Below are 54,986 nucleotides of genomic sequence, written 5' to 3'. Positions count from 1 at the left end.
GGTGCGCTGTCTTCCTCGTCGGGTCTGGCCTTGGTGGCCGAGAGCTCGGATGGGTGGTCTTCGTCCTTTTCAGGCAGGTCGATACCCATGAGCCCTGCCATCAGTGCTCCTGTCATGTCGGCCTTCGCGCGCTTTGCCGGCTTCTGTGTGAGCATCGTCGGGCAATCGGCAAGCAGTTGCGCTGGTGCCTGCGCGCCCCTTTCCTTGGCAAATCCAAGCGCTTCGGCAGCCCGTGCCAATGTGTTGTCAACTTCCGCCTGATCCAGCGTGGTCGATGTCAGGCGCATGGAAACGAGCCATGCGTTCGACGGGACTATTGCCACGCCCGTCGCCTTTGCTCTGCCGCCTTCAATTGCGTAAGTCAGGCGCAGACCGGAACGGACGGTGTGCCCGGGCGGAATGAAATCAACAGCAAGCGGCCTCTCGGAGAGCTTTCCGCCACCAAGTCTTCCAGCAGCAAGCCCGACACGGATCACCGCCTGGGTGCGATCGATCCAGATCGGCGCCTGTGGGTGAGCCGGCTTGAACACGAAGATCGAAAGCGTGCTTTCGCCGTTGGGTGTCTGGAACGCGAGACTGACGTCACGATGATCCTGTGCATTTTCGGAGATTCCCCGGCGGGAGAATTCTCCGATGGCAGCGGGAAAATCAATCTGGGCTTCTGCATGGCGCCATGGCGCGTGGGTGTCCGCGACTATGGGACCGGGCTTCCATTCGGCGGTCGCGCGAAATGGCAGTGCGAGAACCGTCGCTGCACCAACCACGGTCGAGAGCCTGTGCGCGAACCGCCGCCTCTGCACGGCGTCAGTTGCCCGGGCGCCGCGACATGAAGGCGAGGCGTTCGAACAGCATGATGTCCTGCTCGTTCTTCAGCAGTGCGCCGTGGAGCGGGGGGATGGCCTTGGTCGGGTCGCGGTTCTGGAGGACGTCCAATGGCATATCCTCGTTCAGCAGAAGCTTGAGCCAGTCGAGCAGTTCGGAGGTGCTGGGCTTCTTCTTGAGGCCGGGCACTTCGCGGATCTCGTAGAACACTTCCATCGCCTTGGAGACGAGCGTCTTCTGGATGCCGGGGAAGTGGACGTCGATGATCGCCTGCATCGTCTCGCGATCAGGGAACTTGATGTAGTGGAAAAAGCAGCGGCGCAGGAAAGCGTCGGGCAGTTCCTTCTCGTTGTTCGAGGTGATGACGACGATCGGGCGTTCCTTCGCCTCGATGCGCTCCTGCGTCTCGTAGACATCGAAGCTCATGCGATCGAGTTCCTGCAGAAGGTCGTTCGGGAACTCGATGTCGGCCTTGTCGATTTCGTCGATCAGCAGGACGGGCAGCTTGGGGGCGGTGAAGGCTTCCCAGAGCTTGCCCTTCTTGATGTAGTTGCTGATGTCGTGAACACGCTCGTCGCCCAGCTGGCCATCGCGCAGGCGGGCGACGGCGTCGTATTCGTAGAGGCCCTGTTGCGCCTTGGTGGTGGACTTGACGTTCCACTCGATCAGCGGGGCGCCGACGGCCTTGGCGATTTCGTGTGCCAGCACGGTCTTGCCGGTGCCCGGTTCGCCCTTGACCAGCAGCGGGCGGCGGAGCAGGACGGCGGCGTTGACCGCAACCTTGAGATCATCGGTAGCGACGTAATTGCTGGTGCCTTCGAAGCGCATCGGCGGTTCCTGTGTTAATCGTTTGGTTAAGCGATAAGGCGGGGCGAGGAACTGCGCAAGGGGTATGGCTTCCTGACGTGCGTGTCATCCAGATGGCGATTTGTTGACACTGGCGTCAGTTTTGAGGTTCGTTTATGACGGCTGCGTCAGCTTCGTAGCGTATCAAATTGTCGCCGCAAGGCCGCGATGTCTCTTGCCGATTGAAGCCGTGCGCGGTGGCGTGTAGCGAGGCGGCAATGGTCGCACCCCGCAATGTCATGGCGAAGCAAGGCTATCAGGCATCGCCACGCGAGCGGGCCGGAGCGATGGCGTTTGCGGCTGTCACGACCCTTCTCGTATTCCTGATCATGTGGCGGATGGGTGCGGTCGCCGGGTTCGGCGACGGCAAGGGTTCGCATCTGACCGCAATCGACCTTTCGGCCGACGGGCAGGATGAGAAGAAGGCCGAGAAAAAGCAGCAGAAGCAGGAGCGCAAACAGGCGAAGTCGGCCGAGGCGGCTTCGGCCCAGCCCATGAAGGCGCCGCCGCCAGTTCCCGTTCCCGGCAAGGTCGAATGGCCGGAAGGATTCATCGAACTTTCGCGCAACGATTATCGTGCGACCGATATCTCGAAGATGAAGCGCGCGGAGTCCGGCGGGGCGCAACAGGCGAACGCGGGCAGTCCGGGCGATTCCGCAAGCGTCGGACAAGGACCGGGCGGCGTCAGGCTCTACGCCGCGCAATGGTACCGCGAACCGACCGATGCCGAGATCGGTCCCTACCTGCCACAGCGCCGGATGCAGGGCGACTGGGCCATGATCGCCTGCAAGACGATCGAGAAGTACCACGTCGAAGACTGTCAGGAACTCGGCGAAAGTCCGCCGGGATCAGGCCTCGCCCGGGCGATACGGCAGGCGAGTTGGCAGTTTCTTGTGCGGCCACCGCGCGTGAACGGGAAGCCGCAAATTGGCGAGTGGGTGCGGATACGGTTCGATTTCAGGGCGAAGAAGGGTGAGGGTTAACTCTCGAGCTTGGTGGGCAACACGAAGGCGCGCAGCTTTCTTGCCGGCGTCGTGCGCCAGAGCGCAATGAGAATGAACGCGAATGCGATCCATGGCAGACCATAAGCCAGGCCAAACAGCGAAATGGTAAGTATGCTTGTGGCGCTGGACAGGAATGCACCACCGGCAGATGTGATTGGATTGTCGCTGAGCGCCAATTCACCTGAGCCATAGTAGCGCAAAGTCATTGGCGTAAGGGCGATATCCGCTTCGGCTGCAGCCTGGGAATTGCGGCTTTCTTCGCGAGCCAATCGCAGCGACTCCAACTGGTTGCGGAGTTCGGCCCGTTCCCTGTCGCCAAGGCTTGGCTTGGCGAGCTGTTTTTCGAGATCGGCGATCTGAAGAGCGCTCGAAGCGCCTTCGCGCCTTGCCGCCGCGATCTGGCCACCGAGATCCTGGCCTTCGATGCTCGCAGAGGTCAGTTTTCCGCCCAGTTTATCAGCGGCGGCAACGCCGTCTTTTCCGAATGAGCGGGCAATGTTGCGGTCCAAGCTGACATTGAGCGAGCCCGTGACGTTTCCGCCCCTGACCAGATCGTATCGCATTCCGGTTATCTGGCACTTGGTTGGTCCAAGCCTTTCGCAGGCGGCGGCATTCTGCTCCTGCAGAACAGCGACTGCGGAATTCGGCAGGGAGAAGGCGTAGTCATAGACAAAGGCTACGTTCGGGGCAGCTGAGGCTGAAATCTGTGGTCCGGCGTATGAAGCCTCTTTTGCGTCCATTGCCGCTTCTTCCGCAGGCTTTTCCGAACAGGATGAGAGCAGCATGAGGGTAGATGCCAGAAGCGCGAACTTTGGCGAAACACGATTCCATTTTGCTGCTTGGTTCATGCCGACACCCTCCCGAAACACTGAACGGGAATATGTCTATCATTTAAGTAGAATATACAATCCCGATGTTTCAACCATTTTGGCGTGGTTCATAGCGAAACTCTGACATGACGCCGTTCTTATTCTGACCAACCTTCAGAAATCACGCATCAATCAACTCCGGATCGATCTCGCTCGCGCGGTTCTGGATGAACATGAAGCGCTGCGCGGGGTCGCGGCCCATCAGCCGGTCCACAAGGTCTTTTACCGCCGCGCGGCCTTCGTATTCCGGCGGCAGGGTGATGCGGATGAGGCTGCGGGTGGCAGGCGCCATGGTGGTTTCGCGCAGCTGTTGCGGGTTCATTTCGCCGAGGCCCTTGAAGCGGCCGACTTCGACTTTCTTGCCTTTGAACTTCGTGGCTTCGAGTTCGGCGCGGTGGGCGTCGTCCTTGGCGTAGGCAGACGTGCTGCCGCTGGTCAGGCGGTAGAGCGGGGGCTGGGCGAGGTAGAGGTGGCCGCGCCGGACGAGTTCGGGCATTTCCTGGAAGAAGAATGTCATCAGCAGCGTGGCGATATGCGCGCCGTCAACGTCGGCGTCGGTCATGATGATCACGCGGTCATAGCGCAGCGCATCGGGGTTACAGTCCTTGCGCATCCCGCAGCCGAGCGCGAGCGCGAGGTCCGCGATTTCCTGGTTGGCGCGGATCTTGTCGGGCGTGGCACTGGCGACGTTGAGGATCTTGCCCCGGATGGGCAGGATCGCCTGCGTCTTGCGATCACGCGCCTGCTTGGCGCTGCCGCCTGCGCTATCGCCTTCGACGATGAACAGTTCGGTCTCGCCGCTGCCTTCACCCGAACAGTCGGTGAGCTTGCCGGGCAGGCGCAGCTTGCGCGAATTGGTCGCGGTCTTGCGCTTGACTTCACGCTCCGCCTTGCGGCGCAGGCGTTCGTCCATGCGCTCCATCACCGCGCCGAGCAGGGCCTTGCCGCGCTCCATATTGTCTGTGAGGAAGTGGTCGAAGTGATCGCGCACGGCGGCTTCGACCATACGCGCGGCCTCGGGCGAGGTGAGGCGGTCCTTGGTCTGGCTCTGGAACTGGGGGTCGCGGATGAAGACCGAGAGCATGATTTCGCTGCCGGTGATCATGTCTTCAGGCGCGATGTCCTTGGCCTTCTTCTGGCCGATCAGATCGGCGAAGGCGCGGATGCCCTTGGTCAGCGCAGCGCGAAGGCCCTGCTCGTGGGTGCCGCCATCCGGGGTGGGGATGGTGTTGCAGTACCAGCTGTACGAGCCATCGGACCACAGCGGCCAGGCGATGGCCCATTCGACACGGCCATTCTCTTCGCCGTTGGGGCCGAGCGGGAAGTCCTGACGGCCCGCGAACGGCACCGAGGTGACACATTCACGGCCCGAAACCTGCTCGGCCAGGTGATCGGCAAGGCCGCCGGGGAACTGGAAAACGGCTTCGGCGGGCACTTCCTCGCTGGCGAGCGAGGGCACGCAGCGCCAACGGATCTCTACACCAGCGAAGAGGTAGGCCTTTGAGCGGACCAGACGGAACAGGCGGGCGGGTTTGAACTTGGCGTCTTCGCCGAAAATCTCGGTGTCGGGGACGAAAGTGACCTGTGTGCCGCGCCGGTTGGGGGCGTTGCCGACCTTTAGCAGCTTGGTCGTGGGGTTTCCGCGCGAGAATTCCTGCGCGTAAAGCTCCTTGTTGCGCGCAACTTCGATCCGGGTGAGCGATGAAAGCGCGTTGACCACCGAGACGCCGACGCCGTGGAGGCCGCCGCTGGTGGCGTAGGCCTTGCCCGAGAACTTGCCGCCCGAGTGCAGCGTGGTGAGGATGACTTCAAGCGCCGACTTGCCGGGGTACTTGGGATGCTCGTCAACCGGAATGCCGCGACCGTTGTCTGAGATGGTCAGCCGGTTGCCCTCTTCGAGCACCACTTCGATGCGGTTGGCATGGCCCGCGACCGCCTCGTCCATCGCATTGTCGAGCACTTCGGCGGCGAGGTGGTGCAGCGCGCGCTCGTCGGTGCCGCCGATGTACATGCCGGGGCGGCGGCGCACCGGTTCGAGGCCTTCGAGAACCTCGATCGCGGAACCGTCATAGCTTTCGGTGGCGCTGGTGGCGGGGAGCTTGTCGAAAAGGTCATCGGACATGCGAACGGGTATAGAACGCCCGCGATTCCGCACGCAAGCGGGGATGCCGGCTTATCCGGCGAAATCCCCCGTTATCGGGCGTTCAGAACTTGGCCGGAGCCGGTGATACGGTTGTGAACGTGCCTGCCGCCACTTCGCGCACTTCCATCGCGCGTTCGGCCATGCCCGAAGCGGTGAAGCGGAAGACGCCGTCGAGGCCGATGAAGCCTTGCGGATCATAGAGCTTGGCGGTGGGGAAGGTGGTGCCGGGCTTCCACGTGCGCGCGACGTTGAGCGTCAGCAGCACGCTGTCGTATCCGAGCGTGGCGAGGCGCGAGGGCGTTGCGCCGAAGCGCGTGGTGTAGCTCTTTTCGAACTGGCCGAAGCGTCCATCCGAGACGGCGGCGAACCATGCGCCGCGCATCGCGGGCGATTTGGCGATGGCGCCTTCCCCGCTCCACAGTTCGGTGCCGAGCAGCTTGACGCCCTTGCCGGCGAGCGGGCCTGCCTGCAGCGCGATGCGGCTGCCATCGGCGATGAGCAGCGCATCGAACTTCGACTTGTCCTTGGCCCGGCGCACTGCGCTTGCGACCGAGGTATTGCCGCGATCGTAGGTTTCGATGGCGGTGACGGTCACGCCACTGGCACGCGCGGCTTCGGTAAGGCCTGCAGTGGCGCGCTGTCCGTAATCGCCGGTCGGGATGATCGCAGCGACAGTCTTCACGCCCTTCGCCTTGGCAAAGCCGAGGACACGGGCGATGGACTGGCCGGGCGCCTGCCCCATGACGAAGACATCGCGCGAGGCGACGGCACTATCGTTCGAATAGGTGATCATCGGCACCTTGGCGGGCCGCGCCACATTCGAGACGAGTACGACGTCGTCAGACAACAGCGGGCCAAGGATCAGCTTGTTGCCATCGGCAATGGCGCGGGCAGCGGCAGTGCCTGCACCGGTTGCGGTGTCATAGGTGGTGATGCGCAGGTTGGCGGCATTGGTATCGAGCACGGCCATCGTCGTCGCATTGGCGATGGACTGGCCGACGGCAGCGTTGACACCGGTCATCGGCACGAGCAGCGCGACGCGGTGACGACCAGCGTCAGTCGGCAGGGTGTTGGCGTCAGGCGCCTTCTCGGTCGGCTCGGCAATCGGGGCCGTGCCCTTTGGGATAACGGTACAGCCTGCGAGCAGCGCGAGCGTGCCGGTCACCAGCCACCTGCGCGACTGGCGAAGGCCCGAGATGCGGCTTTCGCCAGATTGTCCCATGTTCATTCCCCGCACACCCTCTTGTCGCTCTGCTCTGCCCGGTCCATTGCAATGCGCATGGAAACGTCACCACCACTTGAACCCGGTCTCTATATTGTAGCCACCCCCATTGGCAATCTTGGTGACATGACCCGTCGCGCGATCGAAACGCTTGGTCGCTGTGATCTGGTGGCGTGCGAGGATACGCGGGTCACCGGCAAGTTGCTGAATCTGCTTGGTCTGCACAAGCCCATGCGGCGCTATGACGATCACGCCAGCGAAGGCATGCGCGACGCACTGCTGGGCGAGATGGCGACGAAGGCCGTGGCGCTCGTCTCTGATGCTGGGACGCCGCTGATCTCGGACCCCGGCTATCGTCTGGTACGCGAGGCCAAGGGGAGGGGTATTGCGGTGACTTCGCTGCCCGGCGCGAGTGCGGTCATCACCGCGCTTTCGATGGCGGGCCTGCCGACGGATCGCTTCCTGTTTGCAGGGTTTCTCCCGAACAAGGAGAAGGCGCGGGGCGACGTGCTGGCGGAACTGGCTGCAGTTCCGGCAACGCTCGCGTTTTATGAAACCGGGCCAAGGCTGGTTGCTTCGCTCGAGGCCATTGCCGAGCGCTTGCCGGGGCGCGACGTGGTCGTGGCGCGAGAACTGACCAAGCTGCATGAGGAATGCCGCAGCGGGACTGCGGCGGAGCTTGCAGGGCACTACACCACGCATCCGGCGAAGGGCGAGATCGTGCTGCTGATCGGGCCGCCGGGCGAGGCCGAGGCACCTGACGAGGACGTGATCGACGCCGAACTTCGAGCGGCACTGGTGGAAATGTCGACGTCGCAAGCAGCGGGCAAGGTCGCCAAGGCGCATGGTCTGGACCGCAAAACGCTCTACGCGCGGGCAATGGAGCTTAAGGCCGGGGAACTGAAGGCCGGGGAACTCAAAGCTTGAGCAGGGCCGAGGCAGAACAGCGCGGGCGGCGGGGCGAGACGCTGGCGGCGTGGTGGTTGCGGTTGGGTGGGTGGCGCATTCTGGCACAGCGGGTGAAGGTCAAGGTCGGCGAGGTGGACCTGATCGCGCGCAAGGGTCGGACCGTGGCGTTCATCGAGGTGAAGTGGCGGCGCGATGCTGCCTTGCTGGGCGAGGCTGTCGACGCGCACCGGCTGAGGCGTGTAGCGAGGGCGGCGGAGATGCTGGCGCCGCGCTATGCCAAGGCGGGAGATGATGTGCGGATCGACGTGATCCTTGTCGCCCCGCGTACGTGGCCGCGCCGGATTGCCAATGCCTGGCAACCCGGCGCTTGATCTCAAGGCAATTTAGGGCCGGATTGCCAATGCGTGGCAACCCGGCGCTTGAGTCTTTGGATCAGTGAGCAGGCTTGTGCTCGCCGTCCTTGTGCTCACCATCCTTGTGCTCGTCGTGATGCTCGTCCTTCTTGTCACCCTTGTGGTCGTCGTGCGGGGCGGACGTCGGGTGCGGGTCGGGGTTGGCAATGCCCTGGGCAGACCAGCCGAGAACGGCGATACCGGCGGCGGCAAAAGTGAACAGCTTGCGCATCAATGGCTCCTTGAAGGGGGGTGGCGCCATCGTGGCGCGAGGCGAAAATGGTCGCGCTGCCGATAAAGTCGCTTTAAGGCACGGGTGAGAGAAACCCCTGAGGATCAGTGCAAGCATGACTCTTCGCGTCGCGGTCCAGATGGACCCGCTCCATTCGATCAATATCAATGGTGATTCGAGCTTTGCGCTCATGCTGTCAGCGCAGGAGCGGGGGCACGAGGTCTATCACTACGATGTCGGCTCGCTGACGCTGGACGAGGACGACCGGCTGATCGCGCATGGCTCGCCGGTGACGGTGCAGCGTGTGGTGGGCGATCATTACAAGGCGGGCGAGAAGTGCAGGCTGGACCTTGGGCGCGACATTGATGTGGTGCTGATGCGGCAGGACCCGCCGTTTGACATGGGCTACATCACCGCAACGCATCTGCTCGAGCGGATCGAAAGCGAGACGCTTGTGGTGAACAACCCGCGCAGCGTCCGCAACGCGCCCGAAAAGGTCATGGTGCTCGATTACCGTCGCTTCATGCCGCCGACGATCGTGACCCGTTCGGTCGATGAAGTGCGCCTGTTCCAGAAGAAGCACGGCGCCATCGTGATCAAGCCGATCCATGGTAACGGCGGCAAGGCGATCTTCCGGGTGAGCGAGGAGGGCGAGAACCTCGGCGCGCTGTTCGAGGTGTTCAACCAGACCTGGCCCGAGCCGCACATGGTGCAGGCCTTCCTTCCGGAAGTGGCCAAGGGCGACAAGCGCATCGTGCTGGTCGATGGCGACATCGCCGGTGCGATCAACCGCAAGCCCGGCGAGGGCGAGTTCCGCTCGAACCTTGCAGTCGGTGGCTATGCCGAGAAGACCGAACTGACGCCTGAGGAGCAGGAAATCTGCGCCGCGCTGGGGCCAGAGCTGAAGCGGCTGGGGCTGATCTTCGTCGGGATCGATGTGATCGGGGGCAAGTACCTGACAGAGATCAACGTGACGTCGCCGACCGGGATTGTTGCCATCGACAAGTTCAATGGCACGGATACGCCGGGGATGATCTGGGACGCGATCGAAGGGCGGCTCTAGGTCACATGAGATGCTGCGCCCCCGCGCAGGTGGGGGGGCAGGAGCTTTTGGCTGCTTGGAAGCGTTACCCTTTCCATGAACGACTGGATCATCCACCTCATCGAAGGGGGCGGCTATTGGGGCATTGCCTTCCTGATGGTCATCGAGAACGTGTTTCCGCCGATCCCTTCGGAAGTGATCATGGGGCTTGGCGGCATTGCCGTGGCGCGCGGACGGATGGAGTTCTGGCCGCTGATGCTGGCAGGGACCGTGGGGTCGACGCTGGGCAACTACTGCTGGTACCTGCTTGGGCGCTCACTGGGATATGAACGCTTGCAGCCTTTCGTGAACCGCTTCGGTCGCTGGCTGACCGTGGAGTGGGAGGACATCGAGCGCATCGTCGCGTTCTTCCGTCGTCACGGCCAGTGGGTCGTCTTTGCTGTGCGCTTTGCCCCGTTCATGCGCACGATGATCTCGCTTCCGGCGGGGCTGACGCGGATGGGGCATGTCCGGTTCCTGCTGTTCACCTTTGCCGGTGCTGCGATCTGGAACGCCATTCTTGCAGGGGCAGGCTACTATCTGGGCCGAAATTTCAGCGATCTGGAGAAGTACACGGGGCCGGTGGCAACAGGCACGCTGGTGATCGTGCTGGTGGCCTATGTCTGGCGCGTGATTGTTTGGAAACCGCGCTCTTGACAGCAAGACGCCGAGGCGCTGCATGAAGGAGCCCCCTGCGGGCATTTGTATCAAACTATCAAATCAAGGTTCTACCATGGCTGTCAAAGCGATGTGCATCATTACCAGAAGCGAAGAAGGTCGCGGCGCCTATGCCGTGCGCATGGACAATGACGAGAACGTCTATTTTCCGCTTAGCGTGAGTGAGGCGCTGGAACTGGAAGAGTTCGACGAGGTCGAGGCGATTCTCGTGAAGAACGACCGGCCGGAACCGGCATGGCGGGCGATCCGGGCAAGGTTGCCTTTGGACGACGGTGACAACTGATCCGCCCACAAAAAAGCCCCCGCACTGCGGGGGCTTTTCCGTTTGATGTGGTGGAAGTCAGGCGTCTTTCGCCAGCCACTCTTCCAGCCACTTGATCGTGTAGTCGCCCGAGAGAAAATCAGGCTCGTTCAGCAGGCGCTGGTGGAGCGGGATCGAGGTTTTGGGACCTTCGATCACCATTTCCTCGAGCGCGCGCTTGAGGCGCATGATGCAGCCTTCGCGGGTGCGGCCATAGACGATCAGCTTGGCGATCATCGAGTCATAGTAGGGCGGGATCTTGTACCCGGCATAGAGCCCGGAATCGACGCGCACGTGCATGCCGCCCGCTGCGTGATAGCTTTTCACCAGCCCCGGTGAGGGAGCAAACGTGAACGGGTCTTCCGCGTTGATGCGGCATTCGATCGCGTGGCCCTTGAACTCGATCTCGTCTTGCTTGACCGAGAGCGGCTTGCCATCGGCAATGCGGATCTGTTCGCGCACGAGATCGACGCCGGTGATCGCTTCGGTGACGGGATGTTCCACCTGCAGGCGGGTGTTCATCTCGATGAAGTAGAACTCGCCGTTTTCCCACAGGAACTCGATCGTGCCCGCCCCGCGATAGCCCATGTCGGCCATCGCCTTGGCGACGATGCCGCCCATGCGATTGCGTTCTTCGGTCGAGATGACGGGCGAGGGCGCTTCTTCGAGCACCTTCTGGTGGCGGCGCTGGAGCGAACAGTCGCGTTCGCCCAGATGGATCGCATTGCCGTTGCCGTCACCGAAGATCTGGAATTCGATGTGGCGCGGGTTGCCGAGGTACTTCTCGATATAGACCGTGGCATCTCCGAACGCGGCCTTGGCCTCGCTCCCGGCCTGCTGGATCAGCGTTTCGAGCTCTTCGGGGCCGTTGCATACCTTCATGCCGCGACCGCCGCCACCCGATGCGGCCTTGATGATGACCGGATAGCCCGCCTTCTCGGCAATCGCCTTGGCTTCGGCGATGTCGGAAACCGCGCCGTCCGATCCGGGCACGAGCGGCAGCCCCAGCGCGCCTGCGGTGCGCTTCGCCTCGATCTTGTCGCCCATCGTGCGGATGTGTTCGGGCTTGGGGCCGATCCACGTGATGTCGTGCGCTTCAACGATCTCGGCGAACTTGGCGTTCTCCGAGAGGAAGCCGTAGCCGGGGTGGATCGCGTCGGCATGGGTGATCTCGGCAGCCGAGATGATTGCCGCGACGTTCAGGTAGCTGTCACGCGCAGCAGGCGGGCCGATGCAGACCGCATGGTCGGCAAGGCGCACGTGCATCGCGTCGGCATCAGCGGTGGAGTGCACCGCGACCGTCTCGATGCCCATTTCATGTGCGGCGCGGTGGATGCGCAGCGCGATTTCGCCGCGGTTGGCGATCAGCAGGCGCTTGATGGCCATGTGCGGTCCTTACGCGATCACGACCAGCGGCTGGTCGAATTCGACCGGCTGCGCGTTCTCGACGAGGATGGCCTTCACGACACCTGCGGCAGGCGCGGTTATCGGGTTCATCACCTTCATCGCCTCGATGATCAGGACGGTATCGCCCGCCTTGACCGTCTGGCCGACGGTGACGAAGTTCGCGGCGCCCGGCTCGGCGGCGAGATAGCAGGTGCCGACCATCGGCGACTTGAGCGCGTTGGCGTTGTCGTCTGCAGGTGCGGCAGCCGGGGCTGCAGCTGGAGCAGCAACCGGAGCGGGAGCAGCGGCGGCAGGTGCCGGGACCGAGACTTGCGCCACGGGCGCTGCGGTGATCTGGCGGGCGACGCGGATCTTGCGCTCGCCATCCTCGACTTCGATTTCGGAAAGCCCGGTTTCGGCAAGAAGCTCTGCCAGTTCGCGCACCAGCTTGCTGTCAATTGCCATGTTGTCGGCCTTGTCGCCGCGTTCGTGACCCATTGGAATTTCCTCGCGGGGTATGAATTCAGACCGCGCGCCATGCCCCCAAGATGTCCGGCTGGCAAGGGGCGCAGGCCCTTGAAGGTGGAAAAACGCGCGTCCTAAAGCCGCGAAACGGCGTCCAGCGCGACGAGATAGCTGTTCGCGCCAAATCCGCATACCGTGCCGAGCGCCGCCATGCCGACATAGGACTTGTGGCGGAAGTCCTCGCGCTTGTGCGGATTGGACAGGTGGACCTCGATCACCGGAACCTTGATCGACTTGATTGCATCGTGGATCGCGACCGAAGTGTGAGTGTAAGCCCCGGCGTTGAGCAGGACGGCCTTGACGCCTTCGGCCTGGGCTTCATGCAGCCAGTCGACCAGATGGCCTTCATGGTTGGACTGGCGCATGTCGATCTCAAGCCCCAGTTCGCGGCCGCGATCTTCAAGCATCCCTGCAATGTCATCCAGCGTGTGCGACCCGTAGATATCGGGCTCACGCAGGCCAAGCAGGTTGAGGTTGGGGCCATTGAGCACGTAGACCGTCGTGCCTTGCCCGAATGATTGCGTCATGTGATCCCCCGATCGCGATTTGCCTGTCGTGATAGACGTTACAGGCAAACGTGCAAGGGAGGAGGGCGTGTCAGCCGCCCGGAGCGATGGCCGGGCCGGGCGGGGATTCGATGGTGTTGTCGTAGATCGCGCTGTCCGGGGAATCGTCGGTGACGCCACCGTTGTCGGCAGCTTCGCCGTAGATCGGCTCGCCGCCAGCGTCTGGCGCAGGAGCCGGATTGCCGGTCGCCGCCATGCTCAGCGCCTCGCGTGAGCGCTTGTCTGCGGCCTCGGCCTTTGCCTCGAGCGCGGCGAGGCGCGCCTCGAGCTTTTCGTCGGCCGCTTTGCCGCAGCCGCCGAGCAGGGCCGCCAGCGCCACGAGCGCGGGAACGGCCGCACGAAGAGTCCGCCTGCCAGCGAGCGGCAGTGTCTGCGAGGATTGGGCCGACCTTGTTGTCATGGCCGTCTCAATAGCAGGCGGAAGTTACCAGAAACTAACCAAGAAGACCGGCAATCACCGGTCGCTGCCGCGAACCTTGCCCCACTGGCGAGCGGCAGTGTAGCCAAGGTAGCCGGTGCCGAAGAGTGCGTAGAGCGGCTCGGGCAAGCCGCCCAGATAGGCGTTCATGCCGGCGGCGATGTCTTGCGCAGCCTGCGGGCGGAACGCCGCGATCAGGCCAATCGGCAGGGCCCAGAGGATCATCGCGTACATCACATAGAGAAAGCCGGGCCGGGCGCGACTGGTCCAGCGGTCGGCCGATCCGGCCTCGGCGAGGATTGCCGAAATGCACGCCTGCAACTGCTTGAGCTCCTGCGTGCCTTCGAGTTTGAGCAGTTCGAGCTTTGCCCGGTCGCGGGCGTCCTTGTCGGGGATCACCTTGTCGATGATGCCGGAAACAGGGGAGATCAGTGCTTCGAGAATACCCATTGCGTCGCCCTTTCGAGAAGTTGGACGCGCGATGAGGTAACCATGTCGGCTGATGTAGGAAAACGGTTTTCAGCAAAAAGGCCCGAAACGCACGGAGCGTCGGGCCTTTTGGAAAATTGGTCGGGACGAGAGGATTCGAACCTCCGACCCCCACACCCCCAGTGTGATGCGCTACCAGGCTGCGCTACGTCCCGACCGGAAGCGCGCCTATAGGCAGCACTTTCTGCGATGGCAAGCGTCTGATTGGCGAAAGGTTCCGCATGCGAGGCGTGGCGTAACGCCGCGTCAGATTGCCTAGGCTATTGCAAACTGCTAACCGCGCCGCTTGCAGCAGCCGAGGCCGCGTTTTGCAGGATGTCTGCAGGCGGTGCGGTTGCAAAACCATAGTCGCGATCCCAGAAACGGACCCATGATGCTGAGCACTCTTTCCGCCGCCGCCGCGAATGCCGGACAACCGCCTGCCTGGATGAGCTTCCTGCCGCTGGTGGCGATGGGCTTCATCTTCTGGTTCCTGATCCTGCGCCCGCAGATGCGCCAGCAGAAGGAGCACAAGGCCAAGATCGCCGCGATGAAGAAGGGCGATATGGTCGTGACGGCCGGTGGCCTGATCGGCAAGGTCATCAAGCTCGACGATCATTATGCGGAACTGGAACTCGGGCCGAATGTCCGGGTGAAGGCCGTGCGCGCGACCATCGGCGACATCGTGCCACCTGCAGGTTCCGCGCCTGCAAACGACTGATGGCCAACGACTGAATTCTCTTTTCCTGAAAGCTGACCGCCCATGCTCGATTTTCCGCGCTGGAAGGTGATCTGGCTCTGGCTCATCACGCTGATCTGCGTGGCCGCCGCCACTCCCTCGCTCACCTCCACCATGGGCCTTTCGTGGCCGACCGCACTGCCCGAACCCAAGGTGAACCTCGGGCTTGACCTTGCCGGTGGGAGCCACATCCTGCTTGAGGCAGACCCTGCGCAAGTGCGCCAGCAGCGCATCGAGGGGATGGAGGAATCGGTCCGCAACAAGCTGAAGCAGGATGGCAAGGACATCCGCATCAGCGACATCTCGAACCGCGATGGCGCGCTGACATTCGTGGTCGCCGATCCCTCGCAGGTCGATGCGGTGCGCGAGGCCGTGCTGCCGTTGACCAACGGGGCAGGGCTTACCGGCCAGCGGGATTGGGACATCAACGTCGTCGACGGCAACCGTTTCGTCCTCGCGCCGACCGAGGCCGGGGTCAATCAGGCCGTCACCCAGGCGATGGACACTGCGGTTGAAGTGGTGCGCAAGCGCATCGACGCGCTTGGCACCAAGGAGCCGACCATCATCCGTTCCGGACCGACGCGTATCGTCGTTCAGGTGCCGGGCCTGCAAGATCCGCAGGCGCTGAAGAATCTGCTGGGCCAGACCGCGAAGCTCGAATTCAAGCTGGTCGATACCTCGGCGCTACCATCTGACGTGGCGCGCGGCATCGCGCCTCCGGGCAGCGAGATCGTGCCGTTCATAAGCCCTGCCGAAGGTGGCGGCGTGCCATCGATTGCGGTCAAGCGTCTCGGCGGCATTCGCGGCGATCAGCTGACCAACGCTCAGCAGACCAACAACCAGCAGACCAACGAGCCGGTCGTCAACATCACCTTCAATACCGAAGGTGGCGCCAAGTTCGCCAAGCTGACCACGCAGAACGTGGGCAAGCAGTTCGCGATCATCCTTGATGGCAAGGTGCTGTCTGCGCCGACCATCAATGAACCGATCATGGGGGGCAGCGCAATCATATCGGGCCGCTTCACCACCGAAAGCGCCAACGCGCTGGCTATCTCGCTGCGTTCGGGCGCTCTGCCGGTAGACCTCAAGGTCGTGGAAGAGCGGACCGTCGGGCCTGACCTTGGCGCGGACTCGATCCGCAAGGGCATGATCGCGATGGGCGTGGGCACTTTCGCTCTCGCGATCTTCATCCTCGTCACCTATGGTCGCTTCGGCGTCTATGCGAACCTCGCCGTGATCATCAACGTGCTGATGATCCTTGGCATCATGGGCATCATTGGCACCACGCTGACCCTGCCGGGCATCGCCGGCTTCGTGCTGACCATCGGCGCGGCGGTCGACGCCAACGTGCTGATCAACGAACGCATCCGCGAGGAACGCCATCGCGGCCGCAAGGTCACACAGGCGGTCGAACTCGGCTACAAGGAAGCCAGCCGCGCGATCTTCGATGCCAACATCACCAACGTCATCGCCGCCGTGCTGATGTTCGCGTTCGGCTCGGGTCCGGTAAAGGGCTTTGCCGTCGTTCTGATGATCGGCATCGCCACCTCGGTGTTCACCGCCGTGACGCTCACCCGCATGTGGGTGGTCCAGTGGCTGCGCCGTGCACGTCCCACCGAAATCGCCCTGTAAGAGGAGGAAGAACACATGAAACTCCTCAAGCTCGTCCCCGATCACACCAACATCCACTTCCTCAAGTGGCGCTTGCCGTTCTACATCATCAGCCTTGTGCTGATGGCGGCATCTTGGGGTCTGGTGCTGACCAAGGGCCTCAACCTCGGCGTCGATTTCATCGGCGGCCAGATGATCCGCGTGACGTTCGAACGCAGCGCCGAAGCGCCTGTCTCCACGCTGCGCGAGGAAGTCGGCAAGCTGGGCTATGGCGAGCCGATCATTCAGCGCTACGGCAAGCCGAACGAAATCTCGATCCGCATGAAGCTGCCCGAAGGCGCAGACCATGAAGCCGCGCTGGCCGACAAGATGGCGCGCACGATCACGGCCGACATCAAGAAGAACCACGCCGACGCGCGCATCGACGGCGTCGATTCGGTCTCGGGCAAGGTGTCGAAGGAGCTGGGCTGGGACGCGTTCAAGGCGCTCGGCCTCGCCTCGCTGGCGGTGGCGGCCTACATCTGGCTACGCTTCGAATGGCAGTTCGGAGTAGGCGCGCTCTTCGCGCTGGTCCACGACGTGACGCTGACGCTCGGGCTGTTCGCGCTGACGGGGATGGAGTTCGATCTCAACATCGTCGCCGCGCTGCTGACGCTGATCGGCTATTCCTTGAACGATACCATCGTCGTCTATGACCGCATCCGCGAGAACATGAAGAAGTTCCGCAAGATGCCGATGCCCGAATTGCTCGACCTTTCGGTGAACGAGACGCTGGCGCGTACCATCGTGACCTCGCTCTCGATGCTGATCACGCTGGTCGCGCTGCTGCTGCTCGGCCCTGATGTGATTTTCGGCTTCACTGCCGCGATCACGCTCGGCATTTTCGTCGGCACCTACAGCTCGATCTACATGGCCGCGCCGATCCTGATCTGGCTGAAGGTCAATCCGAACAGCTTCGTGCCGACCGAAACGGCGCTCGAAAAGCAGGAGCGGCTTGCGCGCGACGGCGCCTGATCGTTCGCAAACCTGAAATACCCGGAGCGGCGGTGGAGCTCAGCGCTCTGCCGCCGCTTCGTCGTAGAAGGCCGCAAGCGACGCGGCATTGGCGTCCCAGCTGAAGCGCTCGGCATTGGCGGCGACTGCAGCCTGGCTCGGCGGGTTGGCGAGCACTTCGGCAACGCCTTGCGCAATCGCCTCGGGTGTGCGGTCGACGATGCGACCGGCGCTGTCGTCGAGCACCACTTCGCGCGCACCGCCTACGTCCGGGATGACCACTGGCGTCCCGCAGGCGAGCGCTTCGATCCACGCATTGGCAAGGCCTTCGCGCTCCGAAGGCAGGACCATTGCATCGGCGGCTGAGAGCAGGTCAGGCAGAACGTCATGCTCCACCGCACCGAGGAACAGCACTCGGGAATCCAGATCGAGTTCCGTGACCAGCGCTCGCAGGACAGGCTCGTGCTCTCCGGTCCCGACAATGGCCAGCCTCACGTCTTCCGGAAGCAGCAGGAGAGCCCGGATCGCGAGCGCTTGTCCCTTGATCGGCAAAAGTGCGCCCACGCAGAGCAGCAGCCGCCCATCTGGCCAGAGACCCAGCGCGTGCTGTCCGGAGACCCTCTGTCGAGCCTCCGCCCGCGCCATCGGATGGAAACGCGCGCGATCGAGCCCGGTGTAGTGCACCCGGATGCGGTCCTCGGGCATGCCGAGATCGACCATGTCGCGCGCCAGGGCACAGGAAACCGAGAGGAGTACCGACGATTGCCGCGCCGCCTCCAGCATCTGCCGCCGGGGCAGGGCGCGCATGCCCCAGAGATGAATATCCGACCCCCGGCCCTTGATCGCCAGCGGCAGATTGAGGGCGCGCGCCACTTTTGCCGCGGCAGGCCCGTCAGGATAGAAGAACTGCGCATCGACCATGTCGAACGGTCGTTCGGCATGGAGCCGCTTTGCCAGAGGGAGGATGCCGTGGGCGATCAGCATTGGGTTGATCGGCCCCGAAAGCCCCGGCACCAGCAGGAAGCGGGGATGGTGCACCGTGACACCGCCCTGCTGCTCGACTTCGGGAATTGCCCTGAGTGCAGCGTAGCGCCTCATCGGGACGGGCGGCAGGCCGACGGGGTTGACCACGGTAACCTCCCAGTCACCTCGCGCCGCAAGCGCCTGCATCTGTCTACCGACGAAACGGCCGAAACCGGGACGGCCTGTGGCAGGATAGAGTGTCGAGATCGAGAGCAGCCGCCTCACGTCAAAGCTTGCGCACGAGCATCTCGGCAAGCCCGAGCCACGCCGGCCGGTCGATCACCACCTGTCGCTGACCGGGGCCGGGCGGGAGCAGGGCGACGCGGCCGTCGCGCTGGTCGATCAGCCGACCGAAGGTAAAGCGGCCACCGGGGCGGGGCGAGAGAACGTCGCGGTTGAAGGCGCGGGCAAAATCGTCCGGGTCGATCTGACGGAGCCAGACCTGATCGCCCGCCCGGTATTCGCCCGCACTGGCATCGACCGCCATGGCCATAAGCCGCGCGGACCCATCGAGCGCCACGGGCAGGATCGCATCCATTGGCTTGGCCAGTGCCTCCGCCCCTTGCGCCCCAAGTCGCGCAACGAGGCGGGCAGGGCTCTCTTCATCGGCCTTGACCAGCAATTGCGGCTCGACCCCGAGCGCTGCGCCGATGCGGTTCATCCACGTCAGCGACAGGCTACGCGTACCGGTTTCGAGGCGGCCGATGGTCTGCGCCGTGGTCGGTGGCTCGCAACGCGCGGCAACGTCGGCGAGCGTCATGCCCTTCTGGCGGCGGATATCGCGAATTCGGTTGATCATGATGCGACCTGAGCAAGCTCCGTGCTTAACCGCAACGGTGATTTTTGCTTACCTGCAAAGTTCGCGCCGTGGCAAGGGCTTTACGTGGCCGCAAAGGCTATCCTTCAACCATCTCCGCCAGTTCCAGCCAGCGCTCCTCTGCCGCGTCCTTTTCCGCACGGACCTTTTCGAGGGCGGCCATCAGCGAATCGAATTTCTTCGGGTCCTTGGCGTAGAGGTCCGGATCGGCCAGCTGTGCCTCACCGCGCGCGATGGCGGCGTCGAGTTCCTCGATCCGCTTGGGCAGAATCTCGTAGTCGCGCTGGTCCTTGTAGGAGAGCTTGCCCTTCTTCGCCGGGAGTGGCGGCGGCGGAGGCGCCGGGGCTTCGCCCTTTTCGCCCCCCTTTGCCACCGGCTTGCCCGCAAGGCGGGCTTTGCGCATCTTTTCCCAGTCGGCATAGCCACCCGCGACGATATCGACCCGGCCAGACCCGTCCATGCCCAGCGTGATCGTGACGGTGCGATCGAGGAAGTCGCGGTCGTGGCTGACGATCAGCACGGTGCCGTCGTAGTCCGAGATCACTTCCTGCAGCAGGTCGAGCGTTTCCAGATCAAGGTCGTTGGTCGGCTCGTCGAGCACCAGCAGGTTGGAAAACCGCGCGAACTCGCGCGCCAGTAGCAGGCGCGAACGCTCACCGCCCGAAAGCGTGCCGACGCGCGCCTCGACCAGGCCCGGATCAAACAGGAAGTCCTTGAGATAGCCCTGGATGTGCTTGCGCACGCCACGCACGTCGATCCAGTCGCTGCCATCGGCCAGCACGTCGCGCACCCGCTTGTCCGGCGCCATCAGGCTGCGCTGCTGGTCGATCATCACCCCCTGCAGCGTCTTGGCCAGTGTGATCGTCCCGCTGTCCGGCTCCAGTTCGCCCGTCAGCAGCTTGAGCAGCGTGGTCTTGCCCGCGCCGTTCGATCCCACCACGCCGATGCGATCCTTGCGCGTGATGCGCAGGGTGAAGTCCTTGACGATCGGCCGTTCACCGAACGACTTGTTGACGTGGTCGGCAACGATCACCGCCTTGCTCTTGGCATCGTCGCTGGCGATGGCGAGCTTGGCCGTCCCCTGCGGGCTGAGCATGGCCGCGCGCTGCGCCCGCATTTCCCACAGCTTCTCAAGCCGCCCCTGGTTGCGCTTGCGCCTTGCGGTAACGCCGCGCTCCAGCCAGTGCGCCTCGATCTTCAGTTTTGCGTCGAGCTTGTCCGCCGCGCGCGCTTCCTCGGCATAGACCTGCTCCATCCACGCCTCGTACCCGCCAAATCCGATGTCCTTGCGGCGCAGGCTGCCCCGGTCGAGCCACAGCGTCGCCCTGGTCAGGCGCTCAAGGAATGTACGGTCATGGCTGATCACCACGAACGCGCCACGATAGCGCTGCAGCCAGTCTTCCAGCCAGTCGATCGCTGCAAGGTCGAGGTGGTTGGTCGGCTCGTCGAGCAGCAGCAGATCGGGTTCGCTCGCCAGCGCACGCGCCAGCGCGGCGCGGCGACGCTCGCCTCCGCTGGCGCTGTCGGCCTTGCGCGAAAGATCGATGCCGAGCTGTCCGGCGATGGCTTCGACCTCGTGCCGGGGCGGGGCGTCCTTGCCCGAAAGCGCGAAGTCCATCAGCGTATCGTAGCCGGTGAAGAACGGGTCCTGCTCCAGCGTCACGATCTTGGTGCCGGGCTGGATCGAGCGCGTGCCCTTGTCCGCATCGACTTGCCCACCCAGCAGCTTGAGCAACGTCGTCTTTCCAGCGCCATTGCGCCCGATCAGCGCGAGCCGGTCGCGCTGCTGGATGTGGATGTCGAGGTCCTGAAAGAGCCAGCCATTGCCCTGGATCAGGCCAAGGCCTTCCCAGCTGAGTATCGGTGCCGCCATGCCGAGCCGCTTAGCCGCACCGTTGCCCGCGTGCAACGCCGGACACTGAACGATAACGTCGCTTCGCATTCACGGCTTGTTCAATGCGCGGGTCTTATGCATGCGGACATCATGAACCGTGCAATTGCCCTCCTCGCCGCTTCGCTGGCTGTCCTGCCTGTCTCGTCCCACGCGCAACAGCGCCCGGACGAGCAGAACGAGGCTCGCCGTGATCTGCGCGCCGGCAATGTGCGCTCGCTCCGCGATATCGAACGCCGCGTCCTGCCGACGAAGCCGGGAATGCAGTACCTCGGCCCGGAGTACGATCCCTCGGCCATGGTCTATCGGCTCAAGTTCATCCGCGACGGCCGCGTATCGTTCGTCGATGTGGATGCGCGCACCGGGCAGGTTCTGGGCGAGAGCCGCTAACCGGAAAATCGGTGAACACAGGCTTTCTGGCCAATTCCTTGACCGTTCAGGTTTCGCGCCCCATCTAGCCGTTCAGGTTATGGCGCCAACGCGCGCAGCAAGGGGCAAGTGATGCGCATTCTGATCGTCGAGGACGAACCCACGCTCGGCAAGCAGCTCAAGAACACGCTCGAACAGAACGGTTACGCCGTCGATCTTTCGGTTGATGGCGAGGACGGGCACTTCATGGGCTCGACCGAGGAATATGACGCGGTCATTCTCGACCTCGGCCTGCCAGAGATCGACGGCCTCACCGTGCTCGGCATGTGGCGCAAGGAAGGCCGCAAGTTCCCCGTGCTGGTCCTCACCGCGCGTGACAGCTGGTCCGACAAGGTCGCAGGCCTCGATGCCGGTGCCGATGATTACCTCGCCAAGCCTTTCCAGACCGAGGAACTGATCGCCCGCCTGCGCGCGCTGATCCGCCGTGCTTCGGGCAATTCCTCGTCTGAACTGACCGCAGGCGACGTTCGCCTCGATACGCGTTCGGGTCGTGTCACGCTCAATGGCGAGCCGGTCAAGCTGACCGCACAGGAATACAAGCTCCTGTCCTACCTGCTCCACCACAAGGGCAAGGTCGTCAGCCGCACCGAACTTATCGAGCATATCTACGATCAGGATTTCGACCGCGATTCGAACACGATCGAAGTTTTCGTCACGCGCATCCGCAAAAAGCTTGGGCCGGACGTGATTACCACGATTCGCGGCCTTGGCTACAGTCTCGACGATCCGGCCGGCCCCGGTCGCGGGTAAAGCGTGGCCACCCAACGGCCCGAACCAGCACAGCCGCCGCAGCCAGCGCCGCACACCGGCTCGCTGGCGCGGCGCATGCTGCTCATCGCTGCTGGTTGGATTACCGTATTGCTGCTCGGCGGGGGCCTCGCACTCGACCAGACGCTGACCGGGCTGGTCACTCGCAATTTCGACGAACAGCTCGGCTACATGCTGACCGCGATGGTCGCCTCGGCCGAGATCGGACCTGACGGCGAGGTGTTTTTCAACCGCCCCTTGGGCGACCAGCGCTTCCTCGAACCCAACAGCGGGCTTTATTGGCAGATTTCGGGGCAGGGCCACGAGGACTTCCCCTCGCGCTCGCTGTGGGACCGCTCTCTGCGCACCAGCCTCGACAACAACTACGTCGATCCCAAGATCGACGACAGCGACCAGTTCGATGGCGAGCGCCTGCGCATCATCAAGCGCTCGGTCATCCTGCCCGGCAGCAATACGCTGTGGGAATTCCAGGTCGCCGCCAGCCGTGGCGAGATCGACGCGCAGATTCGCCGTATCCGCTCGATCCTGTTGTGGTCGTTCCTCGCGCTCGGGCTCGGGTTGTTCACCATGGCGGGCCTGCAGACATACTACGGCCTCGGGCCCTTGCGCCGCGTGCGGCTTGCCATTGCGCGCATGCGGGAAGGTGGGGCGAGCCGAGTGACCGATCCGCTGCCGCTGGAAGTGCAGCCGCTGGTTGTCGAACTCAATGCCCTGCTCGAACATTCCGAGCGGCAGGCCGAAGAAGCGCGCACCCATGCCGGCAACCTTGCCCATGCGCTCAAGACCCCGCTGACCGTGGTGATGAACGCCGCAACCGCCAAAGCCGACGACCTTGCCGATACGGTGATCCGCGAAGCTGCAGTGATGCGCCGACAGGTCGACCACCACTTGGCCCGCGCCCGCGCCGTCGGCCGCCGCGCCGTCGGCATGTCGCGCGCGCAGGTCTGGGAAAGCGCCGAAGCAGTGGAGCGCGCAGTGGTCCGGCTCTACCCGCAAGTCCGCTTCGACATGGACGGCAATCGCACTGCTGAAGTGTCGATCGAGCGGCAGGACCTCGATGAAATCCTCGGCAACCTGATCGAGAACGCGGCGAAATATGGCGGCGGCTCGGTGTTCATCACCATCGATGCGGTGCCAGCCGACCCGAAGTTCTGCGAGATCTGGGTCGAGGATGACGGCATGGGCATTCCAGAAGAAGCCCGCACCCGCATTTTCGATCGCGGGGCGCGGCTCGATACCGGCAAGCCCGGCACCGGCCTCGGTCTCGCCATCGTCCGTGATGTCGCTGAAATCTATGGCGGCAATGTGGAGTTGAAGGAAAGCGAGGACCTCGGCGGCCTGCTGTCAGTCCTGCGCCTGCCGCGGTCCGTGACCGCCAAGTAACCATATTCCAGCATCGGCCTTGCCAATGGTTCTGGAATCTCCGATCCAGACGCGGGAACAGATGGCCACGTTGCAAGCGTGGCTGCCAACATGGGTGGGGACGTATGAAGGCAGGATTGGTTATCGGGTTCGCGGCACTGTGCCTCGGTCAGACGGGGCAGGCGATGGCGCAGGAGCAGGCCGCGCCGCCTCTGGCACCTGCGGCCACGGCGGAATCGAATTGCGAATTGCACGTCTTTCCGACCGAAAACTACATCGGCTTCAACAGCGGGCTGCTTTCAGGGTTCGGCATTGTTGGCGCCGTTGCCGATCAGGAAGCGCACAAGGGCAGGGTCGCCACGGTCAAGGACCTGATGAAGGACTACCTCGGCCCTGAAGTCCAGTTGGCCGAGCTTGAAAAGATCAACTACCGCACGCGTCTTGGCGTGCCGGACTGGAAGGTCATCATCGAGCCGCCGACGCCTTCGAACGAGGCGGTCAAGGCCGACCCAGTGCTCAAGGCCAAGATCAAGGCACTCAACGCCGATTTGAAGGCAGGCAAGCGCATCACCTCATCGACCAACCCCTGCTACGCCGAGTTCCTTCTCGTCAGCGTGTTTTACTTCAAGGCAATGATGTACGGCAGCAACCTGCTCGTCGGCACGCAGTTCCGCGATTTCAGCAAGGGCGGCAAACCGATCATTTCCATCGGTGCGGTCAAGAACCCGCTGGAAGTCTTCCCGCCAAAGACCCCGGACATGGTCGAACCGGCCAAGGCCGAACTGCGTGATGCCTTCGCCAAGGACTTCATCGAATGGACCGAGAAGAAGCTCAAGGACGACAAGGCGGTGCGAAAGTAGGGCCGGCTTGATCGGCCAGCCGAGCTTGGTGTGGCGAGGTTATGGATCCCGGCTTTCACCGGGATGACGGGTTTGGGGTAACCGTCCTACACACTTCTTCTTCCGTCACCCCGGCGAAGGCCGGGGCCCATAACCTTACTGTCGCCACCAACCCTTGCCCCGATCACGCCCTCGGATGCGCATTGCGATAGACATCCAGCAACGTCGCCGCGTCCACGCGGGTGTAGATCTGCGTTGAGGACAGGCTCGCGTGGCCGAGCAGTTCCTGCAAGGAACGCAAGTCCGCGCCCGCGCTCAGCAGGTGCGTGGCGAAGGAATGCCGCAGCGCATGGGGTGTTGCCGTGGCGGGCAGGCCCAGCGCGACGCGCGCGCGGGCTACGGCGCGCTGGACCATGCCTTGGGCCAGGGGGCCACCCTTCGCCCCGCGAAACAGCGGCTCGTTCCGGGCAAGCGGCCAAGGGCAAAGCCGGGCATACTCGGCGACGCCCTCGCGCACGATCGGCAGCAGCGGAACCACGCGCTGGCGTCCGCCCTTGCCGGTGATGACGACGCTTTCGCCCAGCGGCAGGGCCGAGGCAGGTAGCGCCAGCGCCTCGGCAATGCGCATCCCGGCACCGTAGAGCAGCAGCAGCACCGCCCGGTCGCGCGCGGCGATCCATGGCACGCTGGCGTCGTCGGCCACCATCTCGGCGAGATTGACCGCTTCGTCCGGCGTTACCGGGCGCGGCAGGCCTTTCTTGACGCGGGGCCCGCGCAGACGGGGGCGGCTGGTGTCAGCCTCGCCAGCCTGCTCGCGGGCGAAGGCGATGAACGTCTTGAGCGCCGAGAGTTCGCGCGCTGCCGAGACATTGCCCAGCCCATCGGCGCGGCGTTCGGCCAGATGGGTGCGCAGGGTTGCCGCATCGATCCGGGCCAACGAGGACCAGTTTTGCTCCTCCGGCAGGGCGTGCAGCAGGCGCGCTACCGTTGCGGCATAGGCGCGGACGGTGTGTGGTGAACGGCGGCGTCCAAGGGCGAGATGGCTGTTCCACGCCTCCAGGATATCCGCCGTCGTCACGCGCTGACCAATGCGTCGGGCACCAATTCGGCGAGCAGCGCCTCAAGCAGCGGCGCGCCCTCCTCGGTCACGCGCAGACGGGCGCCCTCTTGCACGAGATGGCCCAGGCGCAGGTATAAGTCGCGCTTTGCCGGATCGATCAGATCGTCTGCTGCGAAGCCGAAGCGTGCGGCGAGCTTGGCTGGCTCGATGCCTTCGGTCAGGCGCAGGCCCATCAGCACGGCTTCCATCGCCTGATCTGCGTGGACGAGCGCGCGTTCCTCGGCGATGCCGTGGTGCTGTTCATCCACCGCGCGCAGGAAATTCTCGGGCTTCTTGTGCCGAACCGTCGCCGCACCCAGCCTCCGCCCATGCGCACCGGGACCGATGCCGACGTAATCGTGGTAGCGCCAATACGTCAGGTTATGGCGGCTTTCCTCGCCGGGGCGGGCGTGGTTGCTTGTTTCGTAGGCGGGCAGGCCAGCAGCGGCGGTCAGTTCCCGGGTCAGGCTGAACAGATCGGCCGACTGGTCGTCGTCAAGCGGCGTCAATTTGCCTTCGCGGACCAGCGTGGCGAAGCGAGTGCCTGGCTCGATGGTCAGTTGGTAGAGCGACAGATGTCCGGTTCCGAAACCTAAAGCGCGCTTGAGTTCGGCTTCCCACTGTTCGGGTGACTGATCGGGGCGGGCATAGATCAGGTCGAAGCTGATCCTGCCGAAATGTGCCTGTGCAAGCTCCAGCGCTGCAAGGCTTTCGTTGACGTCATGCAGTCGGCCAAGAAATTTCAATGTCTTGTCGTCGAGCGCCTGCAGGCCGAGCGAGACGCGGTTGATCCCGGAACTGGCGAGCGCTGCGAAATTTGCGGCCTCGACCGAGCTCGGGTTCGCCTCAAGCGTGATCTCGATCCCCGGCGCAAAGCCCCACAGCGCCTCGGCCTCGCGCAACAGTCTTTCGACCAGCGCAGGCGGCATTAGCGAGGGGGTGCCACCACCAAAGAAGATCGAGGACAGCGGCCTGCCGGACGTCAACCGCGCTTCATGGCGCATGTCTGCCAGCAGCGCGGCTTCCCACGCAGCCACGTCAGTCCGTTCGCGCACATGGCTGTTGAAGTCGCAATAGGGGCACTTTGCGAGGCAGAATGGCCAGTGGATGTAGAGGGCTAGCGCCATGCGCCAGCCTTAGGCGGAAAACTGGTCCGCTACCAGCTTGGCGAAGGCATCGGCGCGGTGGCTGATGGCGTGCTTTTCGACCGGGTCGAGTTCGGCGAAAGTGCGCGTGTCGCCCACTGGCACGAACACCGGGTCATAGCCGAAGCCCATTGTTCCGCGCGGGGGCCACGTCAAAGTGCCGTGGGCGCGGCCTTCGTAGACCGCGTGGGAGCCGTCTGGCCAGGCGATGGCGAGCACGCAGGCGAAGTGGCAGCCTCTTTCCAACTCTTGGCAACTCTCCCCGGACTCTACCGCAACTCTCGCGAACTCTGCGGCAACTCCGGCGAGCTTTCCCTCAACCTTGCCCATCGCCATGTACCAGTCGCGACCGGGGCCGCCCTCGAACACGTCCGCTTCGGCCCAGTCCGCCGTATAGACCCCCGGCGCGCCGCCGAGGGCATCGACGCACAGGCCCGAATCGTCGGCCAGCGCCGGAATCTGTGAAGCTTCCGCTGCCGCCCGCGCCTTGATCAGCGCGTTCTCGATGAAGGTCGTCCCCGTCTCGGCAGGCTCCGGCAGGCCGAGCGCGCCGGCGGACAGGCACTCGATCCCATAGGGGGCGAGAAGAGCCTGAATTTCCTTGAGCTTTCCGGCGTTGTGCGTGGCGATGACCAGCTTGCCGGTGCCGAGACGGGGCATGTGTACATCCTTGCGAAAAAGCATCGTCCTGATTGTCGTCATCCCGGCGAAGGCCGGGATCCATTTCGTCGCCCGGATGCTCCGAGGGGTAGTGGACCCCGACCTTCGCCTGGGTGACGCCATGATAGGTCCCGCCTGAACTTAACCGCGAACCGCCTTTTCCTGCGCCGCGAAGATCTCGTTGCAGCCGATGCGGGCGAGGCGGAGGAGGCGCAGGAGGCCTTCCTCGTCGTAGGTCGCGCCTTCGGCGGTGGCCTGGGCTTCGGCGATCTTGCCGCCTTCGATCAGGACGAAGTTCGCGTCGGCATCGGCCGAGGAATCTTCAATGTAATCAAGGTCGAGCACCGGTTGACCATTGACGATGCCGCAGGAAATCGCGGCGACCTTCTCGGTCAGCGGGTCTTCCTTGATCGCGCCGCTATCGAGCAGCTTCTGCACGGCGAGGCGCAGAGCGACCCATGCGCCCGAGATCGAGGCAGTGCGGGTGCCGCCGTCGGCCTGGATCACGTCGCAGTCCAAGGTGATCTGGCGCTCGCCCAGCTTCTTGAGATCGGTAACGGCGCGCAGGGAGCGGCCGATCAGGCGCTGGATTTCCTGGGTGCGGCCCGACTGCTTGCCCTTGGCCGCCTCGCGGCTGCCGCGCGTGTGGGTGGCGCGGGGGAGCATCGAGTATTCCGCCGTGACCCAGCCTTCGCCCTTGCCGCGCAGGAACGGAGGCACGCGCTCTTCCACCGAGGCGGTGACGAGTACCTTGGTATCGCCAAAGCAGATCAGGACCGAACCTTCGGCATGCTTGGTAAAGGCGGTTTCGATGACGATTGGGCGCATTTCATCGGGCGCACGGCCGGAAGGTCTCATGGAATTTCCCTCGCAAGTTTGCATGGCCTCTGGCGCATTGGTCTTGAGCCTGCAAGAGCAGTAAATAGAATGGTGATGATGACAGGACCCACGCTTACCGATCTGACCGACCGCGCTCGCGAGATTTTTCGTCTTGTGGTGGAGGGTTACATCGCCAGCGGGCAGCCGATGGGGTCGAAGGCGCTTGCCGGATCGGGGGGCGTGAACCTTTCGCCTGCGTCGATCCGCTCGGTGTTGCAGGAACTGCAGGATGCAGGCCTACTGGCGGCACCGCATACCAGCGCGGGGCGGATGCCGACCGAGGTGGGCCTCAGGCTCTTTGTTGACGGGATCATGCAGGTGGCCGAGCCCACCGTAGCCGAACGCGCGCAGATCGAGCGGGGGCTGGCGCATGGCGGGACCATCGAGAATGCGCTGGCGGCGGCGAGTTCGGCACTGTCGGAGCTTTCGGCGGGCGCGGCGGTGGTCATGGTGCCAAAGCGCGAGCCGCGACTGGTGCAGATTTCGTTCGTGCCGCTTTCTCCCGTCCGCGCTCTGGCCGTGCTGGTCAGCGAGGATGGCGGGATCGAGAACCGGGTGATCGATCTGCCCGAACCCGTCGGCCCCAACGTGCTCGAGCAGGCGGGAAATTACCTGACGAGCCGGTTGCAGGGGCGCACTCTGGGCGAGGCATCCGGCGTGGTGCGGGCGGAAATCGCGGGCGGGCGCTCGGCGCTCGATGCTGCCAGCACCGATCTGGTCCAACGCGGGCTGGTGGTGTGGACGCAGGATGCTGCGGCGCGGCCGGTGATGGTGGTGCGCGGGCAGGCCAATCTGCTCGACGAAGCGGCGCTGAGCGACATCGAGCGCGTGCGGCAATTGCTGGAAGAACTGGAGAGCGCCGAGGCGATTGCCCGCGTTCTTGATGCCGCGCGCGAGGCGCAGGCGACGCGGATTTTCATCGGCAGCGAGAACCGCCTTTTCTCGCTTTCCGGCTCCTCGGTGATCGCTTCGCCATGGCGCGACAGCGAGGGGCGGGTGGTCGGCGTGGTCGGCGTGATCGGCCCGACGCGGTTGAATTATGCGCGCGTCGTCCCCATGGTTGATTTCACCGCCCAGACGCTGGGCAGATTCATCGGACAAGACGGGTTTTCGAGAAAATGAGCGATAACGACACGCGCCCCAGGGATTCAGAAGTTGAGGCGGAACTGAAGGGCGTGCCCGAGGACATGATCGACCAGTCTTCGCCCCAGAATTCGGCAGGAGACGATGAATTGAACAAGCTGCGCGAGGAACTGGAGACGGCCAAGCAGGACGTGCTCTACGCCAAGGCCGAGACGCAGAACGTGCGCCGCCGCATGGAGAAGGACATTGCCGACGCCCGCGCCTATGCCGCGACCGGCTTTGCCCGCGACATCCTCTCGGTGGCCGACAACCTTGCCCGCGCGCTCGAAACAATCCCCGCCGATCTGCGCGAGGACGACAAGTTCAAGAACCTCGTTGCCGGGCTGGAAGCGACTGGCCGCGAGATCGAGAAGGTCTTCGGCAGCCACGGCATCACCCGCATCGCCGCCATGGGCCTGCCGCTCGACCCGCACCAGCACCAGGCGATGATCGAGATGCCCTCGGCCGATGCCGAGCCGGGCACGGTGATTTCGGAACTGCAGGCAGGCTACATGATCAAGGATCGCCTGCTGCGGCCTGCCATGGTAGCGGTGGCCAAGAAGCCGGATTGATCTGACGTAGAGCCATGGTGTGTCCCCGTGCAGACGGGGACCTCAGTCGGTTTACGCTGCCATTCCGTAACTGCACCGAGGCCCTCGCCTGCGCGGGGGTGCAGGTTTGTGTTCGAGAGGTTATGGGCCCCGGCCATCGCCGGGGTGACGGGATTAGAGTTGCCAATAGATCGGGATTAGAGTTGCCAATAAATTTGGTCGCCCCGGCGTAGGCCGGGGCCCATTCGCCAGCGCTGCGATCCTACCGCCTCAGCAACCCCACAATCTCATCCGTTGAATAGAGATCGGCAAAGACGAATGCCATGTTGTGCAGCGTTGCCGCGTGCTCTTCGTCCGATAGCGCGGCGTTGGCGTCGTTCACCATCAGTACGCGGTAGTTGTGCTGCATCGCGTCGCGGGCGGTGCTTTCGCAGCAGCAGTTGGTCAGGGTGCCGGTGATCAGCACCGTGTCTATGTTGCGCGCTTTCAAGGCTTCGTGCAGCGAGCAGGTGCCGGGGGTGAAGCCGCTGAAGCGGTGCTTGTCGATCACGGTGTCGGCGTCCTGAACGTCCAGCGTCGGCCATAGTTGCCAGAGGTGGTGGCCGGGGGTGAAGGCGTTTCGGTGGTCTTGCGCGGTGCCGCCCATGCGCACCATGAAGTTTGACCAGCTCGGGCCGCCTTCGGGCGGAGTGGTGTAGCGCAGGAACACGTTGTGCCCGCCGCTGTCGCGGATTGCGGCGCTGATCCGGTTGATGTTGTCGACGATGCTGCGCGCCATGGGCACTTCGACCGGTGCGCCTTCCTCCATGAAGCCGTTCTGCATGTCGACGACGATATGGGCGAGCCGCCTTGGGTCGATGTCGCGGAAGATATTGCCATCACCGCCGCGTGAGGCGGCGAAGCGGGCGAGGATGGCGTGGTGATCGACGGCGTGGGGCATTGGCTGGGTCCTGTCGGCAAGGACAGGACCTTGCCTTGAAGCAGCGCATCTGTCCCGGGCCAGATGTCGTGGTTTCGGCAGGAGAAACCCTCGGCAGCCTCGGTTCGTCGCATGGGCCGGAACAGGAGGGCGGCCTGCTCGTCGTCTCCGGGAAATGGAGACAGACTATGCGCAAGATCATCATTGCATCGCTTATCATGGGCTCTGCCGTCACGCTGGGCGGCTGCGCCCGCAACTACGCGGGCGAGGGTGCGGCGGTTGGTGCCGCGGTTGGCGCGGGCATCGGCGCGGCAACGGGCGGCGATATTGCCACGGGTGCTGCCATCGGCGGGGCTGTCGGTGCAGCCGGTGGTTCACAGATCAGGAAGCGCGATAACCGATGCTACCAGGTGGACCGTTACGGTCGGGAGTATGAAGTGCGCTGCTGATCAGGCAGTAGTAAACGGCACCAGCGCTTCGAGCGCTTGCAAGGACGGGGCAGCCGGGGACGGTGCGCCCCGTCTGGCCATGAACATGTGGCGGACGAGTTCTGCCTGTTGTTCGATGCCGTATTGTTCGAACGGGCGGCCTGGATCGTAGGTGTAGCTATATCGGCAGAACGGATGGCGCATCAGGGGGAGCCACCATTTGCCGCGCGTCTGGGTTTGCCAGACGTGGACCATCTCGTGAATGAAAAGGCCCTGCGCGGGCAGCGATGCGTGCGCGAAATCATCGCAATAGTGCGGGCTGGCAGGGGCGAAGTGGATGTGGCCCATGGGGGCCATTACCGTTCCGGTCGGCTGAAACGGAAACCAGCGACGACGGCGGATGCGGACGGGCGCGGGGTTGACGGCTTGGCCGAAAACTTCGGCGACGAGCGCACATTCGCCGCGCGTCAGAGCGCGCTCCCCGCCGGGCGGGCAGGGAGCGCCGGTTGATCTCACATCTTGCTCATGTCGTGGCCCGACATGTCGTGGCCGGAATGGTCCATGTCTTCCATGGCATCACCGCCGCTTGCGCCGCCAATGGTTTCGATCCGGGCGGGAACGCTGACCTTGTCACCATTGTCGAGCGTGATGGTCAGTTCGGTGGTGCTGCCAGCCTTGAGCGTGTCACCCACATCGAACAGCATGACATGGAGGCCGCCGGGCTTGAACCGGACGCTCTTGCCGGATTCGATCGGCACGTCCTTGACCTGCTGCATCTTCGAGATGCCGTTGGCGGTCGTCGTCTCGTGCATCTCGGCGCGTTCGGCGCCTTCGACATAGACCGAGGCGATCTTGCGCGGTGCGCCGCTGCCTTGCAAGACGGTGAAATAGGCAGCGCCCGGGGTTCCGGGAACGGCGGGCAGGCGCACCATGGCATCGGTCACCACCACGCCGGGGGCGTTCTCGGGGCCAGCCTGTGCGCTCTGGCTGGCCGCTGCGCCGGGATCTTCGGACTTTTGCCCGCATGCGGCGAGCGAGAGGGCGATGGCGGAAAGTCCAATGATTGCAAGCTTGCGCATGGGTGGCGACTCCAGATGCCGTTATGTCGCCCGAGGTAAGCGCGCGCAGGCCTTGTGCCAAGAAGAACCCTACCTATATCGCCCTCAATCGAGCCGCACATGGCGGTCTGCCCGGCAGGGGGACCATCAATCCTCGCGGTGTCTTGAATGGAAGGAACTGGGGAACTCATGGCTAAAGTTATCGGTATCGACCTTGGCACGACCAACAGCTGCGTTGCAGTGATGGACGGGGGTACGCCCAAGGTCATTGAAAACTCGGAAGGTGCGCGCACCACGCCGTCGATCGTCGCTTTCACCAAGGATGGTGAGCGCCTGATCGGCCAGCCGGCCAAGCGCCAGGCTGTCACCAACCCGGACAACACGATTTTCGCGGTGAAGCGCCTCATCGGCCGCCGCTTTGACGATCCGCTGACCCAGAAGGACACGGAACTCGTCCCCTACACCATCACCAAGGGCAAGAATGGCGATGCCTGGGTCAAGGCCGGTGGCCAGGACTACAGCCCGTCGCAGATCTCGGCGTTCACGCTTCAGAAGATGAAGGAAACCGCCGAGGCCTATCTTGGCGAGACCGTCACGCAGGCTGTGATCACCGTGCCGGCCTACTTCAACGACGCGCAGCGCCAGGCAACCAAGGACGCCGGGCAGATCGCGGGTCTCGAAGTGCTGCGCATCATCAACGAGCCGACGGCTGCGGCGCTGGCCTATGGCCTCGACAAGCAGGACGGCAAGACGATCGCGGTCTATGACCTTGGCGGCGGCACGTTCGACATCTCGGTGCTGGAAATCGGCGACGGCGTGTTCGAGGTGAAATCGACCAACGGCGACACGTTCCTCGGTGGTGAAGACTTCGACACGGTCGTGGTCGAGTACCTGGCCGACAAGTTCAAGGCCAAGGAAAACATGGACCTGCGTGGCGACAAGCTTGCCCTGCAGCGCCTGAAGGAAGCCGCGGAAAAGGCCAAGATCGAGCTGTCGTCTGCCCAGACGACCGAGATCAACCTGCCGTTCATCACCGCCCGCATGGAAGGTGGCTCGACCACCCCGCTCCATCTGGTGGAGACGATCACCCGCGCCGATCTGGAAAAGCTGGTCGCAGGCCTCATCCAGCGCACGCTCGATCCTTGCAAGAAGGCGCTGGCTGACGCTGGCGTGACGGCCAAGGACATCGACGAGGTCGTCCTCGTCGGTGGCATGACCCGCATGCCCAAGGTCCGCGAAGTGGTGAAGGACTTCTTCGGCAAGGACCCGCATACCGGCGTGAACCCGGACGAAGTCGTGGCGATGGGCGCGGCGATTCAGGCAGGCGTGCTGCAGGGCGACGTCAAGGACGTGCTGCTGCTCGACGTGACCCCGCTTTCGCTGGGCATCGAGACGCTGGGCGGCATCATGACCAAGATGATCGACCGCAACACCACGATCCCGACCAAGAAGAGCCAGGTCTATTCGACTGCCGAGGACAACCAGCAGGCGGTGACGATCCGGGTCTTCCAGGGCGAGCGCGAGATGGCGCAGGACAACAAGCTCCTCGGCCAGTTCGACCTCGTCGGCATTCCGCCCGCACGGCGCGGCGTGCCGCAGATCGAGGTGACGTTCGACATCGACGCCAACGGCATCGTGAACGTGAGCGCGAAGGACAAGGGCACCGGCAAGGAGCAGCAGATCCGCATCCAGGCGTCTGGTGGTCTGTCGGATGCGGACATCGACCAGATGGTCCGCGATGCCGAGAAGTTCGCCGAAGAGGACAAGAAGCGTCGTGCCGAGGCGGAAGCCAAGAACAACGCCGATAGCCTCATCCACGCGACCGAGCGCCAGCTTGAAGAGAACGGCGACAAGATCGACGCTTCACTGAAGGCCGAGATCGAAGCCGCCATCGCCGAAGCCAAGACGGCTGTCGAAAGCGGCAACGCTGATGACATGACCGCCAAGACCCAGGCGCTGACCGAAAAGGCCATGAAGATGGGGCAGGCGATCTACGAGAAGGAGCAGGCTGCTGCGGCTTCTCCGGGTGCCGAAGCCCCGAAGGCCGATGACGATGTGGTCGACGCCGAGTTCTCGGAAGTCGACGACAACAAGTGATATTGCGATGAAACCGGCCCGCCGCTCGCGTCCCTGCGCTGGCGGCGGGTCTTCGCGTTAGGGAAGCGCAATGTCGGCGGAAATCGATTTCTACGAACTGCTCGAAGTGGAGCGGACTGCGGACGAGAAGGTCCTCAAGTCTGCATACCGCAAACTCGCCATGAAGTTCCATCCGGACAAGAATCCGGGCTGTGCCGAGAGCGAGGCCAAGTTCAAGCAGATCAACGAGGCCTATGCCTGCCTCTCCGACCCGCAGAAGCGGGCGGCCTATGACCGTTATGGCCACGCCGCGTTCCAGCAGGGCGGCGGCGGCAATCCCGGCGGCGGCTTTGGCGGCGGGGATTTCGGCGATATCGGCGATATCTTCGAGACGATCTTCGGCGGTGCGTTCGGCGGCGGCGGGCGTCAACAGGCGCGGCGTGGCGCGGATTTGCGCTATGATCTGGAAATCAGCCTCGAGGACGCGTTCCACGGCAAGGAAACCGAGATCGCGGTTGAGGTTTCGCAGAAGTGCGAGCCTTGCAGCGGATCGGGCGCGACGCCGGGGACTTCGGCGCGGCGCTGCAACCTGTGTGGCGGGCACGGCAAGGTGCGGGCGCAGCAGGGCTTCTTCATGGTTGAGCGAGCCTGCCCCAACTGCCATGGCCGGGGCGAAGTGATCGAAAGCCCCTGCAAGGCCTGCCGTGGCGAAGGCCGCGTCGATGCCGAGCAGCGGCTGCAGGTCAACATTCCGGCAGGTGTCGATACCGGCACCCGGATCAGGCTTGCGGGCAAGGGCGAGGCTGGGCCATTCGGTGCGCCTCCGGGCGACCTTTACCTGTTCCTGCACATCCAGCGCCACAAGGTGTTCGAGCGCGAAGGCACCACGCTGCTGACGCGCTGCCCGATCAGCTTTACGACGGCAGCGCTGGGCGGCGAAATCGAAATTCCGGGGCTGGACGGCAAGGTTCACGCCATCGAGATTCCGGCTGGCATCCAGTCTGGCAAGCAGTTGCGCAAGCGCGGCGCGGGTATGCCAGTGCTGCAGGGGCGCGGGATTGGCGATCTGGTGGTGGAAATCCACGTCGAGACACCGACCAAGCTCTCTGCGCGCCAGAAGGAAATCCTGCGCGAGTTTCAGGCGACCGAGACGGGTGAGGAATGCCCGCAGTCGAAGGGCTTCTTCGAGCGCATCAAGGATGCGTGGACGGGGATCTGATTGCTGAGTCCCCGCGAAGGCGGGGGCCTCGGGCGGTTTAAGCTGACGTTCTGTAACAACACCGGGGCCCCCGCCTGCGCGGGGGCGCATGCTGTGTTATTCGAACGCCGCCACAACCTCCGCGCGCACACGGTCGACCAGGCCCGGCTCGGCAACCAGCCGCCCTTGTTCCTCCTCCAGTATGGCCAGAAATGCATCGCGCTTGAACGCTGCGATGACGTTTGGCGAGAGCGGCTCCTCGACCGTCGAACAGATCAGGTCGATCATGCGCTCGGCGCCGTGGAGGCGGCCCCAGAGGTAGTCGTTCTCGCGGTAGGCGCGGCTGAAGAAGGCGCCGAAGTTGAAGAACTCAACCCCGCGAAGGCAGGCGAATGTGCCGCCCTTGCGGATCGAGGTGGCATCGTCGGGCGAGATGCGATCGACCTTCACCGGATCGAACTCGCCCATGCCTTCGCCCTGCAGCAGTGGCAGAGTGGCGATGTCGTAGAACGGGAAGCCGAGATAGGCGTGGAGGAAGCGGCGGCGCAGCGGCTTGTCCATGCTCTCGAGCGCGGCGACGAGCATGGAATCGACCTGCAGGTCGAGCCCTACCAGATCGCGCCGCGTGGAAATGGCGCTGAGCACGGCGGCGGGATCGATGGTGGCAAGGGCGGCTGTCTCGGCAAAACCGGGGCCAAGACCTTCGACGGTTTCGCGACCCTGATAGAGTGCCTGCGCGCGATAGACCGCATCGCGCGCGGCTTCACGGTCGGCAATGCTGACGCTTTCGCCCGCTTCCCAATCGTGGGTCAGGCGACGGGCGAGAAGCTTGAGGCGGCGGATGCGGAAGGCCAGATCGTGGGTGCGGAAGAAGATGATGGCAGCGTCGGTTGCCCCGCCGCCGCGCAGGGCCGACAGACGGTCGAGGCCCACGGCGGTCAGGTGCTCCCACAGCGAGGCTTCGACCTTGGCTGCCGTCGCGGCTTCTGGCGCGGCCTCGTGGATCAGGGCGGCTAGATCGGCGACGATCCCGGCGAGCTTGGTCTGGGCATAGCCATGAAATGCGAAGCCAGCGCGTTCAGCCGCCGCCTGTTGCGCCTTGTTGCGCCACGCGGTCAGGCGGCGTTGGTTGGGGCGGTCGAAGAACAGGGTGTGGCCAAACAGGGCCTCGACGGTATGCTCTATCTCGGGCCGCAGCGCTTCGACGATGGTGCGCAGGCGCTGACGCTGGCGCGATTGGCGTTCCAGCGATTCCAGATTGTCGCGGATCGGCTGCTCGCGCGGGATCGACGATAGCGAGCCGAAGATCGCGGAGAAGAAGCCGATGGTGCGCCCGCCCTTGGGCGCAATGCGCATGTGATCAGGGCTTGGATCGACATAGACGAAGCGGCGATCCACTTCGCGTCGGGCGGGCCGGTCGCGCAGCACGCTGATCGCCTGCGCGAAGGGGCGGTTCACCAGCACCGCGCCGTCAACCAGCGCCACGGAATCGACATCGCCCCGCTTCCAGTGGCTTGGCATGATGCGCTGGAGGAACTGTGCGCGACCGGGCCATTTCTGGCCGCGCTCCGCCACGAGACTGTCGATCTCGTCGATCAGCAGCGGGGGGAATGCGCCGGGGAAGCTGGCGGTCGACCGGGCAGCGAGGACCAGTTCGGGGCAGGGGGCAAGACTGCGGTCGCCATTGCGGCTGGTGGCACGGCGAAAGCCGATGGACAGGCGGTGTTCGCTCTCCACCACAGTCTCGGGACTGTTCAGCCGCAGTTCCTCAAGGTGGCCGTTGAAGTCGGTTGCGGTGACCAGCAGGTCGATGGGGTGGCCTTCGGGCAGGAGCGGATCGCCCATTGGCGTGCTGGCCATGGCATCCAGCGCATCGGCGATCATGCGAGAGAAACCGATGCCGCTGAAGGGCGGTGCGAACCAGCGCGCGCGGATCAGGCGCGAGACCTTGCGGCGCACTTCCGATCGGGTTTCCGGCGCGACTGTGCTGCTCACCACGTTGCCGGGGCGCTTGAGCACGAACCAAACCAGCGGCTGCGCCCAGAACTTGGCAAAGCGGCTCCACGGCTTGGCATCGGGATCGAGCAGGACGTCGATGTCAGCCCGTTCCAGCCACATCGCTGTTAGCGGCTCAAGGCTTTGTCCGGTGGCGATCGCCTGCGAGAGAAACACCCCGTTGATGCCCCCGGCGCTGGCACCGGAGATGATGTCCGGCAGAAGGCGCAAGCGCAGGTCGCGGGTGAGGGCAATTTCCTCGAACAGGCGGAGATAGACGGCCTCCACACCTTCGGAGACCGGACCATCAGGGCAATGGAACGCACGGCTGGCGCGCGTTGCCCGCCACAGTTCCTTGGTTACGCCGTGCATGTAGACGGCAAGGCTGATGCCGCCATAGCAGACAAGGGCAAGTCGCAGTTCTTTCTGCCGCATGGTTGCACAATGGCACCGAAGCGGGTCGCTCGCCAGTTGGATAATTCCCTGCGCAGGAACGCTACCGTCATCCGGGGTTTGTGTCAGACAGCAAGGTGATAACCGGAGAATTCAGATGGTCGAGGAACGTGTCGAAGTACGCCAGCCCGATGGCAGCGTGGAAACCCGCACGACGGTGCACGACAGCCCCGTGGTGCGTAGCAGCGGTGGTGGAAGCGGCTGGCTGATTGCGCTCGTGCTGATCGTGGGCCTGCTGGTGGGCGGCTACTTCCTGTTGCAGGCACAAGGCAGCCGTTCCGCACGCGACAATGCGATTGCCGAGGCTGCGGACGACGTCGGACAGGCGGCCAAGACCGTCGGTGATGCCGCCAAGGACGTTGCTGACGGCGACGGGAAATAAAGGCACACGACAGGACGCGATGTAAAACATGCCGACATCGTTTCATCGCATTTTTTGTCAGGTATCTGAAAAATAATGATTTTATTGGCCGGGCTCGCCGATGGGCGGGTGTCAGGGTAACCGACGCTTTACCCTTTGCGATGTAAGAAAGGCGCGAAGGAGCCAATTCCGTGCTCCGATAGGTACTTGCGCCGGACCGATGATCCGCCTGTTCAAACACTATATCCCGCATTCGGTCCTGTTGTTGGGCCTGCTGGATTTCGCCCTGCTGATCGGGGCTGGCGAGATCGGCTGGCAATTTCGCGCGCATCAGATCGGCATAGATCCGGGCGTGGTGCCGATGCGCGCAACGCCGCTGTTGCTGTTTGCGGTGCTGGTGCAGATGGCAATGATCGCGGTCGGGGTCTATGGCTCTGATGCGCTGCGCTCGATGCGCTATGCTACCGCGCGGCTGCTGGTGGCGGTGAGCCTGGGCATCATCGCGCTTTCGGTGGTCTATTTCATGCTGCCCGGCCGGACGCTGTGGCGCTCCAACCTGTTCTACGCGATGTTCCTCGCGATGGCGTTTCTCGTGGCGATCCGGCTGCTGCTGGGCGGGCTGCTGGGAACTTCGGCATTCCGCCGCCGTGTGCTGGTGCTGGGCGCAGGGGCGCGGGCAGAGCGTTTGCGGCAATTGGGCGACAGGCCCGAAGCGGGCTTTGCCATTGTCGGCTATATCGGCATGAGCAGCGCCGCGCCCGTCGTCGTCGAAGCAATCCACCGCGATGCGATCAACAACCTTACCCGCTACGTCGAGAACCTTGGCGTGAGCGAAGTGGTGTTGGCGCTGGAGGAACGGCGCAATGCCCTGCCGCTCAAGGACCTGCTGCGGATCAAGACCACCGGCGTCCACGTCAACGACTTCTCGACCTTCATGGAGCGTGAGACGGGGCGGGTCGATCTCGACACGGTCAACCCCAGCTGGCTGATCTTTTCGGACGGATTCTCCTCCGGCCGTGCATTGTCGAGTGCGGCGAAGCGCATCTTCGACATCGCCGCCAGCCTGCTCCTGCTCAGCCTGACACTGCCGGTGATCGTGCTGTTCGCATTGCTGGTGAAGCTCGACAGCAAAGGCCCTGCGTTCTTCCGCCAGACCCGCGTCGGCCTCTATGGCCAGCCGTTCAATGTGATCAAGCTGCGCTCTATGCGCACCGATGCCGAGGTGAACGGCGCGCAGTTCGCGCAGGAAAACGATCCGCGCGTGACGCGCATCGGCCGCTTCATCCGCAAGGTGCGGATCGACGAACTGCCCCAGACCTGGAGCGTGCTCAAGGGCGAGATGAGCTTCGTCGGCCCTCGCCCTGAACGTCCAGAGTTCGTGGCGGAACTGGAAGAGCAGCTGCCTTACTACGCCGAGCGCCACATGGTGAAGCCGGGTATCACCGGCTGGGCGCAGATCAATTACCCCTATGGTGCCTCGCTGGCGGATTCGCGGCACAAGCTTGAATACGATCTCTATTACGCCAAGAACTACACGCCCTTCCTCGATCTGCTGATCCTCCTCCAGACCCTGCGCGTCGTGCTGTGGCACGAAGGCGCGCGGTAAGGAGGGCGTCGCGATGCCAAGTCCCCTTACGTGGCCAGGCTTCGGGCAGTGGGCCTTTCTGGCCGCCGCCTTCGCTTTTCTGCTGCTGACCGGCTGGCGCTGGGAACGGCGGCGGAGCGACCGCAACGGTTCGGCCCGCGCCGAAATCGCGGCATTCACGTTGACCGCCGCATGGGCGCTGATCATCGCCGGGACCGGGCATGAAACGCTGGTCGGCCAATTGTTCGAGACCCTGCGCAGCCTCGCCTGGCTGAGCGTCGCTTTCGTCCTGTTCTCGCGCGATGGGCGGCATACCAGCGTTGCGCCGATCCGTCCGGTCCTTGCGGCGCTGGTCTTCGTGGAGATGCTGCAGTTTCTGCTGCTGATCATGAACCTGCGTTACGATGGCAACGCGGTCGCGCAGGGGATGATCTTCCAGATTTCGGTGCTGTTCCGCCTGCTGGTGGCAACGGGCGCGCTGGTGCTGGTGCACAACCTCTATGCTGGCGCCATGGCGCAGCAGCGCATTGCCCTGCGCTGGACCTGCATCGCGCTGGCGACGGTCTGGGGCTATGACCTCAATCTCTACACCATCGCCTATCTTTCCCACAGCCTGCCGGTCGAGCTGGAAGCCCTGCGCGGGGTCGCGCAGATCGGTGTGGCCTGCCTCCTGACCATCGGTGCGGTGCGCGGACGCTCTGCGCTGCGCTTCTCGCCTTCGCGCGCGGTGGCGTTCCAGTCGCTGTCGCTGCTGGTGATCGGGGCCTACATGATCCTGATGGTCGGCGCGGCGCAGTCGCTGGCCTGGCTTGGCGGCAACGCGAGTCAGCTGGCGCAACTGGGCTTCGTCTTCGTGACCACGGTACTGGTCGTCGCCATCCTGCCTTCGGGACGTGTGCGCGGCTGGCTCAAGGTCATGCTGGCCAAGCATTTCTTCCAGCACCGCTATGACTATCGTGCCGAATGGCTGCGCTTCACCCGCACCATAGGTCGAGCCAGCACCAACGCACCTTCGCTCCATGAACGCGTGGTGCAGGCCGTTGCCGACATCACCGACAGCGCGGCGGGCCTGCTGCTGACGCAGGCCGAAGGGGGCGAGATGGTGCTCGCTGCGCGCTGGCAATGGCCCACTGCCGACGTTCCGGCCGAGGCACTGTCGCCTGAGAACGTCGCGTTCTTCGAGAAGCGCGGCTTCATCGTCGATCTCGACGAGCTGCGCTCCGGCGTCGATCATCAAGGCGAGCGCAAGGCTGTGCCGGACTGGCTCATCGACGAGCATTCGGCATGGGCGCTCGTGCCTCTGCTGCATTATGACCGGCTGGTCGGGCTTGTCGTGCTGGGACGCCCGCCCGTCGCGCGCAAGCTGGACTGGGAGGACTTCGATCTGCTGCGCGTGGTCGGCATGCAACTGGCGAGTTACCTTGCCGAGCATGCCGGGCAAAGCGCGCTGCTCGAGGCGAGCCGGTTCGACGAGTTCAACCGCCGCATGGCCTTTGTCATGCATGACATCAAGAACCTCGCCAGCCAGCTGAGCCTGCTCTCGCGCAATGCCGAGAAGCATGCGGAGAACCCGGCGTTCCGGGCCGACATGTTGATCACGCTGCGCAACTCTGCCGACAAGCTGAACGCATTGCTCGCACGCCTCTCGCGCTATGGCGGATCGGGTGGAGAGCGCGTCGAGGACATCGATGCAAGCGAAGTGATCCGCACGGTTGCCGCGCGGTACAATGCGCCGGGACTGACGCAGGTCCACGTGACCCATGATGCGCCGTGCCATGTGTTGGCGAGCCGCGAGCTGCTTGAACAGGTCGTGCTTCATCTGGTGCAGAACGCGATTGATGCCAGCCCCGAAGGCATGGCGGTGTTCCTCCAGGCCAATGTCGACGGGCTATACGGCGCGATCGAGGTGATCGATACCGGCTGCGGGATGAGCGCGGAGTTCATCCGCAACCGCCTGTTCAAGCCGTTCGTATCGACCAAGCCCGGCGGCTTCGGCATCGGTGCGTTCGAAGCGCGCGAGATGGTCCGCTCGATGCGAGGGAAGCTTGAAGTCGAGAGCCGTGAAGGGTTGGGCAGCCGGTTCACCGTGCGCCTGCCGCTGGCAGCGGCGCAGGGCCTGATCGAATCCATGCAGGGAGACAGCAACTCCCTGGGCAAGAAGGTGGCATGATGAGCGAGTTGAAATCCGGCCAGCGGCCCGTGCTGTTGATCGTCGAGGACGATCCCGGCCTGCAGGCGCAGCTCAAGTGGGCCTACGAGGACTTCGAGGTCGTGATCGCCGGAGACCGCGCGAGCGCGCTGACGCTGCTGCGCTCCGAAGAGCCGGCGGTGGTGACGCTCGACCTCGGACTGCCGCCTGATCCCGATGGCACGACCGAGGGATTTGCCGTGCTCGATGAAATCATGGCGCTGCGGCCGCAGACGAAGGTGATCGTCGCGAGCGGTCACGGCGCGCGCGAATCCGCGCTAAAGGCGATCGAGAAGGGCGCTTACGACTTCTACCAGAAGCCCGTCGACATCGATGCGCTGGGCCTGATCGTACGGCGCGCGCTGCATCTGTCTCAGATCGAGGCGGAGAACCGCTCGCTCGCCACGCGCGCTTCGTCGGACAACAAGGTGCTCGGCCGGATGGTCACCGCCGCGCCCGAGATGATCAAGGTCGCCCGCACCATCGAGCGCGTGGCCAACACCAACGTCTCGGTCATGCTGCTCGGCGCGAGTGGCACCGGCAAGGAACTGCTGGCGCGCGGCCTCCACGATTGCTCCAGCCGTGCATGCGGCTCGTTCGTGGCGATCAACTGCGCCGCTATCCCCGAGAATCTCCTCGAAAGCGAGCTGTTCGGGCACGAGAAGGGCGCGTTTACCGGCGCGGTCAAGACGACCGAGGGCAAGATCGAACTGGCCAGCGGCGGCACGCTGTTCCTGGACGAAGTGGGCGACATTCCGCTGCAATTGCAGGTCAAGCTGCTGCGCTTCCTGCAGGAGCGCACGATCGAGCGCATCGGCGGGCGCCGCTCCATCGAGGTCGACACGCGCATCGTATGTGCCACGCACCAGAACCTTGAGGCGATGATCACCGACGGACGGTTCCGCGAGGACCTCTACTATCGCCTTGCCGAAATCGTCGTGAAGATCCCCGGGCTGGCCGAGCGTCCCGGCGACGCCACGCTGCTCGCCAAGACGTTTCTGATGCGCTTTGCCAAAGAGATGAACCCCTCGGTCAAGGGCTTCGCTCCCGATGCGCTGGCGGCCATCGACGGGTGGAACTGGCCGGGCAACGTACGCGAACTGGAGAACCGGGTGAAGCGCGCGGTGATCATGGCTGATGGCAAGCTGGTCAGTGCGGCCGACCTCGACTTGCCGACCAGCAGTGGCGAGGAAAGCTCGCCGCTCAACCTCAAGACCGCGCGCGAAGTTACCGACCGCAAGGTGATCCGCCATGCGCTGGCCCGCAGCGAGGGCAATATCTCAAGCACCGCCCGCCTGCTCGGCATCAGCAGGCCTACGCTCTATGACCTGCTCAAGCAGTACGATCTCCATAACTAGGCTCCTTGCTGCGGCGCTGGCCGCGCTGGCGCTTGCAGGTCCGGTGCGCGGAGACGTGCCGCGTGATTTGCTGGCCAAGGCGCGGACCGCGTTGTCCAAGCGCGACGGGATCGCCGCCGAGGCCCCCTTGCGCGCAGCTATGCGGCAAGGCGCTTCGGCAGACGACGTGCGCGCGGAACTGGGTGAGGCGCTGTTGCTGCAAGGGGACCGGCGCGAAGCGCGCGAGGTGCTCTACGGTGGCGATTTCCGTCCGGACAGCGCAGCACACGGATGGCAGTTGCGCGGACGGATCGAACTGATCGAGGGACAACTGGCAGCGGCGGGGCAGGCATTCGACCAGTCCTTCCGCCTTTCGCCTGACAACGCCTCGCTCTGGGTCGACATCGCTCGCTTGCGCTTCAGCGGTGGCGAGCAGGCGCAGGCCATCGAGGCGGCCGAGCGCGCGGTGAAGCTGAACCCCAAGGACCCGCGCGCGCTTGAACTGCGTGGACTTCTGGTGCGCGAGCAGTTCGGTCTTCAGGCCGCGCTGCCATGGTTCGAGGCAGGCTTGCGCGTCGCGCCTGATGACGTCGGCCTGCTTGGTGAATATGCCGCCACGCTGGGCGACATGGGCCATTACCGGGCGATGCTGGTGGTGTGCCGCAAGCTGGCCAAGGTCGATCCCGGCAATGTGCGGGCGCTCTACCTCCAGGCCGTGCTGGCGGCGCGGGCGGGGCAGACCAACATTGCCCGCAAGATACTGCTCCAGACGGGAACAGCACTGCGGGATATGCCCGCTGCGATATTGCTCAACGGTATTCTCGAATATCGCGCGGGCAATGCGAACCTCGCCGTTGGGCACTTCGACCGGTTGCTGCGCATTCAGCCCGACAACCTTCAGGCGCGCATGCTGATGGTCCGCGCGCTTGAACGGCAGGCGCTGCATGCGCAGGCGGCAGACATGGCCGATGCCTGGGCAAGGCAGGCCTTTGCGCCGCCGTACCTGCTTTCGCTTGCGGGGGATGCCCACGCAGGCCTGAAGCAGAAGACAGAAGCCACGGCTTATCGCCAGCGCGCCCGGATTGTCGGGATGCGCAATGCCGTGCCCGTCGCACCGGGCCAGCCGCTCGCGGTGCTTGCGCTGGCCTATGGCGATGCGCCGAACTTTGCCGCCAATGCCGTGCCGTACATTCGCGGACTGATCGCGGCGGGGCAAACTGGCCAAGCCGTAGCCGTCGCTGACCGGTTGCGGCTGGCCAATCCCGGTGCTGCCGAGGCTTGGTTGCTGGCGGGTGATACAAGGCTGATGGCGGGCGACCGGCTTGGTGCGCTGGATCAATATGGTCGCGCCGCGCTGATCCGCTTCAACCTGCCGACGCTGCAGCGAATCGACAACGTCCTGCGGCTCGTCGGGAAAAGCGCCGAAGCGAACTCCGTTGTCGCACGGTACCTGCGCCAGAATCCCGGCAACCCTCAGGGATTGAAGCTGCTGGCTTCCGGGCGAGCGTCGTCGGGCGACATTGAAGGTGCACGCCGCATTGAAGCGGTTCTGGCGGCACGCGCCCTTCGCAATCCGACATGAACTCGTCCCTCGACACATCGCTCCGCGCCGCTTAATCGGGTTTCAACCGAACGATTAAACTGCGGAGGATGTGATGGCAGGTGCGCTCGAAGGGTTGACCGTACTCGAATTTGCCGGGATCGGCCCTGGACCGTTCGCGTGCATGATGCTGGCCGATCATGGCGCGCGCGTGATCCGTATCGACCGTCCGGTGAAGGGCGACCGCGTTGGCGACAGCGGCAACCGCGACATCCTCAACCGCAATCGCGAACGCATCGAACTCGATCTCAAGGACTCAGGCGCCATCGCGAAGATTCGCGAAATGGTTAAGGACGCCGATGCCATCGTCGAAGGCTATCGCCCCGGCGTGATGGAGCGCCTCGGCCTCGGGCCGGACGTGCTGCTCAGGGACAACCCCCGGCTCGTGTTCGGACGCATGACGGGATGGGGACAGGAGGGGCCAATGGCGCCACTCGCAGGCCATGACATCAACTACATTGCCTTGGCGGGTGCGCTGCACAGCTTCGGGCAGGCCGGTGGCAAGCCGCAGTTCCCGGTCAATCTCGTCGGCGATTTCGGCGGTGGCGGGATGCTCATGGCGTTCGGCGTGATGGCGGCTGTGTTCTCCGCACAGCGCACCGGCAAGGGCCAGGTCGTCGATTGCGCGATGGTCGATGGCGCGGCGATCCTGTCGGCGATGACCTACACGTTCCTCGGCAACGGCCGCTGGAAGGACGAGCGCGGCGTCAACCTGCTCGACGGAGGGGCGCACTTCTATGACACTTACGAGACCAGCGACGGCAAGTATGTTTCGATCGGCTCTATCGAACCGCAGTTCTATGCGCTGCTGCTGGAAAAGATCGGTCTCAAGGACGATCCCGCGTTTGCCCCTCAGATGGACCCGCGCGTCTGGCCGCAGCTCAAGGAGCGCCTGACCGCGCTGTTCCTGACCAAGACCCGCGACGAATGGTGCGCAATCATGGACGGCACTGACATCTGCTTCGCGCCTGTGCTCAGTCTGCGCGAGGCACCGAAGCATCCGCATAACGTGGAGCGTGGCACATTCGTCGAGGACGACGGCATGGTCATGCCCGCACCTGCACCGCGCTTCCTCGGCACGCCTGCGCCGAAGCCGTCATTGGCCGGGAAGGGCTGAAAGCACTCCCCGCCCGCTCGCCCTGAGCCTGTCGAAGGGCGGTGGCTCAGCGCGAGCGGGAGTGGGTATTGCGGATCAGTCGGCGCGAACAGCGGCGTCCAGCTCTGCATCAGGATACTTGCGCTTGTGGCGGATCGACCACCACAGCGACAAGCCGATGAGGACAGCGCCGATCAGGCCGGTGACGGTTTCGGGAATGTGGAACTTTGCCGAGAGCAGCATGATCGCGGCAAGAGCAATGATCGCCCAGAACGCGCCATGCTCAAGGTAGCGGTATTCCGACAGCGTACCCTTCTGCACCAGCATGATCGTCATCGAACGCACGAACATCGCACCGATCGACAGGCCGAGTGCGATGATTACCATGTTGTTCGACAGCGCAAAGGCCCCGATCACGCCGTCAAAGCTGAACGATGCGTCGAGCACGTTGAGGTAGAGGAACCCGCCGAGGCCTGAGCGCACCACTAGTCCCGCAGCCTTCTGTGCCTCGTCCCGCATCTCGAGGATCGTGCCCAGTGCTTCGACGCCGATGAACGTGACAAGGCCGAGCACGCCTGCGACGAGGAAGGTCATACCTTCATCCTCGGGTAGCAGGTAGGTCATGCCGTAGAGCGCCAGCAGCAGCAGTGCGATTTCGGCGGCCTTGATGTTGGAGACGACGGCAAGCTTCTCCTCGATCCACTTGATCCAGTGGACCTCCTTTTCGCCGTCAAAGAAGAACGACAGGCCGACCATGGCAAGGAACGCGCCGCCGAACCCGGCAATACCCACGTGCGCGCTGCTGACGATTTCCTCATAGCGCTTCGGATCGTTCAATGAGAGTTGCAACGCCTCCACCGGTCCAAGACCCGCCGCAATCGCGACAATGGCCAGCGGAAACACGATGCGCATGCCGAACACGGCGATGACCATGCCCCAGGTCAGAAAGCGCTTTTGCCAAACCTCATCCATGTCCTCGAGCACGGCGGCGTTGACCACCGCGTTGTCGAAGGAGAGCGAAACTTCGAGGATCGAGAGCACGAATACGATCCACACCAGCGACATCGTGCCGCTGGCCGTGCCGGTCTGCATCCAACCATAGGCGACAGCCATGGCCAGGCAGGCCAGCGTGAAAAGGATCGAACCCTTGTAGAAGCGGAGCAAACGGAATTCCCCTGTTGTGCGATCTGGCCCGTTACTTGGGCTGATAGGTCTGTTCAATACCGGGGAACGCACGAGAGCGCACTTCGTCGGCATAGCGTGCGGCAGCACCGGAAATGGTCTCGGCGATGTTCTCGTAGATCTTCACGAAGCGCGGCACGCGTTCGAACATGCCGAGCATGTCTTCGGTGACCAGCACCTGCCCGTCGCACTGGGCGGACGCACCGATGCCAATGGTCGGGCAGGGCACGGCCTGCGTGATGGCAATGGCGATGGGTTCGACCACGCCTTCGATCACGATGGCAAAGGCCCCGGCATCGGCCAGAGCCTTGGCATCGCCGACGATCTTGGCCGCTTCCGCCTCGCTGCGCCCACGGGCGTTATAGCCGCCGAGCACATTGACCGCCTGCGGTGTCAGGCCGACATGGCCCATCACCGGAATGCCGCGCGCCGTCAGGAACGCAACGGTCTCGGCCATGGCTTCGCCGCCTTCCAGCTTCACCGCCGCACAGCCGGTTTCCTTGAGCAGTCGCGATGCACTTTCGAAGGCGGCTTGGGGCGAGGCTTCGTAGGAGCCGAACGGCATGTCGACCACGACGGCGGCGTGATAGGACCCGCGCACCACCGCCGCGCCATGCGCTGCCATCATGTCGAGCGTGACCGGCACCGATGAAGGCAGGCCATAGATCACCTGTCCCAGCGAATCCCCGACCAGCAGCAGATCGCAATGGGCATCGAGCAACTGCGCCTGCCGCGCGGTATAGGCGGTGAGCATCACCACCGGCTCCTTCGTCACGCCGTCCTTCTTGCGCTGGCGGATCGCAGGGATCGTCAGTCGCTTCATCGGTGCGGGCGTGGGGTTGGCGCGGCTGGTTGCGGTGTCGAGCTGGAAGGTCGTTGACATCGTTGCGCATCCTTTGAGGCGGGCAGTCGCTTCTAGTCGCTTGTCGGAAACCCGCAAGGTGGCCAGATATTTGGCGCATCTTTGATGCAAGTCTGGGGAAAAATGGCTTGCGCGCAAGACTGTTCCCGCTAGCTTCGCCGCCATTACCTGGTTTCCGGCGCAACCGTTTCGGTTTCAGATGCCGGTCCAAGGCGGGAGAAATTCATGTTCGGTCGCGTCAAACCGCTCGACGCCATTCTTGCTACTGCAGAAAAGAAATCACTGCATCGCTCGCTGGGCGCCTTCCAGCTTACCATGCTTGGCGTTGGTGCCGTCATCGGCACCGGGATCTTCGTGCTGACGGCGGAAGCCGCGCAGAAGGCTGGTCCCGGCATGATGATCAGCTTCATCATCGCAGGCTTCGTCTGCGCCGTAGCGGCGCTGTGTTACGCCGAAATGGCATCGATGGTGCCGGTTTCGGGCTCTGCCTATACCTACAGCTATGCCGTGATGGGCGAACTGATCGCGTGGATGGTCGGCTGGGCGCTCATTCTCGAATATGCCGTGGCGGCAGGGGCGGTCAGCGTCGGCTGGTCGGGCTATGTCGTCGGCCTGATCGAGAACGCCTTCCACATAGACATACCCGACCTTCTGGTCCGTGGGCCCTATGATGGTGGCGTGGTGAACCTGCCGGCGATGCTGATCGCAGGGCTCGTCACCTGGCTGCTGGTGATCGGCACCAAGGAAAGCGCCTCGGTCAACGCGGTGCTGGTGGCGATCAAGGTTTCGGCGCTTACCCTGTTCATCATTCTCGCCGTGCCGGTGATGAAGATGGAGAACTTCGAGCCCTTTGCACCGCTCGGCTTCGGCGGAATCGGTGCGGCTGCTGCTTCGATCTTCTTTGCCTATGTCGGGTTCGACGCTGTCTCCACCGCGGCAGAGGAGACGAAGAATCCGCAACGAAACATGCCGATCGGCTTGATCGGCAGCCTCGCGATCTGCACCGTGTTCTATCTTCTCGTTGCAGCGGGCGTGATCGGTTCAGTCGGCGCGCAGCCTGTGCTCGATGCCAAGGGTCTTGGCATGGAGCCAGGCAGCCGTGAACTGGCCGCACAGTGCCTTGCCATGGGCGATCAGGCAGTCGTCTGCTCGAAGGAAGCGCTGGCGTGGACGCTGCGTGAAATCGGCTGGCCCAAGATCGGCAACCTGATCGGCCTTGCCGCCGGTCTTGCCTTGCCATCGGTCATCCTGATGATGATGTTCGGCCAGACCCGCATCTTCTTCGTGATGAGCCGTGACGGCCTGCTGCCGGCTTCGTTCTCGAAGATCCACCCGCGCTACAACACGCCCCACGTGATCACGATCCTCACCGGGATTTTCGTGGCGCTGTTCGCGGCGTTCTTCCCGGTCGGGCTGCTGGCCAACATCTCCAACTCGGGCACGCTGTTCGCCTTTGCTGCCGTGTCGATCGCGGTGCTGGTGATCCGCCGCCGCGAACCGGGCCGTCATCGCCCGTTCCGCACTCCGGCGATCTACCTGACCTCGCCGCTGGCTTTCGCGGGCTGCCTCTACCTGTTCTACAAGCTCGACGTGAAGAGCCAGATGCTGTTCGTGGCGTGGGCTGCTGTCGGTCTGGTGGTCTATTATGCCTACAGTCGCAGCCGCAGCCATGTGGGCCGTGGTTCGGTTGAAGTGCACGAGGCCGACGCCGATGCACCGCCGCAGCCGGTGCCGCCGATCAACTGATCGCGCACCTCCGCAAGAGAACAAGGGCCGCTCTTCCGGGGCGGCCCTTTTCTGTGGCCCTCTCCCGCAGGCGGGAGGGGTTGGGGGAGGGTATGTTACCTCTCCAGCATCAGAGCTTGGTTTCGGTAAATCCACCCTTCACATCGTTGGTCACGTCCATGCCGAGCGCCATCTTGGCGGTGCCGATGACACCCAGGTCACCTGCCCAGATCGAGGCATCGCCAAGGTCCATGCGCAGGAACAGAAGGTTCGGCGAATCCGGCCCGCCGGGAAACCATGCCTCGACGAAGTTGTTCCAGTGCTCTTCCAGCACAGCCCGGTCGGTTTCCTCGACCAGCACGCCATGGAAGCGGGCGAAGACATCGTGCCCCTTGGACGAGAACGTGGCGGTCGCGCCGCCCATCCTGGCAAAGCGGTTGTCGCGGCTGGTGAAGAACCAGATCGCGCCGTTGGCGTCTTTATCGAGCTGCGCGGTCATCGGTGCTGCCGAATCCGGATCGTCGTCCAACTGGAGCATCACGTAGGGCGACGAGGACATCGCCTTCCAGAATTTTTCACGCAGCTCTTCGGGATTGCCCTGATCATACTTCATGGGGGATTTTCCTTTTCCGGTCTGGGGTTGCCTGATGAACGGGAAGGAGCATCGGAGGTTCCCCCCAGGCTTTTCCCCAAGGCTGTGCACAAAGGGGAAATGCAGCACGGATTGCGCGTTCCGCAAAATAGAACATAATAAGAACAAAGGAACGAATCGCATGATCGAAAACGCCTCCATCCGCGATCCCGTCGCGCTCACACCAGGTCTGGTCAGAGGCATCGGCGCCACGGCCCGCACTCCGCGCTGGCAACCCGACATGGCGCTCGACTGCCTCCATGCCGAACTGTTCGCCCCGGCGCGCGATGCCTCGGGAGCAGGCATGGCGCTTGCGCTGGCACGTGATGCGCTTGGGCTACGCAAGCCTGCGCAGGAGCCTGACCGTCGCCCGTTCCTGTGGGTGCAGGACAAGGCGGCGCTGCGTCTTTCAGGCAGGCCCTATCTGCCGGGCCTGCCTGCAGACCTGCGCCACCGCCTGATCCACGTTGCCGCCACCACGCCCGAGGATGCCCTGTTCGCGCTGGAAGAAGGCCTGCGCTGCCGCGACCTTGCCTTCGTGATCGGCGAACTTGGCGGCAACCCGCGCGCGCTCGATTTCACCGCCTCGCGCCGCCTCAGCCTTGCAGCGGAGAGGCACGGTGTGCCGCTGTGGCTGGTGCGGCTCGATGCCCGGCGCGATCTCGGCGCGGCGCGGATGCGCTGGGAGGTGGGCGCAGCGCCTTCGCCCCGTCCGCGCTGGAACGCGCACGCTCCGGGCCAAGCCACCTGGCGCGCCGACCTGTTCCGCGCCCATACCTTCCACCCCGGACAATGGACTCTGCGCGATGACGATGCTCTCCTCGTCGCCGAACCTGCTGCCTCCCAAAGTTCCTCAGCGCCGGATCATGGCGATCTGGTGCACGGAACTGGCGATCGATCGCTGGCGGCTGGCTGAAGGGCTGGCGTGCGGGGAGGGGGCTGACGCTGCACCGCTTGCCCTGATCGAAGATACCGCGCACGGCCCGCGCATCGCAGCCGTGAACGCTGCCGCGCGTGTCGCAGGGGCTGCGCCGTCTATGCGCCTTGCCGATGCGCGCACGCTCTGCCCTGCGCTTGCCGTGCGCCCGGCTGATGCGGCGGGCGATCTTGCCTTTCTCGAAAGCCTGGCCCTGTGGGCGCAGCGCTGGGGGCCATGGAGCGCGCTCGATCCGCCCGACGGCCTGCTCGTCGACGTGACTGGCGTTACCCATCTGTTCGGCGGCGAAGCTGCACTGGTCGGCGATGCGCTGCACCTGCTGGAAAGGCGCGGCCTTGCCGCCCGCGCCGCGCTCGCGCCCACTGCAGGCGCGGCGTGGGCGCTGGCCCATTTCGGCGCGCAAGCCGCGATCCTCCCGCCAGAGGCCGATCCCCGCACGCATCTCGCCGATCTTCCGATTGCTGCGCTGCGTCTCGATGCCGATGTGGTCTTGCTGCTGCGCCGCCTCGGCCTCAAGCGGCTGGGCCAGATTCAGGGCCTGACGCGCGAGAACCTTGCCCGCCGCTTCCGCAATACCCGCTCCGCTGCCGCCAATCCGCTGCTCCGCCTCGACCAGCTCTTCGGCCTGCGCCCCGAACCGCTGCTGCCGGTCGTCGGCGTGCCCGCGCCGCTCGTCCAAAGACGCCTGATGGAGCCGATCCGCCACCGCACCCTGCTAGATCAGGTCGTGGCCGATCTCGCCTCAGACATGGCGCGCCTGCTCGAAGGGGTGGGGCAGGGCGCGCGCCGCCTCGAACTCGGGATGTGGAAGGTCGATGGCGAAGTGCTGGTCCGCCGCCTTGAGATGGCGGCCGCATCACGCGATCCGGCGCATGTCTGCCGCCTCTTTGCCGCGCGGCTTGACGATCTCGATGCGGGCTTCGGAATCGAACTCGTCCGCCTGCGCGCATCGTGGACCGAGCCGCTGCTGCTGGCGCAAGCCGATCTCGATGCCGCTGCCGAACGCCACGGCACCAGCCTTGCCGCCTGCATGGACCGCCTGACCGTACGCCTGGGGCCTGATGCCGTGCGCCGCCCGGTTGCTCACGCCAGCCACCTGCCCGAACGCGCCCAGCGCTGGCAGCCACCGCTGGCCGATCTTCCTTCTTCACAGGAAGAATTGCGTTTCCATCACAGGCCTCTGAAACTGCTTGATAAACCCGAGCCCGTTTCGGTCATCTACGAAACGCCTGACGGTCTTCCCCGGCAGTTTCAATGGCGCGGCCAGTTGCACAAGGTCGCCCGCGCCGAAGGGCCCGAGCGCATTGCTCCCGAATGGTGGCGCGAACGCTCGACCGTGCGCTTGCGCGATTATTACAGGATCGAGGACGAGACCGGCCGCCGCTACTGGATCTACCGCCACGGCGTGATCGGCGATGGCCGCGGCGGAGCCCCCGAATGGTTCATTCAGGGGCTCTTTGCATGACAGACCTGTCCACAGGTTCGGGCTGGCATATTGCCGAAAAGAACATATAAAGAACAAATGTCGCAGCTATCTGTTCTCGAACGTCTCGAAATCCTTGCCGATGCCGCCAAGTACGATGCCTCCTGCGCCTCGTCCGGCACCACCAAGCGCAACAGCAAGGGCGGAAAAGGCATCGGATCGACCGAGGGCATGGGTATCTGCCACGCCTATGCGCCCGATGGCCGCTGCATCTCGCTCTTGAAGATCCTGCTGACCAATCACTGCGTGTTCGATTGCCACTACTGCGTGAACCGCAAGAGCTCGAACACCCGCCGCGCGCGTTTTACCCCGCAGGAGGTGGTGGACCTGACGCTGTCGTTCTACCGCCGCAACTATATCGAGGGCCTGTTCCTTTCGTCGGGCATCGTAAAAAGCTCCAGCCACACCATGGAGCAGTTGATAGAAGTTGCCCGTATCCTGCGGGAAGAGCACGATTTTCGTGGCTACATCCATCTCAAGACCATCCCCGAGGCCGATCCCGAACTGGTCGCGCAGGCGGGGCTCTATGCCGATCGCGTCTCGATCAACGTCGAACTGCCGACCGTTGCGGGCCTCACCCGCCTCGCGCCAGACAAGTCCGCGCCGCAGATCGAAGGGGCGATGGGATCGCTGAAGCAGGCTATCGTCGAGGCAAAGGACGCCCGCAAGCGCTTCCGCCACGCGCCGAAGTTCGCGCCGGCGGGCCAGTCCACCCAGATGATCGTTGGCGCGGATGCCGCGACCGATGCCGATATCGTCGGTCGTGCCAGCACGCTCTATGACCGCTTCCGCCTGCGCCGCGTCTATTACTCCGCCTTCAGCCCGATCCCCGATGCCAGCGCGGTCCTGCCGCTCAAGCGCCCGCCCTTGATGCGCGAACACCGCCTCTACCAGTCCGACTGGCTGATGCGCTTCTACGGTTATGCCCCGCACGAGGTGCAGCAGGTAGCGGGGACTGACGGCATGCTTCCGCTTGATATCGACCCCAAACTCGCCTGGGCGCTGCGTTTTCGCGGGGACTTCCCGGTCGACGTCAACCGCGCCCCGCGCGAAAAGCTGCTGCGGGTGCCGGGGCTGGGGGTGAAGGCGGTGAATGCCTTGATCGCCGCGCGCCGTCAGCGCTGCTTGCGTCTGGCAGACGTCGGCAAGCTCACCGTTTCCATCGCCAAGGTGCGCCCGTTCATCGTCACGGAGGACTGGCGCCCGTTGCTGCTGACCGACCGTGCCGACCTGCAGAGCCTGTTGGTGCCAAGTGTCAAGCCTACCCAGATGGAACTCTTCGCATGAAGCCGTTCCGCGACATGCGCCTGGCCGAGGCGTTCCGTATTCAGCTTGCCGCGCCGGACGATTTCGAAGGCTGGCGCGATGCCGCACGCCGGATGATCCGCGCTGATGTGCCGCCGGACCGGATCACCTGGGAGTCCCCTGCCGACCAGAGCGCCGACCTCTTCGCGCAAGGCGACCGTCGCCTGCCTTCGTCCCCTGCCGATGCACCGCAGCCCCGCGCTTCACGGGACTTCCTGCAACTTGCGCAGAGCGTGATCCTTCATTCTGATAGTAGACGATTTTCTCTCCTTTACCGCATGCTCTGGCGGCTCCAGTTGCGTCCGCGTCTGATGGAAGACAAAACCGATGCCGATGTTCGCCAGATGGAGGACCTTGCCCGGCAGGTGCGGCGCGACATTCACAAAATGCGCGCCTTCGTCCGCTTCCGCCTCGTCGAGAATGAGGATCTTGAGCACTACGTCGCCTGGTTCGAGCCCGAGCACCACATCTTGCGCGCCAATGCCGGGTTCTTCGTGCGCCGCTTCACCACCATGCGCTGGTCGATCCTCACTCCGCGCGGGTGCCTGCACTGGGATGGCGAGACCCTGCAGGAAGGCCCGCCCGCCACCCGCGCCGATGCGCCCTCTGGCGATCCGGTCGAGGCGCTGTGGCGCGGTTATTATGCGTCGATCTTCAACCCTGCGCGTTTGAAGATCGGGGCCATGCTCAAGGAAATGCCCCGCAAGTACTGGAAAAACATGCCCGAAGCCGCGCTCATTCCCGAGCTGATCGCAGGGGCGCAGGCGCGCGAGGCAC

General features: G+C 64.1%; 54 protein-coding genes and 1 tRNA gene (2 of these 55 cut by a window edge). 29 read left to right on the top strand and 26 right to left on the bottom strand.

Annotation, left to right across the window (positions count from 1 at the left end):
* Positions 1 to 764 carry the 5' portion of a hypothetical protein gene (locus ACZ1JW_RS16380; RefSeq protein WP_465141342.1) on the bottom strand. The gene continues 316 nt to the left of window position 1, outside the view, so the window shows 764 of its 1,080 coding nt (coding positions 1-764); the start codon lies at positions 762 to 764; its stop codon lies off the left edge, out of view.
* A gap of 40 nt (positions 765 to 804) precedes the next feature.
* On the bottom strand, positions 805 to 1,650 hold the full coding sequence (locus ACZ1JW_RS16375; RefSeq protein ID WP_144907170.1) for an AAA family ATPase: 846 nt from the start codon (positions 1,648 to 1,650) through the stop codon (positions 805 to 807).
* Positions 1,651 to 1,886: 236 nt separating this feature from the next.
* Between ACZ1JW_RS16375 and ACZ1JW_RS16370 the strand changes: the two genes are divergently transcribed.
* The gene (locus ACZ1JW_RS16370; RefSeq protein WP_465141341.1) at positions 1,887 to 2,651 is read left to right on the top strand and encodes a hypothetical protein; all 765 of its coding nucleotides are present in this window, start codon (positions 1,887 to 1,889) and stop codon (positions 2,649 to 2,651) included.
* Here ACZ1JW_RS16370 and ACZ1JW_RS16365 read toward each other — a convergent pair.
* The 3 genes from ACZ1JW_RS16365 to ACZ1JW_RS16355 form a co-directional block, all read right to left on the bottom strand.
* Positions 2,648 to 3,520: a hypothetical protein gene (locus ACZ1JW_RS16365; protein WP_465141340.1), complete on the bottom strand. Its 873-nt coding sequence runs from the start codon at positions 3,518 to 3,520 to the stop codon at positions 2,648 to 2,650. The genes ACZ1JW_RS16370 and ACZ1JW_RS16365 overlap by 4 nt on opposite strands.
* A 142-nt stretch (positions 3,521 to 3,662) precedes the next feature.
* Positions 3,663 to 5,663, bottom strand: coding sequence for a DNA topoisomerase IV subunit B (gene parE / locus ACZ1JW_RS16360; protein WP_465141339.1), 2,001 nt, complete (start codon positions 5,661 to 5,663; stop codon positions 3,663 to 3,665).
* Positions 5,664 to 5,745: 82 nt separating this feature from the next.
* On the bottom strand, positions 5,746 to 6,912 hold the full coding sequence (locus tag ACZ1JW_RS16355) for a penicillin-binding protein activator (RefSeq protein ID WP_465141338.1): 1,167 nt from the start codon (positions 6,910 to 6,912) through the stop codon (positions 5,746 to 5,748).
* A gap of 51 nt (positions 6,913 to 6,963) precedes the next feature.
* On the opposite strand from ACZ1JW_RS16355, the gene rsmI reads away from it, so the two are divergent.
* A complete protein-coding gene (gene rsmI / locus ACZ1JW_RS16350) occupies positions 6,964 to 7,833 on the top strand; it encodes a 16S rRNA (cytidine(1402)-2'-O)-methyltransferase (protein ID WP_465141337.1) in 870 nt (289 codons plus the stop codon).
* Positions 7,830 to 8,186, top strand: a complete 357-nt coding sequence (locus ACZ1JW_RS16345; RefSeq protein ID WP_465141336.1) for a YraN family protein — start codon at positions 7,830 to 7,832, stop codon at positions 8,184 to 8,186. The genes rsmI and ACZ1JW_RS16345 overlap by 4 nt, the downstream gene beginning before the upstream one ends.
* A gap of 61 nt (positions 8,187 to 8,247) precedes the next feature.
* Here ACZ1JW_RS16345 and ACZ1JW_RS16340 read toward each other — a convergent pair whose 3' ends face one another.
* Positions 8,248 to 8,439 carry a hypothetical protein gene (locus ACZ1JW_RS16340; protein WP_465141335.1) on the bottom strand — a complete coding sequence of 64 codons (192 nt, stop codon included), beginning with the start codon at positions 8,437 to 8,439 and terminating at the stop codon, positions 8,248 to 8,250.
* A 115-nt stretch (positions 8,440 to 8,554) separates the two neighbouring features.
* Between ACZ1JW_RS16340 and gshB the strand changes: the two genes are divergently transcribed.
* The 3 genes from gshB to ACZ1JW_RS16325 all read left to right on the top strand — a co-directional run bounded on the left by gshB (position 8,555) and on the right by ACZ1JW_RS16325 (position 10,481).
* Positions 8,555 to 9,502, top strand: coding sequence for a glutathione synthase (gene gshB, locus ACZ1JW_RS16335; protein ID WP_465141334.1), 948 nt, complete (start codon positions 8,555 to 8,557; stop codon positions 9,500 to 9,502).
* 75 nt (positions 9,503 to 9,577) lie between these two features.
* Entirely contained in the window at positions 9,578 to 10,177 is a 600-nt protein-coding gene (locus ACZ1JW_RS16330) for a DedA family protein (RefSeq protein WP_465125701.1), read from the top strand.
* 76 nt (positions 10,178 to 10,253) lie between these two features.
* A complete protein-coding gene (locus ACZ1JW_RS16325) occupies positions 10,254 to 10,481 on the top strand; it encodes a hypothetical protein (protein WP_465141333.1) in 228 nt (75 codons plus the stop codon).
* Between the two features lie 57 nt (positions 10,482 to 10,538).
* On the opposite strand, the gene accC is transcribed toward ACZ1JW_RS16325, so the two are convergent.
* The 6 genes from accC to ACZ1JW_RS16295 all read right to left on the bottom strand — a co-directional run bounded on the left by accC (position 10,539) and on the right by ACZ1JW_RS16295 (position 14,038).
* A complete protein-coding gene (gene accC / locus ACZ1JW_RS16320) occupies positions 10,539 to 11,885 on the bottom strand; it encodes an acetyl-CoA carboxylase biotin carboxylase subunit (RefSeq protein WP_465125703.1) in 1,347 nt (448 codons plus the stop codon).
* 9 nt (positions 11,886 to 11,894) lie between these two features.
* The gene (accB, locus tag ACZ1JW_RS16315) at positions 11,895 to 12,383 is read right to left on the bottom strand and encodes an acetyl-CoA carboxylase biotin carboxyl carrier protein (protein WP_465125704.1); all 489 of its coding nucleotides are present in this window, start codon (positions 12,381 to 12,383) and stop codon (positions 11,895 to 11,897) included.
* 101 nt (positions 12,384 to 12,484) lie between these two features.
* Entirely contained in the window at positions 12,485 to 12,937 is a 453-nt protein-coding gene (gene aroQ / locus ACZ1JW_RS16310; RefSeq protein ID WP_465141332.1) for a type II 3-dehydroquinate dehydratase, read from the bottom strand.
* A gap of 70 nt (positions 12,938 to 13,007) precedes the next feature.
* The gene (locus tag ACZ1JW_RS16305; RefSeq protein WP_465125706.1) at positions 13,008 to 13,376 is read right to left on the bottom strand and encodes a hypothetical protein; all 369 of its coding nucleotides are present in this window, start codon (positions 13,374 to 13,376) and stop codon (positions 13,008 to 13,010) included.
* Positions 13,377 to 13,430: 54 nt separating this feature from the next.
* Positions 13,431 to 13,844: a holin family protein gene (locus ACZ1JW_RS16300; protein ID WP_465141331.1), complete on the bottom strand. Its 414-nt coding sequence runs from the start codon at positions 13,842 to 13,844 to the stop codon at positions 13,431 to 13,433.
* A gap of 117 nt (positions 13,845 to 13,961) precedes the next feature.
* A tRNA-Pro gene (locus ACZ1JW_RS16295) sits at positions 13,962 to 14,038 on the bottom strand.
* Positions 14,039 to 14,253: 215 nt separating this feature from the next.
* Between ACZ1JW_RS16295 and yajC the strand changes: the two genes are divergently transcribed.
* Genes yajC through secF form a run of 3 tightly spaced genes read left to right on the top strand, consistent with a single transcriptional unit; the run spans position 14,254 to position 17,226 of the window.
* Complete coding sequence (gene yajC / locus ACZ1JW_RS16290; protein ID WP_144907185.1) at positions 14,254 to 14,583, top strand: preprotein translocase subunit YajC; 330 nt, start codon at positions 14,254 to 14,256, stop codon at positions 14,581 to 14,583.
* A gap of 42 nt (positions 14,584 to 14,625) precedes the next feature.
* Positions 14,626 to 16,233, top strand: coding sequence for a protein translocase subunit SecD (secD, locus tag ACZ1JW_RS16285; protein ID WP_465141330.1), 1,608 nt, complete (start codon positions 14,626 to 14,628; stop codon positions 16,231 to 16,233).
* A 15-nt stretch (positions 16,234 to 16,248) separates the two neighbouring features.
* Entirely contained in the window at positions 16,249 to 17,226 is a 978-nt protein-coding gene (secF, locus tag ACZ1JW_RS16280) for a protein translocase subunit SecF (RefSeq protein ID WP_465125709.1), read from the top strand.
* Positions 17,227 to 17,265: 39 nt separating this feature from the next.
* Here secF and ACZ1JW_RS16275 read toward each other — a convergent pair whose 3' ends face one another.
* The 3 genes from ACZ1JW_RS16275 to ACZ1JW_RS16265 all read right to left on the bottom strand — a co-directional run bounded on the left by ACZ1JW_RS16275 (position 17,266) and on the right by ACZ1JW_RS16265 (position 20,918).
* A complete protein-coding gene (locus ACZ1JW_RS16275; protein ID WP_465141329.1) occupies positions 17,266 to 18,453 on the bottom strand; it encodes a glycosyltransferase in 1,188 nt (395 codons plus the stop codon).
* A 1-nt stretch (position 18,454) separates the two neighbouring features.
* Positions 18,455 to 19,027 carry a helix-turn-helix domain-containing protein gene (locus ACZ1JW_RS16270; RefSeq protein ID WP_465125711.1) on the bottom strand — a complete coding sequence of 191 codons (573 nt, stop codon included), beginning with the start codon at positions 19,025 to 19,027 and terminating at the stop codon, positions 18,455 to 18,457.
* 97 nt (positions 19,028 to 19,124) lie between these two features.
* Entirely contained in the window at positions 19,125 to 20,918 is a 1,794-nt protein-coding gene (locus tag ACZ1JW_RS16265) for an ABC-F family ATP-binding cassette domain-containing protein (RefSeq protein ID WP_465141328.1), read from the bottom strand.
* A gap of 111 nt (positions 20,919 to 21,029) precedes the next feature.
* On the opposite strand from ACZ1JW_RS16265, the gene ACZ1JW_RS16260 reads away from it, so the two are divergent.
* The 4 genes from ACZ1JW_RS16260 to ACZ1JW_RS16245 all read left to right on the top strand — a co-directional run bounded on the left by ACZ1JW_RS16260 (position 21,030) and on the right by ACZ1JW_RS16245 (position 24,355).
* Positions 21,030 to 21,326 carry a PepSY domain-containing protein gene (locus ACZ1JW_RS16260; RefSeq protein ID WP_465125713.1) on the top strand — a complete coding sequence of 99 codons (297 nt, stop codon included), beginning with the start codon at positions 21,030 to 21,032 and terminating at the stop codon, positions 21,324 to 21,326.
* Positions 21,327 to 21,437: 111 nt separating this feature from the next.
* Complete coding sequence (locus ACZ1JW_RS16255) at positions 21,438 to 22,115, top strand: response regulator transcription factor (protein WP_196274488.1); 678 nt, start codon at positions 21,438 to 21,440, stop codon at positions 22,113 to 22,115.
* 75 nt (positions 22,116 to 22,190) lie between these two features.
* Positions 22,191 to 23,516 carry a sensor histidine kinase gene (locus ACZ1JW_RS16250; RefSeq protein WP_465142798.1) on the top strand — a complete coding sequence of 442 codons (1,326 nt, stop codon included), beginning with the start codon at positions 22,191 to 22,193 and terminating at the stop codon, positions 23,514 to 23,516.
* A 104-nt stretch (positions 23,517 to 23,620) separates the two neighbouring features.
* Complete coding sequence (locus ACZ1JW_RS16245; RefSeq protein ID WP_465141327.1) at positions 23,621 to 24,355, top strand: hypothetical protein; 735 nt, start codon at positions 23,621 to 23,623, stop codon at positions 24,353 to 24,355.
* 163 nt (positions 24,356 to 24,518) lie between these two features.
* Here ACZ1JW_RS16245 and ACZ1JW_RS16240 read toward each other — a convergent pair whose 3' ends face one another.
* The 4 genes from ACZ1JW_RS16240 to rph all read right to left on the bottom strand — a co-directional run bounded on the left by ACZ1JW_RS16240 (position 24,519) and on the right by rph (position 28,096).
* Entirely contained in the window at positions 24,519 to 25,412 is an 894-nt protein-coding gene (locus ACZ1JW_RS16240; protein WP_465125715.1) for a tyrosine recombinase XerC, read from the bottom strand.
* Complete coding sequence (gene hemW / locus ACZ1JW_RS16235; protein WP_465125716.1) at positions 25,409 to 26,560, bottom strand: radical SAM family heme chaperone HemW; 1,152 nt, start codon at positions 26,558 to 26,560, stop codon at positions 25,409 to 25,411. The genes ACZ1JW_RS16240 and hemW overlap by 4 nt, the downstream gene beginning before the upstream one ends.
* A gap of 9 nt (positions 26,561 to 26,569) precedes the next feature.
* Positions 26,570 to 27,238, bottom strand: coding sequence for an RdgB/HAM1 family non-canonical purine NTP pyrophosphatase (gene rdgB / locus ACZ1JW_RS16230; RefSeq protein WP_465141326.1), 669 nt, complete (start codon positions 27,236 to 27,238; stop codon positions 26,570 to 26,572).
* Between the two features lie 141 nt (positions 27,239 to 27,379).
* Positions 27,380 to 28,096 (bottom strand): ribonuclease PH, encoded by a 717-nt coding sequence (gene rph, locus ACZ1JW_RS16225; RefSeq protein ID WP_144907197.1) that lies wholly within the window; start codon positions 28,094 to 28,096, stop codon positions 27,380 to 27,382.
* Between the two features lie 78 nt (positions 28,097 to 28,174).
* Here rph and hrcA point away from each other — a divergent pair, with 78 nt between their 5' ends.
* Both hrcA and grpE read left to right on the top strand, forming a co-directional pair.
* Positions 28,175 to 29,239, top strand: coding sequence for a heat-inducible transcriptional repressor HrcA (gene hrcA, locus ACZ1JW_RS16220; protein WP_465126361.1), 1,065 nt, complete (start codon positions 28,175 to 28,177; stop codon positions 29,237 to 29,239).
* Positions 29,236 to 29,811, top strand: coding sequence for a nucleotide exchange factor GrpE (gene grpE, locus ACZ1JW_RS16215; RefSeq protein ID WP_465141325.1), 576 nt, complete (start codon positions 29,236 to 29,238; stop codon positions 29,809 to 29,811). Before hrcA ends, grpE begins: the two co-directional genes overlap by 4 nt.
* 241 nt (positions 29,812 to 30,052) lie before the next feature.
* Here the strand turns inward: grpE and ACZ1JW_RS16210 are convergent, their stop codons facing one another.
* Positions 30,053 to 30,730, bottom strand: a complete 678-nt coding sequence (locus tag ACZ1JW_RS16210; RefSeq protein WP_465141324.1) for a cysteine hydrolase family protein — start codon at positions 30,728 to 30,730, stop codon at positions 30,053 to 30,055.
* Between the two features lie 35 nt (positions 30,731 to 30,765).
* Between ACZ1JW_RS16210 and ACZ1JW_RS16205 the strand changes: the two genes are divergently transcribed.
* Positions 30,766 to 31,158: a glycine zipper 2TM domain-containing protein gene (locus ACZ1JW_RS16205; protein ID WP_465141323.1), complete on the top strand. Its 393-nt coding sequence runs from the start codon at positions 30,766 to 30,768 to the stop codon at positions 31,156 to 31,158.
* Here the strand turns inward: ACZ1JW_RS16205 and ACZ1JW_RS16200 are convergent, their stop codons facing one another.
* Together ACZ1JW_RS16200 and ACZ1JW_RS16195 are read right to left on the bottom strand one after the other, a co-directional pair.
* On the bottom strand, positions 31,159 to 31,653 hold the full coding sequence (locus tag ACZ1JW_RS16200; protein WP_465141322.1) for a vgr related protein: 495 nt from the start codon (positions 31,651 to 31,653) through the stop codon (positions 31,159 to 31,161).
* The gene (locus ACZ1JW_RS16195; protein ID WP_465141321.1) at positions 31,650 to 32,216 is read right to left on the bottom strand and encodes a copper chaperone PCu(A)C; all 567 of its coding nucleotides are present in this window, start codon (positions 32,214 to 32,216) and stop codon (positions 31,650 to 31,652) included. The genes ACZ1JW_RS16200 and ACZ1JW_RS16195 overlap by 4 nt, the downstream gene beginning before the upstream one ends.
* A 168-nt stretch (positions 32,217 to 32,384) precedes the next feature.
* On the opposite strand from ACZ1JW_RS16195, the gene dnaK reads away from it, so the two are divergent.
* Both dnaK and dnaJ read left to right on the top strand, forming a co-directional pair.
* Positions 32,385 to 34,292, top strand: a complete 1,908-nt coding sequence (dnaK, locus tag ACZ1JW_RS16190; protein ID WP_465141320.1) for a molecular chaperone DnaK — start codon at positions 32,385 to 32,387, stop codon at positions 34,290 to 34,292.
* Positions 34,293 to 34,362: 70 nt separating this feature from the next.
* Positions 34,363 to 35,490: a molecular chaperone DnaJ gene (gene dnaJ, locus ACZ1JW_RS16185; protein WP_465141319.1), complete on the top strand. Its 1,128-nt coding sequence runs from the start codon at positions 34,363 to 34,365 to the stop codon at positions 35,488 to 35,490.
* 96 nt (positions 35,491 to 35,586) lie between these two features.
* Here dnaJ and ACZ1JW_RS16180 read toward each other — a convergent pair whose 3' ends face one another.
* Positions 35,587 to 37,899, bottom strand: coding sequence for a patatin-like protein (locus ACZ1JW_RS16180; protein ID WP_465141318.1), 2,313 nt, complete (start codon positions 37,897 to 37,899; stop codon positions 35,587 to 35,589).
* 115 nt (positions 37,900 to 38,014) lie between these two features.
* On the opposite strand from ACZ1JW_RS16180, the gene ACZ1JW_RS16175 reads away from it, so the two are divergent.
* The 6 genes from ACZ1JW_RS16175 (at position 38,015) to ACZ1JW_RS16150 (ending at position 46,105) form a co-directional block, all read left to right on the top strand.
* A complete protein-coding gene (locus ACZ1JW_RS16175; protein ID WP_465125726.1) occupies positions 38,015 to 38,299 on the top strand; it encodes a hypothetical protein in 285 nt (94 codons plus the stop codon).
* 199 nt (positions 38,300 to 38,498) lie between these two features.
* Positions 38,499 to 39,884, top strand: a complete 1,386-nt coding sequence (locus ACZ1JW_RS16170) for a TIGR03013 family XrtA/PEP-CTERM system glycosyltransferase (protein ID WP_465125727.1) — start codon at positions 38,499 to 38,501, stop codon at positions 39,882 to 39,884.
* Between the two features lie 13 nt (positions 39,885 to 39,897).
* The gene (prsK, locus tag ACZ1JW_RS16165; protein WP_465141317.1) at positions 39,898 to 42,033 is read left to right on the top strand and encodes an XrtA/PEP-CTERM system histidine kinase PrsK; all 2,136 of its coding nucleotides are present in this window, start codon (positions 39,898 to 39,900) and stop codon (positions 42,031 to 42,033) included.
* Positions 42,033 to 43,409, top strand: a complete 1,377-nt coding sequence (gene prsR, locus ACZ1JW_RS16160; RefSeq protein ID WP_465126362.1) for a PEP-CTERM-box response regulator transcription factor — start codon at positions 42,033 to 42,035, stop codon at positions 43,407 to 43,409. Before prsK ends, prsR begins: the two co-directional genes overlap by 1 nt.
* Positions 43,375 to 44,970: a tetratricopeptide repeat protein gene (locus ACZ1JW_RS16155; protein WP_465141316.1), complete on the top strand. Its 1,596-nt coding sequence runs from the start codon at positions 43,375 to 43,377 to the stop codon at positions 44,968 to 44,970. The genes prsR and ACZ1JW_RS16155 overlap by 35 nt, the downstream gene beginning before the upstream one ends.
* A 73-nt stretch (positions 44,971 to 45,043) precedes the next feature.
* The gene (locus ACZ1JW_RS16150; protein ID WP_465141315.1) at positions 45,044 to 46,105 is read left to right on the top strand and encodes a CaiB/BaiF CoA transferase family protein; all 1,062 of its coding nucleotides are present in this window, start codon (positions 45,044 to 45,046) and stop codon (positions 46,103 to 46,105) included.
* Positions 46,106 to 46,180: 75 nt separating this feature from the next.
* Here the strand turns inward: ACZ1JW_RS16150 and ACZ1JW_RS16145 are convergent, their stop codons facing one another.
* Together ACZ1JW_RS16145 and panB are read right to left on the bottom strand one after the other, a co-directional pair.
* Positions 46,181 to 47,248 carry a DUF475 domain-containing protein gene (locus tag ACZ1JW_RS16145; RefSeq protein ID WP_465141314.1) on the bottom strand — a complete coding sequence of 356 codons (1,068 nt, stop codon included), beginning with the start codon at positions 47,246 to 47,248 and terminating at the stop codon, positions 46,181 to 46,183.
* A 31-nt stretch (positions 47,249 to 47,279) separates the two neighbouring features.
* Positions 47,280 to 48,149 carry a 3-methyl-2-oxobutanoate hydroxymethyltransferase gene (gene panB / locus ACZ1JW_RS16140; RefSeq protein ID WP_465141313.1) on the bottom strand — a complete coding sequence of 290 codons (870 nt, stop codon included), beginning with the start codon at positions 48,147 to 48,149 and terminating at the stop codon, positions 47,280 to 47,282.
* A gap of 204 nt (positions 48,150 to 48,353) precedes the next feature.
* Here panB and ACZ1JW_RS16135 point away from each other — a divergent pair, with 204 nt between their 5' ends.
* Entirely contained in the window at positions 48,354 to 49,874 is a 1,521-nt protein-coding gene (locus ACZ1JW_RS16135; protein ID WP_465125733.1) for an amino acid permease, read from the top strand.
* Positions 49,875 to 49,983: 109 nt separating this feature from the next.
* On the opposite strand, the gene ACZ1JW_RS16130 is transcribed toward ACZ1JW_RS16135, so the two are convergent.
* Positions 49,984 to 50,466: a pyridoxamine 5'-phosphate oxidase family protein gene (locus ACZ1JW_RS16130; protein WP_465125734.1), complete on the bottom strand. Its 483-nt coding sequence runs from the start codon at positions 50,464 to 50,466 to the stop codon at positions 49,984 to 49,986.
* A 160-nt stretch (positions 50,467 to 50,626) separates the two neighbouring features.
* Here ACZ1JW_RS16130 and ACZ1JW_RS16125 point away from each other — a divergent pair, with 160 nt between their 5' ends.
* The 4 genes in view from ACZ1JW_RS16125 to ACZ1JW_RS16110 are tightly spaced (at most 57 nt apart) and all read left to right on the top strand, a layout consistent with a single transcriptional unit that may run on beyond the window.
* Entirely contained in the window at positions 50,627 to 51,400 is a 774-nt protein-coding gene (locus ACZ1JW_RS16125; RefSeq protein WP_465141312.1) for a hypothetical protein, read from the top strand.
* A complete protein-coding gene (locus tag ACZ1JW_RS16120) occupies positions 51,291 to 52,886 on the top strand; it encodes a DUF6504 family protein (protein WP_465141311.1) in 1,596 nt (531 codons plus the stop codon). The genes ACZ1JW_RS16125 and ACZ1JW_RS16120 overlap by 110 nt, the downstream gene beginning before the upstream one ends.
* A 57-nt stretch (positions 52,887 to 52,943) precedes the next feature.
* The gene (locus ACZ1JW_RS16115; RefSeq protein ID WP_465141310.1) at positions 52,944 to 54,191 is read left to right on the top strand and encodes a putative DNA modification/repair radical SAM protein; all 1,248 of its coding nucleotides are present in this window, start codon (positions 52,944 to 52,946) and stop codon (positions 54,189 to 54,191) included.
* Positions 54,188 to 54,986: the 5' portion of a UdgX family uracil-DNA binding protein gene (locus tag ACZ1JW_RS16110; RefSeq protein ID WP_465141309.1), read on the top strand. 641 nt of this gene lie beyond the right edge of the window; the window shows 799 of its 1,440 coding nt (coding positions 1-799); it begins with the start codon at positions 54,188 to 54,190; its stop codon lies off the right edge, out of view. The genes ACZ1JW_RS16115 and ACZ1JW_RS16110 overlap by 4 nt, the downstream gene beginning before the upstream one ends.

Source organism: Novosphingobium sp. BL-A-28-Hi1-0D (assembly GCF_055521755.1).
This window is presented reverse-complemented; position numbering and strand designations above follow the sequence as displayed.

Bases quoted from the DNA above. Each gene is read 5' to 3' on its own strand.
- ACZ1JW_RS16195 (WP_465141321.1), bottom strand. From the start codon at position 32,216: ATGCGCAAGCTTGCAATCATTGGACTTTCCGCCATCGCCCTCTCGCTC.
- ACZ1JW_RS16265 (WP_465141328.1), bottom strand. From the start codon at position 20,918: ATGGCGGCACCGATACTCAGCTGGGAAGGCCTTGGCCTGATCCAGGGC.
- ACZ1JW_RS16135 (WP_465125733.1), top strand. From the start codon at position 48,354: ATGTTCGGTCGCGTCAAACCGCTCGACGCCATTCTTGCTACTGCAGAA.
- secF (WP_465125709.1), top strand. From the start codon at position 16,249: ATGAAACTCCTCAAGCTCGTCCCCGATCACACCAACATCCACTTCCTC.
- ACZ1JW_RS16370 (WP_465141341.1), top strand. From the start codon at position 1,887: ATGGTCGCACCCCGCAATGTCATGGCGAAGCAAGGCTATCAGGCATCG.
- ACZ1JW_RS16365 (WP_465141340.1), bottom strand. From the start codon at position 3,520: ATGAACCAAGCAGCAAAATGGAATCGTGTTTCGCCAAAGTTCGCGCTT.
- aroQ (WP_465141332.1), bottom strand. From the start codon at position 12,937: ATGACGCAATCATTCGGGCAAGGCACGACGGTCTACGTGCTCAATGGC.
- hemW (WP_465125716.1), bottom strand. From the start codon at position 26,560: ATGGCGCTAGCCCTCTACATCCACTGGCCATTCTGCCTCGCAAAGTGC.
- ACZ1JW_RS16125 (WP_465141312.1), top strand. From the start codon at position 50,627: ATGATCGAAAACGCCTCCATCCGCGATCCCGTCGCGCTCACACCAGGT.
- ACZ1JW_RS16270 (WP_465125711.1), bottom strand. From the start codon at position 19,027: ATGATCAACCGAATTCGCGATATCCGCCGCCAGAAGGGCATGACGCTC.
- ACZ1JW_RS16115 (WP_465141310.1), top strand. From the start codon at position 52,944: ATGTCGCAGCTATCTGTTCTCGAACGTCTCGAAATCCTTGCCGATGCC.
- panB (WP_465141313.1), bottom strand. From the start codon at position 48,149: ATGTCAACGACCTTCCAGCTCGACACCGCAACCAGCCGCGCCAACCCC.
- dnaK (WP_465141320.1), top strand. From the start codon at position 32,385: ATGGCTAAAGTTATCGGTATCGACCTTGGCACGACCAACAGCTGCGTT.
- gshB (WP_465141334.1), top strand. From the start codon at position 8,555: ATGACTCTTCGCGTCGCGGTCCAGATGGACCCGCTCCATTCGATCAAT.
- secD (WP_465141330.1), top strand. From the start codon at position 14,626: ATGCTCGATTTTCCGCGCTGGAAGGTGATCTGGCTCTGGCTCATCACG.
- ACZ1JW_RS16245 (WP_465141327.1), top strand. From the start codon at position 23,621: ATGAAGGCAGGATTGGTTATCGGGTTCGCGGCACTGTGCCTCGGTCAG.
- ACZ1JW_RS16255 (WP_196274488.1), top strand. From the start codon at position 21,438: ATGCGCATTCTGATCGTCGAGGACGAACCCACGCTCGGCAAGCAGCTC.
- rsmI (WP_465141337.1), top strand. From the start codon at position 6,964: ATGGAAACGTCACCACCACTTGAACCCGGTCTCTATATTGTAGCCACC.
- ACZ1JW_RS16325 (WP_465141333.1), top strand. From the start codon at position 10,254: ATGGCTGTCAAAGCGATGTGCATCATTACCAGAAGCGAAGAAGGTCGC.
- accC (WP_465125703.1), bottom strand. From the start codon at position 11,885: ATGGCCATCAAGCGCCTGCTGATCGCCAACCGCGGCGAAATCGCGCTG.
- ACZ1JW_RS16170 (WP_465125727.1), top strand. From the start codon at position 38,499: ATGATCCGCCTGTTCAAACACTATATCCCGCATTCGGTCCTGTTGTTG.
- ACZ1JW_RS16120 (WP_465141311.1), top strand. From the start codon at position 51,291: ATGACGATGCTCTCCTCGTCGCCGAACCTGCTGCCTCCCAAAGTTCCT.
- rph (WP_144907197.1), bottom strand. From the start codon at position 28,096: ATGAGACCTTCCGGCCGTGCGCCCGATGAAATGCGCCCAATCGTCATC.
- ACZ1JW_RS16305 (WP_465125706.1), bottom strand. From the start codon at position 13,376: ATGACAACAAGGTCGGCCCAATCCTCGCAGACACTGCCGCTCGCTGGC.
- ACZ1JW_RS16300 (WP_465141331.1), bottom strand. From the start codon at position 13,844: ATGGGTATTCTCGAAGCACTGATCTCCCCTGTTTCCGGCATCATCGAC.
- ACZ1JW_RS16155 (WP_465141316.1), top strand. From the start codon at position 43,375: ATGACCTGCTCAAGCAGTACGATCTCCATAACTAGGCTCCTTGCTGCG.
- dnaJ (WP_465141319.1), top strand. From the start codon at position 34,363: ATGTCGGCGGAAATCGATTTCTACGAACTGCTCGAAGTGGAGCGGACT.
- rdgB (WP_465141326.1), bottom strand. From the start codon at position 27,238: ATGCCCCGTCTCGGCACCGGCAAGCTGGTCATCGCCACGCACAACGCC.
- grpE (WP_465141325.1), top strand. From the start codon at position 29,236: ATGAGCGATAACGACACGCGCCCCAGGGATTCAGAAGTTGAGGCGGAA.
- ACZ1JW_RS16330 (WP_465125701.1), top strand. From the start codon at position 9,578: ATGAACGACTGGATCATCCACCTCATCGAAGGGGGCGGCTATTGGGGC.
- ACZ1JW_RS16150 (WP_465141315.1), top strand. From the start codon at position 45,044: ATGGCAGGTGCGCTCGAAGGGTTGACCGTACTCGAATTTGCCGGGATC.
- parE (WP_465141339.1), bottom strand. From the start codon at position 5,663: ATGTCCGATGACCTTTTCGACAAGCTCCCCGCCACCAGCGCCACCGAA.
- ACZ1JW_RS16175 (WP_465125726.1), top strand. From the start codon at position 38,015: ATGGTCGAGGAACGTGTCGAAGTACGCCAGCCCGATGGCAGCGTGGAA.
- ACZ1JW_RS16130 (WP_465125734.1), bottom strand. From the start codon at position 50,466: ATGAAGTATGATCAGGGCAATCCCGAAGAGCTGCGTGAAAAATTCTGG.
- ACZ1JW_RS16375 (WP_144907170.1), bottom strand. From the start codon at position 1,650: ATGCGCTTCGAAGGCACCAGCAATTACGTCGCTACCGATGATCTCAAG.
- ACZ1JW_RS16180 (WP_465141318.1), bottom strand. From the start codon at position 37,899: ATGCGGCAGAAAGAACTGCGACTTGCCCTTGTCTGCTATGGCGGCATC.
- accB (WP_465125704.1), bottom strand. From the start codon at position 12,383: ATGGGTCACGAACGCGGCGACAAGGCCGACAACATGGCAATTGACAGC.
- ACZ1JW_RS16260 (WP_465125713.1), top strand. From the start codon at position 21,030: ATGAACCGTGCAATTGCCCTCCTCGCCGCTTCGCTGGCTGTCCTGCCT.
- ACZ1JW_RS16340 (WP_465141335.1), bottom strand. From the start codon at position 8,439: ATGCGCAAGCTGTTCACTTTTGCCGCCGCCGGTATCGCCGTTCTCGGC.
- yajC (WP_144907185.1), top strand. From the start codon at position 14,254: ATGATGCTGAGCACTCTTTCCGCCGCCGCCGCGAATGCCGGACAACCG.
- prsK (WP_465141317.1), top strand. From the start codon at position 39,898: ATGCCAAGTCCCCTTACGTGGCCAGGCTTCGGGCAGTGGGCCTTTCTG.
- hrcA (WP_465126361.1), top strand. From the start codon at position 28,175: ATGACAGGACCCACGCTTACCGATCTGACCGACCGCGCTCGCGAGATT.
- ACZ1JW_RS16250 (WP_465142798.1), top strand. From the start codon at position 22,191: ATGCTGCTCATCGCTGCTGGTTGGATTACCGTATTGCTGCTCGGCGGG.
- ACZ1JW_RS16355 (WP_465141338.1), bottom strand. From the start codon at position 6,912: ATGAACATGGGACAATCTGGCGAAAGCCGCATCTCGGGCCTTCGCCAG.
- prsR (WP_465126362.1), top strand. From the start codon at position 42,033: ATGAGCGAGTTGAAATCCGGCCAGCGGCCCGTGCTGTTGATCGTCGAG.
- ACZ1JW_RS16210 (WP_465141324.1), bottom strand. From the start codon at position 30,730: ATGCCCCACGCCGTCGATCACCACGCCATCCTCGCCCGCTTCGCCGCC.